Source organism: Lentzea californiensis (genome assembly GCF_024648825.1).
Lineage (GTDB): Bacteria > Actinomycetota > Actinomycetes > Mycobacteriales > Pseudonocardiaceae > Lentzea > Lentzea californiensis.
Genome location: NZ_JANBBE010000008.1, coordinates 1 through 57,671 on the forward strand (window position 1 = coordinate 1; position 57,671 = coordinate 57,671).

Genomic DNA, 57,671 nt, shown 5'->3' on the forward strand with positions numbered 1-57,671 from the left:
AACTTTCCACACCAAACCATGCAGTTCGGTGTCATATCCGGTATTAGACCTCGTTTCCAAGGCTTATCCCAGAGTACAGGGCAGGTTACCCACGTGTTACTCACCCGTTCGCCGCTCGTGTACCCCGAAGGGCCTTACCGCTCGACTTGCATGTGTTAAGCACGCCGCCAGCGTTCGTCCTGAGCCAGGATCAAACTCTCCAATAAGGATTATGTTTGATCGCTCCAGACGGAATATGTCTGGCATCAATCTAGTCTTGCCTCAAAGGAACTACCTCGACGAGGAGGTAATTCATATATTACTGGCTGTGTTTCGGCACGCTGTTGAGTTCTCAAAGAACACGCGCACACCGCAGCTAATCTCCGAAGAGAGTCACTTCCGGGGCTGTGTCAGGCTTAGAAGTCTTTCGCCGCACTCCGTTCCGGCTGTGTTTCCCGGCCCGTTCCGTGCTGGCATGGAGAAATTTACACGGGGCCCCCAGGAGATCCAAATCGGGGGTCACTAACGGCGTAACCGCAGGTCAGACACCACGCGGGCGGCTCAAACCCGCCGAGATCGACGCAGAGTGTGACCGGGACCACGCCGACAATCTTGCATCCGGCCTCAGCGAGGTGCGGCCGGCAGGTGCACGGTGACCGACAAACCGCCGGTCGGCACGGCCACTGCCTGCGCAAACCCGCCATGAGCGGCGACCGCGGCGCGCACGATCGAGAGCCCCAGACCCGTGCCGGACTGGCTGGTCCGGTCCTTGACCCCACGCCGGAACGGCTCGAACAGCTCCTCCACGCGGTCCGGCGGGATCAACGGACCCGACGACGACACCCGCAGAACGGACCACTGCGGTCCCGTCTCCACCACGGTCTCGATCCATCCGCCGACGTGGTTGTGGCGGACGGCGTTCTCCAGCAGGTTGCCGGCGATCCGCTCCAGCAGCGCGGGATCGCCGACCGCGAGCGCCGGCACGCACCGGAACACCGTGCGCAGGTTGCGTGCCTCGGCCTCGGCCCGTGCGGCCCTCCACGCGGACTCGACCACCGCGGACAGGTCGACCGGTTCCCGAACGGCGAGCCCGATCCCGTCCGTGCGCGCGAGCAGCAGCAGAGCGGACACCAACTGCTCGGCGCGCTCCCCCGCGGAACGCACGACGCCGGCCATGCGTCGCAGCTCTTCGGCGTCGGCATCCGGATCGGACAGAGTCACGTCCAGCTCGGTGCGCACCACCGAGAGAGGAGTGCGCAGTTCGTGCGATGCGTTCGCCACGAACCGGCGCTGCGAGTCGAAGGCGGCTTCCAGGCGGTCGAGCATCGCGTCGAACGTGTCCGCGAGCTCCGCGACCTCGTCGCGCGGGCCTTCCAGCCGCAACCGCGACCCCAGCGACTCGGCGGACAACCGGCGGGCAGCCCCTGTCACGTCGTGCAGCGGCTTCAGGACCCGACCGGTGAGCGTCCAGGTCAGCACGGCGGCGGCCACGACCATGCACGCGAATGCGATCAGTCCGGCACGCAGCAGGTCCTGACGGGCGGCGGCCGTCAACGCGTCGGTCAGCACCTTCACGGTGACGGTGACGCCGTCCACCGTGACCTGGGTGTCGGAGGGGAACGACGGCGACGAGTCGAAGACCCGCCCGACCAGCGTCCACCCGAGGAACAGCAGGACAGCGCTCACCACCGCGACGAGCGCGGTGGTGAGGAGCGTGATCCGAAGGCGAAGCCCTGGTCCGCGCCTTCGCATAGGTCAGTCCTCAGCAGATCCGTTCGAAGCACTCGGCACCCGGTAGCCGGAGCCCACGACGGTGTCGATGATGCCCGGTTCCCCGAGCTTCTTGCGCAACGTCATCACAGTTACGCGCACGGTCGTGGTGAACGGGTCGGCGTTCTCGTCCCACACGCGCTCAAGCAGCTCCTCGCTGCTGACGACCGAGCCCTTGGCCGCGAGCAGCACCTCGAGGACGCCGAACTCCTTGCGGGTCAGCTCGATCGGCTGCCCGCCGCGTGACACGGTGCGCCGCGCCGGGTCCAGTTCCACGTCCTGAGCGGCGAGCAGCGGAGGCGTCGCGGGAGTCGCGCGCCGGGCGAGCGCCCGCACGCGCGCGACCAGTTCGGGGAACGCGAACGGCTTCGCGAGGTAGTCGTCCGCTCCGAGCGACAGCCCGGACACGCGATCCTCGATGGACCCGCTCGCCGTCAGCATCATGACCCTGGTGAGCGCGCCGGAGCTGAGGATCTCCTTGCACAGCTCGTCGCCGGACATCCCCGGCAGGTCGCGGTCGAGCACAACCACGTCGTACCGCGTGACGGTCGACTTCTCGTGCCCGGTCTCGCCGTCGTAGGCGATGTCCACGGCCATACCTTCGCGCCTCAGGCCGCGAGCGATCGCGTCGGCCAGAGGCGCCTCGTCCTCGACTACCAAAATCCGCACGCCTCAAAGGTGCCACACGCACCTGAGAAGGCGCTTAACGACACCTTCACTTCCTGCGTGCAGGCCGATCGACGACGACGGTCGAGGCGGTCTGCAGTGCCCGGAGCTCCAGCAACGCCGGGTGCTCCTCCGCCAGCTTGGCCGCGTTCAGCAACGACCGCAGCGCAGCCGTCTCCCCGCGCGCCCGCTCCAGCGCCGCACGTCCCTCTGCGGCCGCCACCAGTTCGACCAGCGCGGCCCGGCGCAGCTCACCAGGCATCACGACGTCGCGAACTGCCACGTCGGAGACCGATACGCCCAGCTCAGCGGCCCGCGACGCCACGGCGGCCAGCACCTCGGCGGAAATCGCGTCACGCTCAGGGTCTACGGCGGAGTGCGCTCGCGTGACCACTGCACTGCGCAATGCGAGCTGCACGGCCGTGTAGAGCTCAGCCTCAGGCCCTGCGGACGCGACCACGAACGTCGTCGCCGAGGACACGGCCCACCGCACGACAACGGTGACGCGGACCAGCACGCCGTCAGCGGTCGGAACGTCCTGAGCCGCCGGGGTCATCGTGCGCGGCCGGAGGTCGACGCGGTGCAGCACGACGTGCCGCGGGAACTTGTGCTGACCGGGCTCGACCTCGCCCACCAGCACCCCACGATCGAACTGGACCGCCCGCTCCCACGGGTACAACGTGTGCTTCATCGTCTCTCCACCTCCACCCGGGTAGACCACGACCCCGGCCGGCGGGACTTCGAGCGGGAGTCCACAAGGGACTCGCAAAGCTCGTCGCCCCCGGTGTGCGACCGGGGTCGTGGCGTTCAGGAATTGAACCTGGTGCCGTTACAGGGCTCCACGGCGTCCGCAGAACGCGGGACCCGAGCGAGGAAGACCTGCCGGGCCGCAAGAACGAACGCTGTGGGTGGAGGTTAGCCGACCTACTTCTCGACGTGCTCGTCAATTTCGACGGGCAGGCACTCCAGGCGAGCGGCCCACTCCGTCACGCGGCGTGCGACGTCCTGCGCGGTGATGCCGCACAGCGCGAGCACCTCGCCACGCTCACCGTGGTCGTGGAACTGCTGCGGCAGAGCGATGTCGCGCAACGGCACCTCGACGTCGGCGTCGCGCAGGGCGGCCGCGAGAGAGGAACCGAAGCCGCCGTGGCGGCCACCGTCCTCCACGGTCACCACGAGCTTGTGCGACGCCGCCATCTCCACGAGGTCCACCGACATCGGGTAGATCCACCGCGGGTCGACGACCGTCACGCCGATGCCCTGGTCCTCCAGCCGTTGTGCGGCCTCGAGCCCGAGCTCGCCCAACGCGCCGACCGTCACCAGCAGCACGTCGGAACCCGACCGCCGAAGCACGTCCACGGAACCCACGCGCTCCAGGGCGGGCAGGTCCGGGCCGACGGAGGCCTTCGGGTAGCGGATCACCGACGGCGCGTCCGAGATCGCCACGGCCTCCCGCAGCTCCTCGACCAGCGTGCCGGCGTCACGCGGCGCCGCCACGTGGACGCCGGGGATCACGCCGAGGATCGACATGTCCCACATGCCGTGGTGCGACGCGCCGTCCGGGCCGGTGACGCCGGCCCGGTCCAGCACGACCGTGACGCCCTGCTTGTGCAGCGCGACGTCCATCAGCAGCTGGTCGAACGCCCGGTTGAGGAACGTCGCGTAGACGGCCACGACCGGGTGCAGCCCGCCGATCGCCAGGCCGGCGGCCGAGGTCAGGGCGTGCTGCTCGGCGATGCCGACGTCGAAGAACCGCTCCGGGAACGCCTTCGCGAACGCGTCCAGGCCGGTGGGCCCCTGCATCGCGGCGGTGATCGCCACGACGTCGGGGCGCTCACGGCCGACCTCGACCAGCGAGTCCGAGAACACGTGCGTCCAGGTCCGGCTGGCCGGCTTGACGTTCTCGCCGGTGATCGGGTCGATGACGCCGGTGGCGTGCATCTGGTCGGCCTCGTGGTTCTCGGCCGGCGCGAACCCCATGCCCTTGCGGGTGACCGCGTGCACGATCACCGGGCCGCCGAACGACTTCGCGCGCTGCAGTGCGGACTCCAGCGTCGCCATGTCGTGCCCGTCGACCGGGCCGATGTACTTAAGACCGAGGTCCTCGAACATCGCCTGCGGCGCCAGCGCGTCCTTGATGCCGCGCTTGGCGGCGTGCAGGGCGGCGTAGAGCGGCTTGCCGAAGAACGGCGTCTGCTGCAGCGCGCTCTTGCCCTTCTCCAGCACGCGCTCGTAGCCGGGCCGCAGCCTCAGCGACGACAGGTGGTCGGCGAGACCACCGATCGTCGGCGAGTACGAGCGGCCGTTGTCGTTGACCACGATCACGACCGGACGCGTCCTGTCCGCCGCGATGTTGTTCAACGCCTCCCAGCACATGCCGCCGGTCAGCGCGCCGTCGCCGACGACCGCGACCACGTGGCCGTGTGCGCCGTTGAGCTGCTTCGCCTTCGCCAGGCCGTCCGCGTACGACAGCGCCGTCGAGGCGTGTGAGCTCTCCTGCACGTCGTGCTCGGACTCCGACCGCGACGGGTAGCCCGACATCCCGCCGCGCTGGCGGAGCCGGTCGAACCCGTCACGGCGGCCCGTGACGATCTTGTGCACGTACGACTGGTGACCGGTGTCGAAGACGATCGGGTCCTGCGGCGAGTCGAAGACCCGGTGCAGTGCCACGGTCAGCTCGACGACACCCAGGTTGGGGCCCAGGTGCCCGCCCGTCTTGGACACCTTGTCGACCAGAAAACGACGGATCTCCTCGCACAGCTGCGACAGCTGCGCCTCGTCCATCCGTTTCAGATCAGCTGGTCCGTGCACGGACTCCAGCAGGGTCACCACGCCCACCTCACTCCTGAAGACTTCGGCTCAGTCTACGGAGACGCGACTGAGACGCAGCTTCAGCTCGTCTCAGGTACGAGCAGGGCGATGCACTCCATGTGGTGCGTCATGGGGAACGCGTCGAATGCGCGCAGTTCCGCGAGCCGGTACCCCTGAACTGTGAATTCGGCCAGGTCGCGTGCCAGTGCGGCGGGGTCGCAGGCGACGTAGACGACCCGTTCGGGACGGCGTCGTGCGACTTCAGCCACAACGACCTTGCCCGCACCCTTGCGAGGGGGGTCGAGGACCACGACATGAGGGTTCTCGACGGGCAGTTTGCGCGTGACGGCGAGTTCCACCTTGTCGGCCACCCACTCGACCTGGGACATGCGCCGGAGGTTGCGCCGGCCGTCCTCCACGGCACCGGGGAAAGACTCCACGACCAGCACGGATCCGCTTTCACCGACCTGCCGTCCGAGCACGGAGGCGAAGAGCCCGGCGCCGCCGTAGAGGTCCCACGCGCGTTGCCCCGGCTCGGCCGCGGCCCACTCCCCCACGACGGACGCGAACGTGTCCGCGGCGGCCGGGTGGACCTGCCAGAAACCATCCGCGGAAACTCGCCACTTTCGTTGGGCGGCGGTCTCGACGGCCGTACCGGTTCCGGCGCGTCGCGCGGTGTGTCGGCCGCGCACCTCACCCACATGACGGTTGCCGTCACCGTCCTGGACGATCGTCAGCTCCTGCGCCCGCCACTTTCGGTCGGCCACGGCCTCGACCATGCCCGGCCGGGAGATCACACAGTGGTCGACCGGGATCACATCGTGGGAACGCAGTCCCCGGAAACCCGGCTTCCCGTCACGGCCGACGGCCATCCGGATCCGGGTCCGCCACTCCAGCGGACCGCCCGGCAGCGCCTCGACGACCACGTCCCGTTCGATCTTGGCGAGCCTGGAGAGCTGCTCCTGGACGACCTGGGCCTTCAGTTCGCGTTGCGCGTCCCACGCGACGTGCTGGAAGTCGCAGCCTCCGCACATCCCGGGCCCGCTGAACGGGCAGGGCGCCTCGACGCGGTCCGGTGACGCCTGGAGGATCTCCACGGCGTCCGCACGGCAGAACGAGCCGCCGTTGTCCTCGTACACGGACACCACGACGCGTTCGCCGGGCAGCGCGTGACGCACGAACAGAACGCGCCCCTCGTGCCGTGCGATGAAATGCCCGCCGTGTGCGACGGGCCCCACCTCTACCTCGAACTTGCGTCCGGTCCAGTCTTCCTTGGTCGTGCTCATCGGTCGTCAAGTCCCCTTCGGACAGCGCCGGGCGCGATGACGTCCTTGTCCTTGACCTTCACCGAGGACTCGAGCTGCCACGGGACGCTGGTCACCATCACACCCGGCTGGAAAAGCAGCCTTCCCTTGAGTCGCAACGCGCTCTGGTTGTGGAGGAGCTGCTCCCACCAGTGGCCGACGACGTACTCGGGGATGAACACCGTAACAACGTCGCGCGGGTTGTCCGTCCGGACGCGCTTGACGTAGTCGAGAACGGGCTTGGTGATCTCCCGGTAGGGGGACTCGATCACCTTCAGCGGGATCCTGAAGTTCTCCTTCTCCCACTCCGCGACGAGCTTGCGGGTGTCGCCGTCGTCGACGTTGACCGTGACGGCCTCCAGCACGTCCGGGCGCACGGCCTTGGCGTAGGACAGCGCCCGGATGGTCGGCATGTGCAGTTTGGACACCAGCACCATCGCGTGGTTGCGTGCGGGCATCGTGCGCACGCGCTCCTGCTTGCGCAGTTCCTCGGCGACGGTGTCGTAGTGCTTGCGGATCGCCGTCATCAACGCGTAGATGGCGGCCATCGCGGCGATGGCGATCCACGCGCCCTTGGTGAACTTCGTGATCAGCACGATGATCAGCACCGTCGCGGTCAGCGCGAGACCGAACGTGTTGATCGCCTGCGAGCGCCGCATCCGCCTGCGCGCCTGCTCGTCGGTCTCGGTCTTGAGTAGCCGCTGCCAGTGCTTGATCATGCCGAGCTGGCTGAGCGTGAACGACACGAACACACCGACGATGTAGAGCTGGATCAGCCGGGTGACCTCGGCGTCGAACGCGATCACCAGCACGACCGCGAAGCCGGCCAGGAAGATGATGCCGTTGGAGAACGCCAGCCGGTCGCCGCGGGTGTGCAGCTGACGCGGCAGGTAGCGGTCCTGGGCGAGGATCGAGCCGAGCACCGGGAACCCGTTGAACGCGGTGTTCGCGGCGAGCACCAGGATCAGGGCGGTGACGCCGGCGATGAAGTAGAAGCCGGGCGGGAAGTTGTCGAACACGGCGTGCGCGATCTGCGCGACCATCGTCTTCTGCTCGTAACCCTCGGGCGCGTTGGTGATCTGCTGGGCGGGGAACTCGGCCATCCGCACGTCGGTCAGCTGGGCGAGGACGATCAGGCCCATCAGCATGACCACCGAGATGCTGCCCATCAGCAGCAGCGTCGTCGCGGCGTTGCGGGACTTGGGCTTGCGGAACGCGGGCACGCCGTTGCTGATCGCCTCGACACCGGTGAGAGCGGCGCAGCCGGACGAGAACGCCCGCAGCACCAGGAACACGAACGCGAGCCCCATCAGGTGGTCCTGCTCGGCGTGGATCTCCAGGCCGGAGCTCTCGGCCCGCATGTCGTCGCCCATCACGAGCCCGCGGAACAGGCCGTAGCCGATCAGGCCGAAGACACCGATCATGAACGCGTAGACCGGCACGGCGAACGCGCTGCCGGACTCCCGGATGCCGCGCAGGTTCACCGCCGTGAGCAGCACGATGGCCGCGACCGCGAACTCCGCCTTGTGGGTCGCGACGAACGGGATCGCCGAACCGATGTTCGCCGCGGCCGCCGAGATCGACACCGCGACCGTGAGGATGTAGTCGACGAGCAGGGCGCTCGCCACCGTGAGCCCCGCTCTGCGGCCGAGGTTGACCGTCGCGACCTCGTAGTCGCCGCCACCGGACGGGTAGGCGTGCACGTTCTGCCGGTAGCTGGCCACCACGGTGAGCATCACCACGATGACCGCGACCCCGACCCATGGCGCCATGGCGTAGGCGCTCAGGCCCGCCACCGACAGCATCAGGAAGATCTCCTCCGGCGCGTAGGCGACCGACGACATGGCGTCGGAGGCGAACACGGGGAGGGCGATGCGTTTGGGCAGGAGGGTGTGCGCGAGGCGATCACTGCGGAACGGCCGTCCGACCAGGAGGCGCTTGGCAGCGGTGGCGAGCTTGGACACGGCCAGAGCGTAAGGGGTCCGCTCACCGGGACGGGCTGATGCTCGGTAGGTTCTGCGGAGAGTTCGCCTGAGGAGGCATGTCGTGCACGTGGTGATCATGGGATGTGGCCGGGTGGGGGCGTCCCTGGCCAGGGCCCTGGAGCGACTCGACCACCAGGTCGCCGTGATCGACAAGGATTCGCAGTCGTTCCGCAGGCTGGGCAGCGACTTCCACGGACAGCAGGTCATCGGCAACGGTTTCGACCGTAATGTCCTGATCGAGGCCGGTGTCGAGCGCGCGGGCGCGTTCGCGGCGGTCTCCAGCGGCGACAACTCGAACATCATTTCGGCGCGGGTCGCGCGTGAGACGTTCGGCGTCGAGCACGTCGTCGCGCGCATCTACGACCACAAGCGTGCTGCGGTGTACGAGCGCCTGGGCATCCCGACCGTGGCGACGGTGCCGTGGAGCACCGACAGGTTCCTGCGGATGTTGCTGCCCGAAGGGGCGTCGACCGCGTGGCGCGACCCGTCCGGCACCGTGGCGGTGCTGCCGATCGAGGTCGACGAGGCCTGGGTGGGGCGGCCGGTGCGCGAGCTCGAAGAGGCGATCGGCGCGCGGGTGGCGTTCGTGATGCGCTTCGGCACGGGGGTGCTGCCGGACGCGAAGACCGTCGTGCAGGCCGACGACTCCATCTACGTGGCGGCGCTGTCCGGCACGATCACCGACGTCGCGGCGGCGGCGCTGCAGGCACCGGAGGAGAGCTGATGCGGGTAGCGATCGCTGGTGCGGGAGCGGTGGGACGGTCCATCGCGCAGGAGCTCGTCTCGGACGGGCACCAGGTCATGCTGATCGAGCGGGACCGGGCGCACTTCGACCCGAACTCCGTCGAGCAGGCCGAGTGGGTCCAGGCCGACGCGTGCGAGTTGTCCTCTTTGGAGGACGCGGGCATGCAACTGTGCGACGTGGTGATCGCCGCGACCGGTGACGACAAGGTCAACCTCGTGGTGTCGCTGCTCGCCAAGACGGAGTTCGCCGTCCGGCGCGTCATCGCACGCGTGAACGACCCGACGAACGAATGGCTCTTCACCGAGTCGTGGGGTGTCGACGTGGCCGTGTCCACGCCACGACTGCTGGCCGCCATGGTCGAGGAGTCCGTGACGATCGGCGACGTCGTACGCCTGATGACGTTGCGGCAGGGGCAGGCGAACCTCGTGGAGATCACGCTCGACGAGGCGACGCCGTTCGCCGGCCGGGCGGTCTCGGAGCTGTCGATGCCGCGGGACGCCGCCCTGGTGACGATCCTGCGCGGCGGGCGGGTCATCGTGCCGCAGCCGGACGACACGCTCGAGGGCGGCGACGAGCTGTTGTTCGTCACGACCGCCGCCGTCGAGCAGGACATCAAGACCGCTCTGGGTTACTAGGCGCGCGCTCCGCTGCGTATCTGCGCAGCGGAGCCGGGCACCTACCTCGTGTGAGCGATCAGCTGCCCCTGGTCGGGCGCGAGGAAGAGTTGCGGACCGTGCTGCGGGCGTTGGCCGTGGACGGCGCGGTGCTGCTTACCGGTCCTTCTGGCGTGGGAAAGACACGGCTGGCCGGTGAGGCACTCGCTGCGGTGCCGCGTCCCGTCGTGCGCTGTTACGCCACGGTCGCCACGTCCCGGATTCCCCTCGGCGCGATCGCGTCACTCGTGCCCACCGATCTGCCCGCCTCGCAGAGTTCGATCCTGCCGTCGTCGTCCGTGCGCGCAGCCGCCGAGCACCTCTCTCGTGGCGGGCGGCGGGTGTTGTCGGTCGATGACGCGCATCTGCTCGACGACGCGTCGTTGTTGGTGTTGCAGCACCTCGTGCGTCACCGGCTGATGCGAGTCATGTGCACGGCACGGCCTGGTTGGGGCATGGAGCGGTTGACCGTCATCGCGGTCGACGCGCTGGATCGGAAGCGCGCGGACGCGTTGCTGGCAGCGGCTCTCGGCGGGCCGGCCGATGCCTCGACCCGGCACCTGGTGTGGGCGAACAGCCGTGGAAACCCGTTGTACCTCAAAGAACTCGTCGCGGCTGGTCGGCACCGCGGCGCGTTGACCGAGACCGAGGGCGGGTGGCACTGGAGCGGGCCGCTGGAGCTGTCCGGGCGGCTCGCCGAGCTCGTCGACCTCGCGCTGGGACGGCTCGCGGATCCGCAGCGGCGGGCGCTGGAGCTGCTCGCGTACGGCGAACCGCTCGAAGCCGGGCTGATGTCCGTGCCGCAGGACCTCGTGGACATGGGGTTCGTGCGCGTCGGTGACGACCGGCGGGCGTGCGTCGCTCATCCGCTCTACAGCGCACGCCTGCGGGCCACCTGTCCGACATTGCGCGCACGGGCACACAGGCGTGCGTTGGCCGATCGGCTGGCGAGTGCCGGCCGTCCCGGTGACGCGCTGCGCGTCGCGACGTGGCGGCTCGACAGCGGGACGGCCGAGTCGTCCGGTGTGCTGGCGCGAGCCGCCGAGCAGGCACTGTCCGCTCAGGACTGGGAACTCGCCGAGCGGCTCGCGCGTGCCGCTGTGGCCCGCGGGGCGACATCGCGCGTGGGACTCGTGCTGGGCCTTGTGCTGATGTACCAGCGTCAGTGCGCACAGGCCGAGGAAGTGCTCGCCGAGACCATGGCGGCGGGCGGCGACACACTGACGTTGATCCAGGTCGGCTGTACGCGCGCGTTCAACCTGTTCTTCGGCCTCGGTGACGAGGACGCCGCCGTGGCCGTGCTGGATCTCGTGACAGCACGGAAACTGTCCGCCGAGATGGAGCACGCGGTGTTGTTCTTCTCGCTGACGTTGGCGCTGGAGGCTGCACCGTTGTGCGTCGCACGGCTGGGCGGTGAGCTGTTGCTCGCGGAGGGCGGCTGGGCGGCGACTGCGGGACGGCAGGTGCTGGCGTTCACGGACCAGTTCGCGGGCCGCTACACCGAGGCCATCGCACGGATCGAGGGCAACCATCAGGCCGTGCTGGCGACAGCGGGGCGGTTCCCGTCGCTGATGAGCGCGGCTCAGGGCGTGCGCACCGAGAGCATGCTGCGGTCCGGTGACCTGGTGGGTGCGGAGAGGCGGGCCTCGCAAGCGCTCGCGGAGGTGATCGAGGAGGACCGCTGGGCGGTCACCCAGGTGCCGTCGCGGGTGTTGCTGAGCCAGAGCGCGCGGTTGCGCGGGAAGGCCGCGTCGGCCGTGCGGATCTCCGCCGAGGGCGTGCCGGACCCGGCCGCGCCGCCGATGATGTGGGACGTGCTGCTGCTGGCCGAGTTCGCGGCCGGCGCGGCGTTGCAGGGGCAGTCGGATCGTGCTTTCCGGGCCTTGGCACGTGCGGAGGCCGGCTTGCGGCCCGCGTGGCGTGTGGCGCGGTTCGCCGTAGGGGCCGCACGGTCGTGGGTGCTCGCTGGGGCTGGGCATGTCCAGGAGGCGATGCAGGCCGCCCTGGACAACGCCGTCTTGGCTCGGACGCACGGCGCGAACTCTGAGGAGATCGTGTCGCTGCACGACGCCGCACGGTTCGGTGCGGACACCTCACCTCGTCTGTTGGAACTCGCGAAGTCACGTAAGGAGCCGCTCACGACCGCGTACGCCTCGCACGCCCAGGCGCGCGCGTTGCGTGACCCGGCGGGGCTGGAGGAGGTGGCGGTGGCGTTCACGGCGTGCGGTGCCACGTTGTACGCGGCTGAGGCGCTCGCGGAAGCCAGCAGACTGTCGCGTCTGCACGACCGGCCTCGTGAGGCGGACCGGCTGGAACGGCAGGCGGCGGCGCTCGCGGAGACGTTCGACGGCGCGACCACCCCTGGTCTCGTGATGACTCGCACGCTCGCCGCGCTGACGCCACGTCAGCTGGAGATCGCGCGTCTCGCCGTGGCCGGACTGACGAACGTCGAGATCGCCGAACGCCTGGCGATCGCCAAACGGACCGTGGACAACCATCTGCACACGACGTACGCGGCAGTGGGCGTGACGGGACGGGGTGGCTTGCGCGAGTTGTTCGGCCACGGCGCGTAAATCGATGTGCGCGGCGGGCCGGCCCTTCGGCACACTGCGAGTCGTGTGGCCGTTCGTGGGCAGGGTGCGGGAAATCGAGGACGTGATGTCCGCGCTCACGTCAGGCAACGGCGCCGCGCTCGTCGGACCGGCCGGTGTGGGCAAGACGCGACTCACGGACGAGGTCGTGGCACGGCTGGAGCGCTCCGGACTCGCCGTGCGGCGTTGCTATGCGACGGTGGCGACGTCGGCCATCCCGTTCGGGGCGATGGCCGCGATGCTGCCCGCTGACCTGCGCACGGCGAACCCGCTCGGTCGCGCCGTGGAGCACCTCCTGTCCGAACCGCAGCCGTTGGTGATCGTGGTGGACGACGCGCATCTGCTGGACGACGCCTCCATCGCGTTGCTGCACCACGTGATCCGGCATGGACACGCACGGGTGCTCGTGACTTCACGGCCGGGTGAGCGCACTGAGTTGTGGCAGGAAGGGCTGCTGCGCCATTGCCCGCTCGGTGACCTGTCGCGCGCCGAGTCCGACCTGCTGCTCGAACGCGCGCTGGGCGACCCGGCCGACACGCGGTCGGCGTCACTGCTGTGGTTCGCCAGCGCGGGAAACCCGTTGTACCTCAGGGAACTCGTCGTGTCGGGGCGCGCGGTGGGCACGTTGCGCGCAGACGACGGCATCTGGTCGTGGCACGGCGCGATCGAGCTCGGCGGGCGGCTCGCGGAGCTCGTGCGGTCCAACCTCGGCCGGTTGGAACCGTCGCACCGGCAAGCGCTGGAACTGCTCGCGTATTCCGAGCCGGTGGAACTGGACCTGCTGGCATCGCTCGTGCGCGACGAGGCGCTGGACGACCTGGAGACGCGCGGGTTGATCCGTGTCGTGCCCTCAGGACGTCGCACGGTCGTGCGGCTCGGACACCCGTTGTACGGCAGCCTGCTTCGCGCGACGTGCCCGACGTTGCGCGCGCGGGCACACCGACGAGCGCTGGCCACCGCCCTGGAGGCGACGGGCGCGCGCCGCCGTGAAGACCTCATGCGCATCACCACGTGGCGGCTCGACGGCGGCTCCCCCACCTCGGCGACCCTGCTCGCCGAGGCCGCCGAACAGGCCTGGGCCGCGCAGGACGTGACGCTCGCCCAACGCCTCTGCCGCGCCGCTGTCGAGGCAGGCGGCCTGAACCGGGTCGGGCACGTGTTCGGCCAGGTGCTGATGCACGGCCACGAGCCGTCGCAGGCCGAAGCGACCCTCGCCGACGTGATGGCCGGCCCGCTGCCGGCGGAGGACCTGAGCCACCTCGCCGCGACCCGCGCGATGAACCTGCACTTCGGCCTTGGTGACGCGGACAGCGCCGCCGCGACGCTCGACGCCGCCGACGTACCCGGCCTCCCGGCGGACGTGCACGACTGGTTGCAGGTCGTCCGGGTCATCCTGGACGCACAACACCATCACGTGACGACGGTGCTCGAACGCACCTACCGCCCCGTGGCACCTCATCTCACCGTCCACATGCGACGCACCAGAGCGTTGTGCCTCCTGCAAGCGGGCCGCTATCGCGAGGTCGCGCAGGAAATCACCGCCTACGAGGCACTGGAAGACCTTGCCGAACCAGACGACGGCGCACTGCGCATGCAGTGCTTCGCACTGGCGTTCGCCGGCCGTCTCGCCGAGGCGGAGGCTCTCGCGCTGACGATGTACGACCGGCCGTTCGACGATCTGGCGTTCACGGGCGCGACATCGCTCTACAGCGTGCTGTCGTTCTGCGCGCGCATGCGAGGCAACGGCTCCCAAGCCTTGCGCATGGCCCGCGAAGGCAGCCCGAAATCCCGCACGGGTCCCCTGCTCTTCGACGCCATCGCGCTGGCGAACCTGGCCGTCGCCGCGGCGATCTCCGGTGACGCCACCCTGGCCCAGCAGACACTGGCCCGCGCCGAGAAGGCCCGCCGCCCAGCCTGGCGCCTGAGCGGCACCACGGTCTCGGTGACCCGCTCCTGGGTGCTCGCGAGCACCGGTGACATCCGCGCCGCAGCTGATGCAGCCATGGCCGCCGCCAACGAGTGCGCCGAACTGGGCGTGCACGGCGGCGAGGCCATGGCACTGCACGATGCCGCCCGCTACGGCGTGGACGCGTCCCTGCGCCTAACGGCCCTCACGGCCACCATGGACGACCCGATGACGAAGGCCTACGCCTCACACGCGACCGCCCTCGCGCACGCCGCACCGACCGCCCTGGAGACCACGGCAACGGACTTCCAGCGCCTCGGCGCCACCCTGTACGCCGCTGAGGCCCTGGCCGCCGCCACCCGTCTGCACCGAACCCGGGGCAACGCCCGTGCCGCCTCCCAGGCCTCCGCCCGGCAGGCCCTCCTGATGCGCGGCTTCGACGGCGTCCACACCCCGGTCCTGCGCGCCGGCGACCTCACCCACCTGACCCGCCGCCAGGCCGAGGTGGCCCACCTCGCCACGTCCGGACTCACCAACCAGCAGATCGCCGGGCGGCTCCACACGTCCAAGCGCACCGTCGACAACCACCTGCACGCGATCTACGGGGTGCTGGGCGTTACCGGTCGTGAGGAACTTCGCATCGCCCTCGGGAAGGCCTGAACGAGGTTAAGATCCCCCGCGGAAGACTCGTGGACCTGGGGGAACACATGGTGAAATCACCGTCGTACAGACGCGCGTCCATAGGCGTGCTCGCATCCGCCGCTCTCGTCCTCGCCGGCACCGCCGCGAGCGCTGTCGGTGGCGGCACCACCGTCGGCAACGACGCCCACCGCTACGTCGCGAAGATCCAGGGCCCGGCCGGTGCGTGCACCGGCAGCCTGGTCGCGCCCCTGTGGGTGATCACCGCGAAGAACTGCGTCCCGCACGACGCGAACGGCGTGCCGGCCGGCGCGACCACGCTGACCGTCGGCCGCGGCGACCTCACCAGCACCGCGGGCCGCGTGCAGCAGGCGACGAAGGTCGTCCCGCGCGCCGACCGCGACCTCGCGCTGGTGAAGCTGTCGATCCCGGTGCTCGACCTGCCGTTCCTGGCACTCGCCACCACCGCGCCGGCGACCGATGCGCCGGTGCAGGTCATCGGCTACGGCCGCACGACCGACACGTGGGTGCCGGACAAGGCGTCCATCGCGCCGTTCACCGTCGGGGCGCTCGGCTCGGCCACGTTCGCGGTGACCAGCCCGTCCGGCAAGGACACCTGCAAGGGCGACGCGGGCGGCCCGACGCTGCTCGGCGACAAGCTCGCCGGCATCACCTCGACGTCGTGGCAGCACGGCTGCCTCACGGTGACCGAGACCCGCCAGGGCGGCACGCAGGCCCGCGTCGACGACATCGCGGCGTGGATCCGCCAGACCATCGACGTGGTGCCCGCCGGCACGATCACCGGCCCGGCGGGCAAGTGCATCGAGAACATCAACGCGCGGCTCGTCAACGGCAACCCCGTGCAGTACCACTCCTGCAACACCACCGGTACGCAGAACTGGGTGGTGGCGGCGAGCGGCATGATCGAGCTGCAGAACAAGTGCATCGAGGTCGTCGGCGGGAACACCGCCAACGGCACCAGGATCCAGGTGGCCCCCTGCACCGGTGAGCCGAAGCAGAACTGGACGGCGCACCCCGACGGCTCGTACCGCGCGCTGGGCAAGTGCCTCGACGTGGCCAACGGCATCAACGCCAACGGCACGCCCATGCAGCTGCACGACTGCAACGGCTCTCCCGCGCAGCGGTGGACGATCTCGGTCGGCTCGCTGCAGGCGTTCGGCCGCTGCCTCGACCTGCCCGGCGGCTACGCCACCGAGGCCAACCTGCTGCAGTTGCACGACTGCAACGGCACGGCCGCGCAGCAGTGGCGGCCAGGCGACGGCAGGATCACCACTGCGGCCCGGTGCATGGGCGCGGCCGGTGACCAGGTGGCGAACGGGACGCTGATCGAGATCTTCGACTGCGGCGGCACCCCCGGCCAGAGGTGGCTGCCGCGCGACGACGGCACCATCCTCAACCCGCCGTCGGGCAGGTGCCTCGACCTCCGGTTCGCCGACACCTCCGAGTTCGCGGTGATCCAGTTGCACGACTGCAACGCCTCGGTCGCGCAGAAGTGGACGATCGCGGTCTGACGGACCGATGAACAGGGCCGGTGTCTCCGAGGAGGCACCGGCCCTGTCGTCGTTCGTGTGGCTGTCAGTCCCTGGACTTGTCGCGGGACTCGGCGTCGACGACGCGCTTGAGCTCGTCCATGTCCGGGGTGAGCAGGTCGTCGGCCGTGCGGGCGAGCACTGCCTCCGTCGCTGCTTCGGCATCCGCCTCGGCCTTGGCCTCGGCGGCTTCCTCGGCCGCCTTCAGGCGCTTGTCCGCGCGGCGGACCGCCCAGACCGTGGCCAGGAGGGCGATGGCCATCAGCGGGTAGCCCATGCCGAGGCGGGCGACGGCGAGCCAGCCGACCTGGTCCTCGTCGTAGAGCCAGCGCTGGACCACGAAGCGGGCGAAGAACACCAGGGCCCACACGAAGGTCGCGATGTCGTAGTCGCGGACCGAGGCCTTGTCGTCGCGCCAGGAGCGGTCTCTGCCGTTGAGGAACGTCCAGATCACGCCGGCGAGCGGCCGGCGCACGATGATCGACAGCAGGAACGCGCTGCCGTACACGACGCTCTGCCAGATGCCGAAGAGGAAGAAACCCTTGGCTTCGCCTGTCTTGTACGCGATGAACGCCGCGATGCCCACGCCGAAGACGGCGGAGATCGCGGGCTGGATGGTGCCCTTGCGCACGGCCAGGACCACGCCGATGACGACGGCGGCGGCGAGCGAGCTGATGATCGCGGCCATCAGGTTCTTGGTCGTGAAGTTGATGATCACGAAGACGAGCACGGGCAGCGACGAGTAGAGCATTCCGCTCACGCCGCCCATCTGCTCGAGGACGGTGGGCTGCTTTTCTTCGGTCTTGACTGAAGTCATGAAGCGTTCTGCAACTCGTAATAGGGGTTGTAGAGCACCTTGCGCCCGTCGCGCACGGCGATGCGGCCTCGGGCCTTGATCGTCCGACCAGGCTCGATTCCCGCGATGCGACGGCGGCCGAGCCAGACGAGGGTGACGCCCTCGGTGCCGTCGTAGAGCTCGGCTTCCAGGGTGGCGGCCGCGTCCCGCGGGCAGAGCTCCACACTGCGGAGCCTTCCGAGGACGGTGACCTCCTCACCGGACTTGCAGTCGCAGGCCTTCACCGCGCCGACGGCCTCCGCTTTTCGCGAGAGGTCGTCCGCGTCGAGCTCGGTCACGTCGCTGGTCAAGCGACGTACCAAGCGGCGCCAATAGCCGCTCATCCCCGACTCCTGCATTGCTCAGGTGGCCCCGTGGTGTGGACCGTCTGACAGTGAGGGTACGCACGGGCGGCGACAATCCCGGGCGTGCCTGCCGAGACTGTGCTTCTCCTGCCCGGAACCGCCTCTGACGAGGTGTTCGTCCGTTCCGTGTTCACCGAGCCGTTGTCGCAGGTCGGTGCCGTTCTCAGCGCACCACGTGTCCGCACGCTCCGTGAACGGTTGACGGCCCTCGAAAGTGCCCCGGCAAGCCACCCGATCGTGGTAGGTGGTGTCTCGCTGGGTGCGCACGTCGCCGCGCGGTGGGCGGTGGCCAACCCGGACCGGTGCGCGGGCCTGGTCCTGGCGCTCCCGGCGTGGACCGGCGCCCCGCACGAGGCACCGGCGGCGCTCGCGGCCAGGGCGAGCGCGCAGATGGTCAGGACCCAGGGCGTCACGACGGCGCTCGCCGGCACGACCGGCTGGCTGCGCGACGAACTGACGAGGGCCTGGCACGGCTACGGCGACCAGCTCGTGCCGCACCTCGAAGAAGCCGCCGAGTCGCTCGCTCCGACGCTCGACGAGCTGAAGTCGCTGGACGTGCCGACGGGCATCGTCGGGTGCACCGATGACCCGGTGCACCCGATCGCAGTCGCGCGGGCATGGGCCGAAGCCATCCCACGCGCCGTGCTCGTCACAACGACGCTGGACGCCTACCCGCACGCGTTGGGGCGTGCGGTGCAGGCGTGGCAGCAGGCGCTTTAGCCCTGCTGCTGCTCGATGTGCCGGGCGATCGCCTCCGGCAGCTCGACCGGCAGCGGGGTGCGAGGCGGCATCGGCTGCTCTCCGCGCACGACCACCGTGCCGCGCAACATCTCGCGCAGCGCCTGCGAGTTCTGCTCGAAGTGCTCTTCGGGACCGGCCGCGACACCGCGCAGCATCCAGCGCGGACCGTCGACGCCGACGAAGAGGATCTGCACGCCCTGGTTGCGCGCGGTGATCTCCTCGCCCCACTCGCCGTTCTCGCGGTTGATGCGGGCGCCGTCCTCCTTGAGGCCGTCGATCAGCTCGGCGCCGACCTCCCGCCACAGGCCTCCCGACTTCGGCGCGGCGAACGCGCTGACCGTCAGCTGGCCGACGGACGTGAGGACGTGCACGGCGCGCACGGAGCCGTTCTGCTGGTCCATCTCGACCTGCAGCTGGGCCTCGTCCGGCATCGGGATCAGCACCGATCCCAGGTCGAGCCGCTCGACGTCGTCCTGGGGAGCGACCGTCGAGTCCCACGGGCCCTCGACGTCGTCGAAGACCTCGTCGTGCTCGGGACCGGTCTCGACCGCCCCCGAGGAGTGACGACCGCGCTTGCGGCGCCTTCCGAACATGCCCCTACCCCTCCGCCTTCATCCGGGCGAGCACCACGTGCCCACCGGTCGAGCCATAGCCTCCCGCACCGCGTTCCGTCTCCGGCAACTCGGTCACCTCCCGGAACACCGCGTGCTCGACGCGTTGCACGACGAGCTGGGCGATCCGGTCCCCACGTGACAGCGCGATCGGCTCACGGAGATCATGGTTCACGAGGCAAACGCGGATCTCACCGCGGTAGCCGGAGTCGATCGTGCCGGGTGTGTTCACCACGCTCAGCCCGACCCGTGCGGCCAGGCCTGACCGTGGGTGGACGAAGCCCGCGAACCCGTCGGGAAGCGCGATGGCGACACCGGTGCCGACCACGGCGCGCTCTCCTGGTGGAATGACCACGTCCGACGTGGTGACCAGATCCGCCCCCGCGTCGCCGTAGCGGGCGTAGGCGGGCACGGGAACCCCCGGATCGAGCCGGGTCAGCAACACCTCGACGCTGGACACGGCGGCCGAGATTACCCTGACGACGTGAGTGAGACTGCCGTGACCGCCACTACGACCTTCCGCGAACGCCTGTACGTGACGTGGTGGATCTGGCCGCTGCCGCTGCTCGCGGCCGCGTTGCTGGCCGCCGAGGTGCACATGGGCTTCCCCGGCGTCAGGTCCTGGCTGCCGTACGTGATCCTGCTCCCGCTGACGGCCGTCCTCATCGCGAAGATGGGGTCCACGAAGGTGGAGGTCGCCGGCGGCGAGCTGCGCGCGGGTGACGCGCACATCCCGCTGGAGCTGCTCGGCGACGTCGAGATCATCGCCCCCGAGGACCGCCGCCGGGCCATGGGCCGCGAGCTCGACCCCGCGGCGTTCGTCGTGCACCGGGGCTGGGTCAAGCCGCTCGTGCGGGTGCGAGTGACCGACCCGCAGGACCCGACGCCCTACTGGGTGATCAGCACGCGCCGGCCGGACGAGCTCGCCGCCGCGATCAAGTCCTGAGAGAACACAACTGGGCGCCACCCGTGAGGGTGAGCGCCCAGTTCTTTCTTCGGCGGACTGAACTCAGGCGCAGTCCCGGCAGATGTACGTGCCGCCGTTGTCCTCGGCGAGCCTGCTGCGGTGGTGCACCAGGAAGCACTTCGAGCACGTGAACTCGTCGGCCTGCTTCGGCAGGACCTTGAACGTGAGCTCCTCACCGGACAGGTCGGCGCCCGGCAGCTCGAAGTTCTCCGCGCTCGCGTCCTCGTCGACGTCGACGACGCCGGACTGCGTCTCGTTCCGCCGGGCCTTCAACTCCTCGAGGGAGTCCTCAGCGAGTTCGTCCGCCTCGCTGCGACGCGGCGCGTCGTAGTCGGTCGCCATCTTCTTCACCCCTGCGGTCTACGGAGACTGTTCGTGTCGCTGGTTAACGCTCCAGCGACCTCTTTTGTGCCCCACGTCAAGGTGACGTAGGTCTCGCACACCCGGCGGGCAAGCCAACCCCCTTGACGTGACCGTCGGCTTGATCGAAATGTGTGCGGAGCGCGCAGAGGGTAGCTCATTGCCCGAGTGCCTCGACATCGGGTTACCCCTTACCGACCGGACGGGTGACACAACCTTTCTACGCTGGACCGATACCCTGTGCGGGAGCACGTGTGCTCCGGCGTGCAACCTGACGCCGGGCCGGTACCGTCCTGACTGTGAGCAATCGGGACGGTGCGGTGGGTCACGCCCGTCAGGGCGCACATCAGCCGGGCTGGGCCTAGGCTGATCTCAGGGACGGATCACGGGGAGGGCTCGATCGTGGGATCCGCATCGGGAAGCTTGACGCCTTACAAGAGGCGTCGGCCCGTGCCCGCGCTCGTCCTGTTCGCGGTGCTGTTGGTCAGTTCCGTGTTCGTGTGGGTGAAGGTGCTCGGCAACGCGAGCGACGTGGACGCGGCCATCAAGTGCAACGCGCCCGGCAACGTCGCGACCTCGGTGAGCGCCGCGGCGGATCCGGCCGCAGCCGCGGCACCGACACCGCAGGCACCGCCGCTGGGCACCGTCCTGGAACACGACGCGCTGGACCGCACGAACCCGGTGCCGGTCGGCGAGGTCAACTTCAAGGTCGTCAACGCCTCGACGCAGCGCAACCACGCGAAGGCCGTCGCGACGATGTTCACCGAACTGGGCCTGAAGCAGGCGGCCGAACCCGGCAACGACGCGATCTACCCGGCGGGCGACATGACCTGCCGCGGCCAGATCCGCTTCGGCGCGCCCGGCGCGTCGGCGGCCAGGACGCTGTCGCTGCTCGAGCCGTGCCTGGAACTCGTGCGCGACGACCGCCAGGACGCCACCGTCGACATCGCGGTCGGCAAGAAGTTCGACGAGGTCAAGCCGAACAGCAACGCGCGCAAGATCCTCGACCAGCTCAGCGAGTGGGCGGCGCAGCAGCCGGAGCAGCAGGGCGGCCAGGTCGCCGCAGCCGCCCCGCCGACGCTCAACGCCGACAACCTGGCCGGCGCACGCGACGTGACCTGCTGACTTCCCGCTAGAGCGCGCGCTACCTTGCGCGCATGGGGGCAGATCTTCTTCCGGACGAGCACGTCCTGTGGCAGGGCAAGCCGGCACATCACTCGGTCTTCCTGAGGCTCGACCTGAAGTGGATCAGGTTCACCCTCGAGTTCGACGCCGTCAAGATCGCACTCCTGGCGGGGGTGGCTTTCCTGACGCGCGAGTGGACAGACCTCGTCGGCAACTGGTCCACCGCCCTCTTGGCGTTCGGCGCGTTCGTCATGCTCGACCTCCTTTATCTGGCCGAGCCGTTCCTCTGGCGATATCGGACCCTGCGGCGCACGACCTACTACGTGACCGACCAACGCGTCGTAGCTGTTGCCGGGAAGCGGTCGCGGCCGGTGAAGCTCGCCGACATCGACAACCTGTCCTTCGCCGAGGGGCCGGACGGCTCCGGACACGTCCGGCTCGACCAGCGGGTCATGCCCGACGGCTACGGCACCCGGACGGTCGCCGAGCTGATCCACGTCCCGGACGTGCGCCAGGTCGTCGCTCTGCTGTCAACGTTGACGGGACTGTCTGAATCAACGTTGATTCAACGTTGATCGGAGCCCTTCCACGGGTCCTTATGCAAAAGACGTTTGCGGACGACCGCAAACGTCTTTTGCACAACCAATATATTAGCGCTCTGACCTGCGGTTTCAGACCTTGCCGTAACCGGACTCGACGAGAGCGCTGTGCATGGCGTCGGCGATACCGGGTGCGGCGGCGAACGTCGCGTCCTCCCCCAGTTCGGGCGACGAACCCGGCAGCCGCACGACCGCGCCGGCCTCGGCGGCGATCAGCCCGCCGGCCGCCCAGTCCCACCGGCCGAGGCCGTGCTCGGTGTAGGCGTCGAGCCGCCCGGCCGCCACCGAGCAGAGGTCGAGCGACGCCGCACCGGCCCGGCGCAGGTCGCGCACCCGAGCCGCCATCCGGGCCCAGGCGTCGGCCTGGCGCTGACGCCGCTCCGGCCGGTAGGCGAACCCGTATCCCAGCAACGACAGGGACAGGTCGGTCGTCGTGGAGACGCGCAACGGCGAGCCGTCCAGGAACGAGCCGTGCCCGCGTGCGGCGGTCCACATGCGGCCGGTAGCGGGCTCGAACACCGCGCCCGCCACGGACTCGCCGTCGAGTTGCGCTGCGATCGACACCGAGTACCAGGGGATTCCGTAGAGGTAGTTGACGGTGCCGTCGATGGGGTCGACGACCCAGGTCAGTCCTTCGACGACGGAACCTCCCTCCTCCTCGCCGAGCACGGGTTCGCCGGGGCGCAACTCGGACAGACGCGTCCGGACGAGTTGTTCTGAGGCGCGGTCCGCTGCGGTCACCACGTCCGTCGAGGTGCTCTTGGTGTCGAACGAGACGACGGCGGAAGCACGCATGCGCTGAACAAGCGCACCCGCTTCACGTCCGATGGCCGACGCGATGTCGACGAGTGGCCGGGGATCGAACACGACCGGTTCCCTCCTGCGTCACTAGCACGGGACTATCGGACAACGTCAGGCTAATGTCTGCGCACCACAGGTGTACTGAATCGAAGCAAGCAGGATCTAGTAGGAAGGACCACGGGGATGGGCATCACCCGCGGGTTCGGTGTGGACATCGGCGGCTCCGGCGTCAAGGGCGGCCTGGTCGACCTCGAGGCAGGAGCACTGGACGGCGAACGCTTGCGGATCCCCACGCCCCAGCCTTCGACGCCGGAGGCGGTGGCGGAGGTGGTCGCGGAGATCGTCGAGAAGTTCCAGTGGGACGGCCCGGTCGGCATCACGCTGCCGTGCGTGGTCAAGCACGGGGTCGCCCTCAGCGCCGCGAACGTGGACAAGGGCTGGATCAACTGCGACGCCCAGCAGCTCTTCGCCGCGCGCCTCAAGCGCAAGCCCGAGGACATCGTGGTGATGAACGACGCGGACGCGGCCGGCATCGCGGAGATGTCGTTCGGCGCGGGCGTGGGCAAGAACGGCACCGTGGTCCTGCTGACGTTCGGCACGGGTATCGGCAGTGCGGTGTTCCTCGACGGCAAGCTCGTCCCGAACACCGAGTTCGGCCACCTCCAGGTCGACGGGCACGACGCGGAAACGCGCGCTGCCGCCTCCGTGAAGGAGGAGAAGGACCTGTCCTGGGAGGAGTGGACGCCCAGGGTCACGCGGTACATCAACGTGCTCGAGGACCTCATCTGGCCCGACCTGGTCATCGCGGGTGGCGGTGTGAGCAAGAAGGCGCACAAGTGGTTGCCGTTGCTCAAGGTCCGCACCGAAGTGGTCGCCGCCGCGCTGAAGAACGACGCCGGCATCGTGGGCGCGGCGTGGGCCGCCGCGCACGGCGTCAGGCCTTGACAAGCGTTCGACACCGAAACGTGTCCGACTCGATCTAGCTGCGGGAACGCAGGTGAGAGCGCCTCGAAGCACCTCGGGGCGCAACACCACGTCACGGACGTCGTTACAATGGAACGCACACCCGCCAAGCAAGATCGGCGGGGAGATCCCCCGAACTCTGGCGACCGAGGTTTCGCGCCCTCCGGTTTGCCTTGAACGACCGTCGCGAAAGGGCGTACGTGGCAGCCGCAGAAACCGCAACCCGACGCTCCAGCTCCGCCGCGAGCGCCGCCAAGACCACCAAGGCGACCGCGGCCGGCGAGGCCGAGGAGAAGCCGAAGCGCAAGACGACCGCTGCGGCAGCGAAGAAGCCCGCAGCCGGCGCCAAGGCCCCGCGCAAGACGGCCGGCAAGGCCGATCCTGCCGCGAAGGGCACCGCCAAGAAGGACGGCGACGACCCCGAGGACATCGAAGGCGCTCCTGGCGCCGAGGACCTGGTCGAGGACGTCGAGATCGTCGACGAGCCCGTCGTGGACGAGCCCGAGGAGGCGGAGGACCCCAACAAGGGTGACTTCGTCTGGGACGAGGAGGAGTCCGAGGCCCTGCGCCAGGCGCGCAAGGACGCGGAACTCACCGCCTCGGCCGACTCGGTCCGCGCCTACCTCAAGCAGATCGGCAAGGTCGCCCTCCTCAACGCCGAGGAGGAGGTCGAGCTCGCCAAGCGCATCGAGGCGGGTCTCTACGCCGCCGAGCGCGTGCGCCGTTCCGAGGAGGAAGCGGAGAAGCTCACGCCGCAGCTGCGCCGTGACCTGCGCTGGATCGTCCGTGACGGCGAGCGCGCCAAGAACCACCTGCTCGAGGCGAACCTCCGCCTCGTCGTGTCGCTGGCCAAGCGCTACACCGGCCGTGGCATGGCGTTCCTGGACCTGATCCAGGAGGGCAACCTGGGTCTGATCCGCGCGGTCGAGAAGTTCGACTACACCAAGGGCTACAAGTTCTCCACGTACGCCACCTGGTGGATCCGTCAGGCGATCACCCGCGCGATGGCCGACCAGGCCCGCACCATCCGCATCCCGGTGCACATGGTCGAGGTCATCAACAAGCTCGGTCGCATCCAGCGCGAACTGCTCCAGGACCTGGGCCGCGAGCCCACCCCGGAGGAGCTCGCGAAGGAAATGGACATCACGCCCGAGAAGGTGCTGGAGATCCAGCAGTACGCGCGTGAGCCCATCTCTCTGGACCAGACGATCGGCGACGAGGGCGACAGCCAGCTCGGCGACTTCATCGAGGACTCCGAGGCAGTCGTCGCGGTGGACGCCGTCTCGTTCACGCTGCTGCAGGACCAGCTGCAGTCCGTGCTCGCGACGCTGTCCGAGCGCGAGGCGGGCGTCGTCCGGTTGCGCTTCGGCCTCACCGACGGCCAGCCGCGCACCCTGGACGAGATCGGCCAGGTCTACGGCGTCACGCGTGAGCGCATCCGCCAGATCGAGTCCAAGACGATGTCGAAGCTGCGTCACCCGTCGCGTTCGCAGGTCCTGCGCGACTACCTCGACTAGGTCTTACCCAGTCATACGCAGACAGTCCCGCACCGGTTCGGTGCGGGACTGTTCTGTTTTCGGAAATGAGCACCCCTGTACTCATGCGCTCTCTGTTCGTCCCCGCCAGCATCGGTTCCGGACAACGGAACGAGGGGGCGGGAGAACTTGGGCAGATCGGTACTCGAAGGGGCTTTCTCACTGCTGGAAGAACTGATGGACGAGGGTGAGCTGGGGCTCACGCAGCTCGCTGTGCGCTGCGAGATGCCGAAGACGACGGTGCACCGCCTGTTGGAGCAGATGGAGCTCCTCGGCGCGGTGGAGAACGTGTGCGGCCGCTACCGCATAGGTGCGCAGATGTTCCGGTTCGGGCAGGCCTGGGAACCAGCTCCGGGCGTCCTGCGGGTGGCGCGGCAGCCGTTGCGGGCGCTGTCCGCGACGATCAGGACGTCGGCGATCCTCACGGTGCCGCGCCTCGACCGGGTGCTGGTCGCGGCGGCGAGCATCGTGCGGGCTGAGGACATGACCCGGTTGCGGCCGGGGGCGACGGTGCCGGCGGGCATGGAATTCGTCAGCGCACCCGTGCGCACGCCGTCCAGCAACATCATCGGGACCGTCTCCGCGGTACTCGACAACGGCCGCAGCGCCACGGCTCTGAGCGGGGCCGTGGGGCACGCCGCACGAGCGATCAGCGCAGCCCTCGCGAGCTGATCGGACGGTCCGGAACAAGCATTCGGCCGGGATTTTGATCACGGTTCCGCGTCCGAATCGTGGGACGTTCGTGACCTGTTCGCGGAGGGCGGACAAGGGCAACCGATATCACACTCCCGGTCGTACGCAACCGACCGAATGGCCCGAACACGCTGCTCCACCAGCGGGTTTCCGGTCGCTCAGCGTGCATGTCAAGACGGTGAACCGGTGGCGAACACAGGTGTGATCGTGCTGCAGGCGGGTAAATCGCATAGTGACGCGAGTCGCCACGTACACGGGAACACTGACTATCGCCGAAACGTCTGTCAGAGTGGAGCCAGCGAGCACCGCGCACCGGCCAGGGGCGCTGTGGTCGCAGCTTGGTAAGAGGGCACCGAAACACACCGTTTCCGGTGCTGGGACGGAGGGAGATCCATCATGACTGCAGCACTCACCCGCCCCGAGTTGACCGCTGCCGACCGCTGCGACCGCTGCGGGGCTGCTGCCCAGGTTCGCGCCGTTCTCCCGTCCGGGGGCGAGCTGCTGTTCTGCGGGCACCACTCCCGCGCACACAGCGAAAAGCTGCGCGAGCTCGCTGCTGAAATTCAGCAGGGCTGACTTCCACCCCACCTAGCCGCTCGGGGCGGAGATCCTTCTGGGTCTCCGCCCCCTTCGCTTCCTAGATGGCGTCCAGGACGGGCTCGAACGCGAGCTCAGCGGCTCCGACGAGCTTCGCGTCACGGCCCAGGGGTGATGTCACGACCTGGGTCCCGCCGACCGCGCGGGAGACGAGACTGCGCACCTGCACGGCGGAACTCACCGAGTCGACGACGGACGCCGGCAGTGCGGTGTAGAGGTCGCCGAGCACGACCATCTCCGGGCCGAGGACGTTGACGATGTTCGCGAGCCCCAGTGCGAGCCAGCCGGCGAACTCGTCGAGCACCGACGGGTCGTCCAACGCCCGCAGCGCCGCGACGACCGCGCCGCGCGGAGCGTCGTCGGGAAGGCCCAGCGCCCGGCACAGCGCCGGTTCGCCCACCTCGGTCTCCCAGCAGCCGTCGCAGCCGCAGTAGCACCGGCGGCCGCGCGGGTTGACCACCATGTGCCCGAGTTCGCCGACGTAACCGCCGGAGCCGCGCAACGGCTGCCCGGACACGATCACTCCCCCGCCGACGCCGACGTCCGCGGAGATGTAGACCATGTCCGAGGACGAGCGGGCCGCGCCGCGCACGTGCTCGGCGAGAGCACCGAGTTCCGCGTCGTTGCCGACCTGGACCGGCAGCTTCAGCACCGCCTCCAGGCGCTTGCCGAGCGCGACACCGGTCCAGTGCAGGTTGGGGGCCTCGTGGACGTGCCCGTCGGCGCGTCGCACGACGCCGGGCACCGAGACCCCCACCCCGACGGCGGTGGCGTCGAGGTCGTCGGCCATGAGGCGCGCCGACTCGACGATGTGCGTGATGACCTCCCCCGGATCACGTGTCCGGTGCAGGTTCCAGCTGTCCCGTCCGAGGATCTCCCCGCCGAGGCCGACGAACCCCATCGCGACGTGCTCGACGCGCACGTCGATCGCGATGACGACGGCGGCGTTCGGCTGGGGCAGCACGAGCAGGGACGGGCGGCCCGCTCCGCTGCGCAGAGCGGGCACGCGTTCGGCGACGACACCGGCTTCGGCGAGGCCGTCCACCAGGGCCTTGATCGTGCTGCGGTTGAGGCCGAGCTCAGCCGCGAGCGACGCCCTGGTGGACGGTCCGTCGATGTGCAGGCGGCGCAGCAGCGCCGTCCTGTTGTGCCTGCGGATCTCGTCGGGACGAGTGCCGGACGTGGGACCGGTCACCGCGTCATCGAGCCGCGGTGGCCGCCCGGCGGCGGGACAACGCGTCGACGCTCGCGGCGAGCAGCAGGACCAGTCCGGTCACGATGAACACGACGGCGGCGGGCTGCTTGAGCAGGCCCATGCCGTTCTGGATGATCGCGAGCACCGCACCACCGATGACCGCGTCGCGCAGCCGGCCCTTGCCGCCGAACAGCGACGTGCCACCGATGACGGCCGCACCGACCGACAGCAGCAGCGTGTTGCCGGCACCGGCGTTCGGGTCGACGGAGCCGACCTTGGACGAGTACACGATCGCACCGATCGCGGCGGCCGAGGAGGCGATGACGAACACGCTCATCCTGATCCGCTCGACGTTGATACCGGCGCGGCGCGCGGCCTCCTTGTTGCCACCGACGGCGTAGACGTGACGGCCGTAGCTGGTGCGGTCGAGCACGAAGGTGCCGATCACGAGCAGCACGAGGACCAGCGGAACCACGTACGGCACGCCCTCGATGATCACGAGGTCGCTCGGCGCCCGGTTCAGCGAGAGCGCGTAGGTGATGACGGCGGCCAGCACCGCGAGGGCGCCGATCTTGGCCATCACCAGCGAGGTGGGCTGGGCCACGAGTCCCTTGCGCAGGCGCGAGAAGTGGCGGATGAGCACGATCGCCGCGTAGCCGCCGACGGAGATGACGAACAACGCCCAGGAACCCACGAAGTTCAGGTTGCCGTTGGCGACGTTGAAGATCGTGTCGTCGCGCAGGCCGAGCGTGCCACCGTCACCGATGAACTGCAGCACGACACCGCCCCAGACGAGGAACAGTGCCAGGGTCACGACGAACGACGGGATGCCGACCTTCGCGACCAGGAAGCCCGTGATGGAGCCGATGGCCGCGCCGACGCAGATCGCGAGCAGCATCTCGAGCCAGGCGTTCGCGGGGATGCCGACCGCGGCGATCACGAGCGCGATCGCGGACAGCACCGCGCCGGCCCAGATCTTCATCACCGAGGCGAGCACGATGGCGAGCACCAGCAGGCCGCAGAACACGTAGAACACCGTGTCGCCCATGCCGCCGAGCAGGTTGCCGTTGTTGATGAGGTGCAGTGCCATCACCGCCGCCGTCACACCGGACGCGGTACCGGCCGACAGGTCGATCTCGCCGAGCAGCAGCACGAACACCAGGCCCATCGCGATGATGGTGATGCTGGCGCCCTGCTGGAGCAGGTTGGCGAGGTTGCCGAGGGTGAAGAACGTGGGGGACAACGCGCTGAACACGACGAGCAGCACGACGAGCCCGAGCAGCGCGGGCAGCGAGCCGAGCTCGCCGCCGCGGACCCTGGCCCAGTAGTCGCGCACGGCCTCGCCCGTGGACTGGGACGTCGTGTCGATGCCGAAGTCGGAGATCGCACCCTGCTGGGGCGTCTCGTGGTCGTGCTCGTGCTTTTCGGTGGTGTCGGTCATGCCGCCCTCTTCGGAACTCATCAGATCGTCGCCGCCTCAGGGCGGGCGATGCCCAGGTCACCGGAACGACCGGCGGTGATCAGCTCGACGACCTGGCCGTGCGTGACGTCCTTGGACCCCACGACGGCGGCCATGCGGCCGAGGTAGAGGCACGCGATCTTGTCGGCGACCTCGAAGACGTCGTTCATGTTGTGGCTGATCAGCACAACGCCCAGGCCCTGCTCCGCGAGCCTGCGGACCAGGTCGAGCACCTGCCGCGTCTGCGCGACGCCGAGCGCAGCGGTGGGTTCGTCGAGCAGGACGACCTTGCTGTTCCACAGCACGGCCTTGGCGATCGCCACGGTCTGGCGCTGACCGCCGGACAGCGACGAGACCTGGGTGCGCACCGACTTGACCGTGCGGACGGACAGCGACGCCAGCGTCTTGCGCGCCGCCTGTTCCATGTCGGTCTCGTCGAGCAGGCCGCCCTTGGTGCGCTCACGGCCGAGGAACATGTTCTGGACGATGTCCAGGTTGTCGGCCAGCGCGAGGTCCTGGTAGACGACCTCGATCCCGAGATCCGCGGCGTCGCGCGGGCCCTTGATGTGCACCGGCTCGCCGGCGAAGAGGACCTCGCCGGAGTCGGTCGGGTGAATGCCCGCGATGCACTTGACCAGCGTCGACTTGCCTGCGCCGTTGTCGCCGACGAGGGCGGTGACCTCGCCTGGGTGGACGTCGAGGTCGATGTCGTGCAGGACGTGCACGGGGCCGAAGCTCTTGTTGATGCCGCGCAGCTCGAGAATCGGCTCGCTCACTGGGTTTCCTCCGTGGTTACCACGCGCCGAGGCGGGGTGCGGAGGTTCCGCACCCCGCCCGACGCACGCGGTCTTACTTGATGCCGAGCTCGGTGCAGGCGGCCTGGGTGTCGGCGACGCAGATCTCCGACGCCTTGACGAAGCCGGCGTCCACGACGCTCTTGACCTTGTCCTTGGTGATCAGCTGCGCGGACAGCAGGACGGACTTGACCTTGCGGTTGCCCTTGCTGTCGTCCGTCGAGGCGGACGCGAGCGCGTCGGCGGCGGCGGTGTCGCCCTTGGCGAGAGCGCCGGCCAGCTTGGCGGCGGCCTCGGCCTCGTCCTTGATGGGCTTGAAGACGGTCATGTACTGGTCACCGCGGAGCACGGCCTGCAGGCCGTCCGGGGTGGCGTCCTGACCGGTGACCGGGACCTTGCCGTTCAGGCCGACCTTCTTCAGAACCGTGATCACAGCGCCGGCGAGGCCGTCGTTGGCGGCGACGACGCCGTCCACCTTGCCGCCGTTGCTGGTCAGGATCTGCTCGAAGACCTGGCCACCCTTCTGGTTGTCCCAGTTGTCGATCGGCTGGGACTGGACCAGCTTGAGCTTGCCCGAGTCGTAGAGCGGCTTGAGGACCTTCTGCTGGCCCTGGTGGAACAGGGTCGCGTTGTTGTCCGTCGGCGCGCCCTCGATCTCGATGACGTTCGCACCCTGCGGGGTGGCCTTCATCGCTTCCGAGAGACCCTGGCCCTGCAGTTCGCCGACCTTCACGTTGTCGAACGACACGTAGTAGGACGAGCTGCCACCGGTGTTCAGGCGGTCGTAGTCGATGACCTGGATGCCCTGGGCCTGCGCCTTCTTGGCGACAGAGGCACCGACCTCGCTGTTGGGCGTGGCGATGATCAGGACCTTGACGCCGGCGTTGATCATGCCGTCGGCCAGGGTGCTGAACTTCTGGACGTCGCCCTGCGCGTTCTGGATGTCGGGGTCGAGCCCCTCCTTCTTCAGAGCGGCCTCGAGGAGCGGCTTGTCGAAGCCCTCCCAGCGCGCGGAGGAGGCGGTCTCGGGCAGGATCACGCCGACCTTCGCGCCCGTGCCGCTGCCAGTGTTCGATTCAGTGCTTCCTCCGGTGCCGGAGGACGTGTTGGCGCCGCACGCCGAAACCGCCAGGGCGAGGCCTGCGGTAACAGCGATGGAAGCGAGAGTCTTGCTGCGCATCCGCCATCCCTTTCACTGCGCTGTGTCACAGAGAATGTTGTGGCGCACAACGTATGCCTGACATATGCGTGACCGGAACCACACTGGATCGATTAAGTCGCAACGATGCGGTAACCCTGGCGAAATCTGGTCACCGAGAGTTGTGAGAGCGTTACCACCGCGCTACAGATTTCAGCGGCGATATATCGGACATCGCTCGCGGCGGACGCTCACCGGTCACCTCCCGGACATCCCTAGGTTGGGTGCATGACCATCGACAAGGAAGCCGCCGAAAGGCTGGCGAACTCGTTCGGTGCCGAGGCGGCCCGCTACGACCGCACCCGGCCCGCCTATCCCGGCGAGCTGATCGCGAAGCTCGTCGCCGCGAGTCCCGGGCCGCGGGTCGCCGAGGTCGGCTGCGGCACCGGCGTCCTGTCGCGGCAACTCCGGGCAGCCGGACTGGACGTGCTCGGGGTGGAGCACGACGAACGGATGGCCGGGTTCGCCCGCGGCACGGGCGTCACCGTCGAGGTGGCGAAGTTCGAGACCTGGGATCCGGCCGGTCGCGAGTTCGACGCCGTCGTCGCCGGGCAGTCGTGGCACTGGGTCGACGCCGAGGCGGGGCTGGCGCAGGCCGCGCGGGTCCTGCGGCCCGGCGGGGTGTTCGTGGCGCTCTGGCACGTGTTCGGGACGCCGGAACCGATCTCCGAGGCCTTCGCCGCCGCCTACGACAAGGTGGCGCCGCAGATGCCGCACCGCGTCGGTCACTCCTACGACGAGGCGTTCAAGGCCTACCAGGAGCGCTGTGTGCGCACGGCCGACGAGTTCGCCGGCACGGGCGAGTTCTCCGGCGCCGAGCAGTGGTCAGCCGACTGGGAGCGGAGCTTCACGACAGCCGAGTTCCTCGACCTCACGCGCACCATGAGCCCGATGTCCCTGCTCAGCGCGGAGCAGATCACCGGGCTCATGTCCGGCATCGGCGGTGCGATCGACGCGATCGGCGGCCGGTTGACCATTCGCTACAGCACGCTCGCCGTCGCCATCACGCGCAACTGACACCGCTCTACCAGGAGCGCAGCGTGGCGATCCGTTCTTCGAGCTGCTCGATGGTGGCCATCGCGGTCGGCGGCCCGCCGCAGTACTCGCGCAGCTGGTTGTGGATCTTGCCGTGCGGCTTCTTCGTGCGGTGGTGGTGCATCGCGACGAGGGTGTTGAGCTCCTTGCGCAGCGACGTGAGGCGTTCCTGCACACCCACGGGCCGTGCCTCGCGCACCGCGACCTCGGGCTTGGGGCGCTTGGCGGCGATCGCCATCTGCTCCTCCTGCCGCTGCAGCAGCAGGGTGCGCACCTGGTCCGGTTCGAGCAGCCCCGGCAGGCCCAGGTACTCCTGCTCCTCGTCGGAGCCCGCGAGGGTCGGGGCGCCGAACGACGAGCCGTCGTAGATCACCTGGTCGAGCTCGGCGGTGGTGCCCAGCGCGGTGAAGGCGCGCTCGTCCTCGCCGGGTTCGTCCTTGACCGCGTTCGCCGCGGCCATCAGCTCGTCGTCCCAGCCGTCCTTCTCGCGGTGCGGCTTGCCCAGGACGTGGTCGCGCTCGGCTTCCAGCTCGGACGCGAGCGCCAGCAGCACCGGCACCGACGGCAGGAACACCGAGGCGGTCTCGCCGGGCTTCCGGTTGCGCACGAAGCGGCCGATGGCCTGGGCGAAGAACAACGGGGTCGACGACGACGTCGCGTACACGCCGACCGCGAGCCGCGGCACGTCGACGCCCTCGGACACCATGCGGACGGCGATCATCCAGCGTTCGTTCGTCGCGGCGAACTCGGCGATCTTGCCGGACGCCTTCGGGTCGTCCGAGAGGACGAGCGTCGGGATGTGGCCCGTGACGCGCTGGAGCACCTGCGCGTAGGCCTTCGCGACGGTCTGGTCGGTCGCGATCACCAGGCCGCCCGCGTCGGGCAGGCCGTTCTCGCGCTTCTGCGTGAGTCTTTGGTCGGCGGCGCGCAGGACGGACGCCACCCAGTCGCCGGCCGGGTCCAGGGCGGTGCGCCACGCCCGCGCGGTCTGCTCCTGGGTCAGCGGCTCGCCCAGGCGCGCGGTGAACTCCTCGCCCGCACTGGTCCGCCACGACGCCTCACCCGAGTACGCCAGGAAGAGCACGGGCCGCACCACGCCGTCGCGCAGCGCGTCGGAGTACCCGTACGTGTGATCGGCCTTGGATGTCTTGAAACCGCCCGAACCCTCTTCGTAGGTGACGAACGGGATCGGCGAGTCGTCCGAGCGGAACGGCGTGCCGGTGAGACACAAACGGCGCACCGCGGGCGTGAACGCCTCACGGATCGCATCACCCCACGACTTGGCATCACCGCCGTGGTGCACCTCGTCGAGCAGCACGAGCGTCTTGCGGTTCTCGGTGCGCACCCGGTGCAACGTCGGATGGGCGGCGACCTGTGCGTACGTGACGGCCACGCCGTGGTAGTCGCGGGAGGTCATCGCGTTGGTGTTGCGGAAGTTCGAGTCGATGTGGATGCCCTGCTCGGCAGCCGCCTTCGCCCACTGGTGCTTGAGGTGCTCGGTGGGCGTGACGATCGTGACGGCCTCGATCGTCCTGTCGGCCAGCAACTCGGCGGCAACGCGGAGCCCGAAGGTCGTCTTGCCCGCACCCGGCGTCGCGACGGCGAGGAAGTCCTTGGGTTTGACGGCGAGGTACTTGGTCAGCGCGCGCCGCTGCCATGCCCGCAGCGGTCGCATTGCTGCTGTCGCTGTCACAGACGTGTTTCTCCTCATTTATGCAGGTCAAACATGGCAATACCCTCAGGCAGACCGTGGCCGAGGGCACTGCGACTCTACCTGTTCCGGGCGGCGATGCCGCGAAACGTGGCGGTATGCACCATGCTTGTCATTGCGATGGGTTCGCCTACCGACAACGACGCACGCAGGTCCGGCCGCAAGGGGCCGCTGCGTCTATTCGCGCGCACGTTGTCGAAGGCGTGGCAGCACAACATCTTCTCAGAAGCCGCCGAAGCCGCGTTCTGGCAGACCCTGTCGTTCCCCCCGCTGCTGCTCGGCGTGCTGGGCTCGATGGGCTGGATCGGCACCTGGTTCGGCCCCGAGATCGTCCTCTCCGTGCAGGAGAAGATCATCGGGTTCACCCGGACGATCTTCAGCGCGGACGTCGTCAACGGCGTGATCCAGCCGACCGTCGCGGAGATCCTGTCGACCGGCAAGGGCGAGATCGTCTCGATCGGCTTCCTGATCTCGCTGTGGGCGGGGTCGTCGGCCATGTCGTCGTTCGTCGACGCGATCACGGTCGCCCACGGCCAGTACGGCGTGCGCAACGAGGTGTGGCAACGGTTCTTCGCGTTGCTGCTCTACTTGGTGTCACTGGTGGCGCTGGTGATCGGCCTGCCGGTGCTGGCGCTGGGCCCGGACCTCCTGCCGGAGCTCTTCCCGGCGTCCTGGCAGCCGTACATCACGACGTGGGTCGGCCGGTTCTACTACCCCGGCGTGGCACTGCTGCTGGTGCTCTCGCTGTCGATGCTCTACAAGGTCGCGCTGCCGCGAAGGCTGCCGTACCACCGCGTGCTGCCCGGCGCGATCCTCGCGATGGCGTTCTTCATCCTGTCGTCGATCGGCCTGCGCCTGTACATCCAGTGGATCACCACCACCGGCTACACCTACGGCGCGCTGGCGACGCCGATCGCGTTCCTGCTGTTCGTGTTCTTCATCGGCCTGGCGATCACGATCGGCGCGTACTTCAACAGCGCCGTCCAGGACATGTGGCCGGCCCGGATGACCCGCCGCCAGCGCCGCCGCTGGCGCAGGCTCGAGATGGAGCGCGCGGCGTCCCGCATCCGCGAGGAGAGCGCACCCAAGCAGGAGAACGACAACACGGGCTACTCGGCGCCCTCCCCCGCGGACACGCAGCTGACGACGCCGCTGAAGATCCAGGAGCAGCGGTCGCACAGCGAGGAAGAGAAGCAGCGGGGTTAGCGCCGCCGCGAACAAGTCATGAGAACAGCAGCGCCCGGCGCCTCGAGCGAGTTCGAGGCGCCGGGCGCTGCCGGATGAAGTTCTCGGCCGTGTGGCTCAGTCGCCGTCGCCGCCGGGCGGGAGGTTCTCGTAGATCTTCTTGCAGTCCGGGCACACCGGTGAACCGGGCTTCGGCGACCGCGTGACCGGGAAGACCTCGCCACACAGCGCGACCACGTGCGTGCCCATCACGGCGCTCTCGGCGATCTTCGCCTTGCGCACGTAGTGGAACATCTTCGGCGTGTCGTCCGAGGACTGGTCGGTCTCGTCCGGCCGTACGTCGACCTCAGGGAGAGTCTGAGTGCTCACGCGCCCAGGGTACCTGGGATGATGCCCACTCGTGACCACGCTGCACATCGCTGAAGAAGTTGCCACCGCACTGGCCGAGAACCGGCCCGTCGTCGCTCTCGAGAGCACCATCCTGTCCCACGGCCTGCCCGCGCCGCGCAACCTGACGGTCGCCGCACGCCTGGAGAAGGTGGTGCGGGAGGCCGGTGCGGTCCCCGCGACGATCGCCGTACTCGACGGTGTGCCGCGCATCGGTCTCTCCTCGTCCGAGCTCGACCGGGTCTGCAACGCGGGCGACCTCGTGAAGCTCTCGCTGCGCGACCTCGGCCCCGCCTACGCCCTGGGCCGCAGTGGTGCGACGACCGTGGCCTCCACGACGGCCCTGGCCCACCAGGCGGGCATCCGCGTGTTCGGTACCGGCGGCCTCGGCGGTGTGCACCGCGGCGCGCGCGAGACGTGGGACGTGTCCGCCGACCTCGACGTGGTCGCGACGACACCGGTGCTGATCGTCTGCTCGGGAGTGAAGTCGATCCTGGACATGGGCGCGACCCTGGAGGTCTTCGAGACCCGTTCGGTGCCGGTCGTCGGCTACCGGACCTCGCGCTTCCCGGCCTTCTACCGCCGCGAGTCGGAGTTCGACCTGTCGTGGCGGGTCGACACCGCCGCCGAGGCCGCGGCCGTGTTCGCCGCCGGTGGCCGCGGCATGATCCTGGCCAACCCCATCCCCGCCGCCTTCGAGATGGACTCCGCCCTGCACGACCGCCTGCTCGCCGAGGGCCTGCAGAAGCTCGTCGACCAGGACGTGCGAGGCAAGGACGTCACCCCCGTCCTGCTGGAGCACTTCCACACCGCGAGCGCCGGCGTCAGCCTCGACGCCAACGAGGAACTCGTCGTGAGCAACGTCTCCGTGGCCGCAGCCGTCGCCGTCGAGCTGTTCCAGTGAGGCCGGTGGTCGTGGTCGGTGACGCGGGCCTCGACGTGGTGGCCCGCCACGCCGGCCCCATCGCCCACGGCGGGGACGTCCGCGCCAAGGTCACCATCGAGCCGGGCGGCGCCGGCGCCAACACGGCGGTCTGGCTCGCGGCCTGCGGTGCCTCGCCGGTCCTGGTGGCCCGCGTGGGCGCCGACTCGGCGGGCCGCCAGGTCCACGCCGAACTGACCACGGCGGGCGTCCAGTGCGCCTTCGCGGTCGACCGAGACCTGGCGACCTGCTGCGTGGTCGTCCTCGTCGACGAGGACGGCCAGCGCTCGATGCTCCCCGACCGCGGCGCAAACGCTCGCTTCTCCCCCGCCGACCTCGCCCCGGGCCTGCTCACCGAGCCCCACGGCCACCTGCACCTGTCCGGCTACGTGCTGCTCGACGCCACCTCACGCCCCGCCGGCCTGGCCGTGCTCGAGGCCGCCCGTGCCGCGGGCTGGACGACGTCCGTGGACCCCCAGGCAGCCGTCCTGATCCACTCGCCCGAGGCGTTCCTGGCGGACGTGCGCGGCGTCGACTTCCTGCTGCCCAACGCCGACGAACTCCTTGCCCTCACCGGTTCCTCGGAACCGTCGTCGGCGAAGTCGCTGCTTTCCCACGTCGGCGCTGTGGTGGTGACCTCAGGCCCCGACGGTGCGACCTGGGTCGACGCCGACGAGCTGATCTCAGTTCCCGCTGAAGTTACCGAGTGCATCGACTCGACGGGTGCCGGCGACGCCTTCGACGCGGGCTTCCTCGCGGCTTGGCTGTCCGGTGCGTCGAAGCACGATGCTCTCCTCGGCGGCGTACGCGCGGGCTCTCGTGCGGTCAGCGTCGTCGGCGCTCAACCCCCTCGCTAGCCCACCGGCTCAACCGATATATCAGTTCCAACTGATATATCGGTTGCCCGCACGCGCTCCTCATGGGGGCGTTCCACGCCTGACCGGATGCAAAAAACGTTTGCGGACGACGACAAAAGACTCATTGCAAAGGCGCGGGCGGCGTCGGGCCGGGGTGCGATCTCAAGCGGGTTCGGCGGGTCAGCCGTCGATGACGGTGGTGCTCTTCGGGGCGATGGCGCGGCGCTCGACCTCGTAGCGGTTGGCCTTCTCGGTCTTGCGGGGCGGCCGGTCGTTCGCGATCAGCACGGCCATCCACGGCAGTGGCACGGACAGCGCGATGAAGAACAGGGCCAGCCACCAGGTGTGGGCGAACAGCGCCGCGAGGATGAGGCACGGGAAGCGCAGGCTCATCATGATCGCGTACTTCCGGCGCCGGGCGGCGTGCTGCTGTTCGTAGGAAGGAGCCGCCTCGGTGATCAACACCGGGGTGTCGGTCCGGTCGGGACTGCTCACGACACCACCTCGTCCAACTTCCATCGGCTACGCCTCCATAGTCCCACGTCCGAGTGACGCCGGGGACGCCCGGTTGGCGGTTAACATCCGCGGGTGGTCGCCCTTGATCGCCTCGTGGACGTGCTCGGCAGCCTTGGCACGCACCTGGCCTGCGCGCCGAGGGGGCGCGACGCCGAACTTCGCGGGGTCGCCCTGCACGATCCGGCCGAGAACACGCCGGCGGCCGCGGGTGACGTGCTTCTCGGGCTGGGTACGCCGTCGGTAGCGGCGGCGGTGCGGCTCGTGGCTTCCACGGTGGCGTCCGCGGTGGTCCTGCACGGCAGGCCGCCGCTCGACGAGCGGGTGGTGGCCGCGGCCAAGAAGTCCGGTGCGGCCGTGTTGCTCGTGGATCCGTCCGTGCCGTGGAGTCAGCTCGCGAACGTCACGCAGACGCTGGTCAACGGCGGTACGCGGACCGGGGACCTGTTCGGGCTGGCCGACGTGATCGCGGGCGTGGTGGGCGGGCCGGTGACGATCGAGGACCAGCAGTCCCGCGTGCTCGCGTACTCCTATCGGCAGGAGGACGTCGACCCCGTGCGCGTTCAAACCATCCTCGGGCGGCGGGTGCCGGAGGAGGCCCGGCGGGCGCTGGACGAGTTCGGCGTGTTCACACACCTCGCGTCTTCGGACGAGCCGATCTTCGTGCCCAAGCTGACCCCGCAGCTGGGCAACCGGCTCGTCGCCGCGGTGCGGGCGGGCCGTGAGCTGCTGGGGTCCGTGTGGGTCGAGGTGACGGGGCCGGTGGACGCCGCTCGAAGTGCCGCGTTGGTCGACGGCGCGCGCACGGCGGCGTTGCACCTGTTGCGGTCGCGGGCGTCGACGGACCTCGAACGCCAGGCCGAGGCCGATCTGGTGATCAGGCTGCTCGACCAGCCCGAGTCCGCGGACGTCGCGCGCCTCGGGCTGCCGTCCGCCGATCTGCGGGTGATCGCGGTGCAGGCCCACGCGGGCGAGGGCGAGCACGGCGCGGCGGTGCTCGCGTTCCAGCGCGCCACCGCCGGCTTCGGCTGGTCGCGGCCTGGGCGCAGCGCGTTGTTCGGCAACGTCCTCTACACCGTCATCCCGGCCGCCGACGACGCCGTCGCGTGGGTGCGGTCGCTGGTCCGCGAACTGCCCGCCGAGGCGACGGTGCTGGCGGGCATCGGAGGGCCGGCCGAGGCGGCGCAACTGCCGACCTCACGGCAGGAGGCGGATGAATGCCTCGCGCTTTCGACCGGTGTACCGGTTGTGTACGACGACGCGTGGGCGCAGGTCCTGTTGCACCGGCTCGCCGCCGTCGCGGAGGCTGGACGGCTGCCGACCCGCGGGCCGATATCCAACATACTGCGGCACGACGCCGAGTACGGGACGCAGTACGCCACGACCTTGAGGGCGTGGCTGACCGCTCAGGGGGATGTGCGGGCTGCGGCCAAGGAGCTCAACGTGCACCCGAACACGCTGCGGTACCGCATGCAGAAGATGTCCGAGGTGACGCCACTCCCCCTCGACGACCCCGACCAGCGCCTCGCGATGGCCATCGCCCTCCAGATCACGCGGTGAAACGCGGGGCGTGAAAGCATCTCCACCCGTGCACCCCGATCTTTCCGTTGAACTGTGCGCCCGTTTGCGCGAGGCCTTCCTGAACACCGGCTACACCGCGGACGGCGTCGTCGGCGCGCTCGGTCTCCAGGCCCACGCCGCGCTCGGCCGCGGCGAGCCGGAGCCCGCCCGCCGCGCGAGCAAGGACGCCGGGCCGCTCGGCACGCTGATCCGCATGTTCCTGCTCGGCGACCACGAGCCCGAGCAGGACGTCCGCAAGGCGCTGGCCGGTGTCGACATCGACGACGCCGTCGAGAACGAGGTCCTGTCGTCCGTTCCCGGTGCGAACAGCCTGAGGGCCGGGCTGGACGTCAGGCCGTACGAGGACAACTGGTGGGTCGTCGCCGACCTCGACTCCGACCTGCGCGGCAGCGCCGTCCCCGAGGACCACGTGCTCGGCGTCGGCCACGCGTCCATCAGCCTCGCCCGCGCGACCAAGCGCACGCCCGTCGGCACTGTGCTCGACCTCGGCACCGGCTGCGGCGTCCAGGCGCTGCACGCCAGCACGCACGCTCAGAAGATCACCGCGACCGACCTGTCCGAGCGCGCGCTGAGGCTCGCGCAGGGCACGTTCCGCCTGAACGAGCTCGACGTGGAGACGCTGCAGGGCGAGTGGTTCGGGCCGGTCCGCAACCGGCGGTTCGACCACGTCGTGTGCAACCCGCCGTTCGTCGTCGGCCCGCCGCGGGTGGACTTCGTCTACCGCGACTCCGGCCTCGGTGGCGACGACGCGTCGGCGCTGGTCGTGCGGCAGCTGCCCTCCTTCCTCAACGAGGGCGGCGTCGGCCAGCTGCTCGCGTCGTGGGTGCACCGCAAGGGCGAGGACTGGGAGGAGCGCGTCTCCGGCTGGCTCCCCCGCGGCGGCATCGACGCGTGGTTCGTGCAGCGCGACATCGCCGAGCCCGCCCTGTACGTCGGCACGTGGCTCAAGGACGCGGGCGTCGACCCGCGCAGCCCCGAGGGCCGGCAGAAGGCCGCGGCGTGGCTGGACTGGTTCGAGGAGAACGACGTCCAGGGCGTCGGTTTCGGGTACGTGACGCTGCGCCGCACCGACGAGATGCACTCCCAGGTCATCTGCGAGGACCTGCGCCACGCCTACGACGACCCGCTGGGCCCGGAGGCGGCGCGCTGGCTCGACAACGTCGCGTGGCTGCGGGCGAACCCCGACTTGCTGAGCCGGCGTTTCCGGGTCGCCGACACCGTGCTGCTCGAGGAGGTGTCCGAGCCGGGCGACGAGGGCTGGCGCAAAGTCGTCGTCCGGCTGCACCGCACGGACGGGCCCGGCTGGCAGCACGAGGTCGACGAGGCGACTGCCAAGCTCGTCGCCGGTTGCAACGGCGCATTGCCGCTGGAAGACCTGCTCGCACTGCTCGAGTTCGCTTACGGAGAAATCGATGCAGAAGCGGCCTTGCCGATCGTTCGTGATCTCATCCGGCACGGAATGTTGATTCCCGCGTGAAAGCAGTTGTGGCGCGCGTCACAGAAGCGAGTGTCGAAGTCGAAGGGGCGATCGTCGGCGCGATCGACGAGCCCGGATTGCTGGTGCTGCTCGGCGTCCACCACGACGACACCGCCGAGCAAGCCCGCAAAATGGCGCAGAAGCTGCACGGTCTGCGCATCCTCGACGACGAGCAGTCGTGCGAGTCGACCGGCGCTCCGCTGCTGGTCGTCAGCCAGTTCACCCTTTATGGGGACACCCGCAAGGGCCGCCGTCCGTCCTGGACGGCGGCCGCCCGTCCCGAGCACGCGGAACCGTTGGTGAACGCCGTCGTGCAGGAACTACGCCAAAAGGGCGCGCGCGTCGAAACAGGACGATTCAGAGCCGAGATGAAGGTACGGAGCGTGAACGACGGTCCGTTCACGGTGATCGTCGACCTCTGACTAAACGGTTCTCAGGGAATCCTCAGATTAGTCGCGCAACCGCTGTGACTGTGGTGACGTCTTCAGGTCATGGAAGTCGGGAACGAATTCGGAATCGTCTTCGTTACCCAGGTATCAGCCAGCTAGCGATGGGATCCCGAGCGGGCCCGCCGCAACCGGCAACCAGGGCGCAGCGCCGCGCCGCCTTGACCGCCACGCGCGACTGTCCTGACCGACAGCAGCGTCGCCCGCACCAGGGGGAGGGAGATCCATGACCGTCACGAGGATCTCCGACCGTGAAGTCGGAGAGAACACGCCCGCCGTCGTCGAGCACGAACTCGACGCGCAGGGTCCAGCAGCCGACCTCGTTCGAGTCTACCTGAACGGAATCGGCAAGACCGCGCTCCTCACCGCCGAGGAGGAGGTGGAGCTCGCGAAGCGCATCGAGGCAGGTGTGTTCGCGCAGCACGTCCTCGAGACGGCCAAGCGCCTCACCCCCACCCGCCGCGACGAGATGGGGGCGCTCGTCCGCGACGGCCGCCGCGCCAAGGACCACCTGCTCAAGGCCAACCTGCGCCTCGTCGTGTCGCTGGCCAAGCGCTACACGGGCCGTGGCATGCCGCTGCTGGACCTGATCCAGGAAGGCAACCTGGGCCTCATCCGCGCGGTCGAGAAGTTCGACTACACCAAGGGCTTCAAGTTCTCGACGTACGCGACGTGGTGGATCCGCCAGGCGATCACCCGCGGCATGGCCGACCAGGGCCGCACCATCCGCCTCCCCGTCCACCTCGTCGAGCAGGTGAACAAGCTCGCGCGGATCAAGCGCGACCTGCACCAGACGCTCGGCCGCGAGGCGACGAACGAGGAGCTCGCGAAGGAAGCGGGTCTCAACCCCGACAAGGTCGCAGACCTGCTCGACCACGCGCGTGACCCGGTATCGCTCGACATGCCGGTCGGCACGGAGGAGGACGCTCCCCTCGGTGACTTCATCGAGGACTCGGACGCGACCGACGCCGAGAGCGCCGTCATCTCCGGGCTGCTGCAGGACGACCTGCGCCGCGTCCTCGCGACGCTGGAGCCGCGCGAGCAGGCCGTGATCCGGCTGCGCTACGGCCTCGAGGACGGCCAGCCGCGCACCCTCGACCAGATCGGCAAGCGCTTCGGGTTGTCGCGCGAGCGGGTCCGCCAGATCGAGCGCGAGGTCATGTCGAAGCTCCGCCAGGGCGAACGCGCCGCGAAGCTGCGGGCCTACGCCTCGTAGTCCCAAAGTCGTCACGGTCGGGTCTCACCCGCTGAGCAGTATTGACTTGTGACTCAACTCACGGCACGGTCGGGCGTTACCAGAGCCACGCGACGCCCGTCGTGAGTCGGGTTCGCACGCGAAGGAAGGTCGGGACGGCCGGGGGCCGCCCCGGCCTTCCGCGTTCGCGGCCCCTGACGGCAACACGGTTGCGAAGAACACGGTGGACGGGGACCAGTACGTCCCTTTGATGGCGGTACGGTTTTCTGATCCGAACTGCACACCGTTGGAGTTGTGTACCCCGTGCCCACCACATTCGAGTACACCGACGTCCTCCCGCTCGCGAAGGACACCGAGACCGAGTACCGCCTCGTCACCTCCGACGGGGTCAAGCTCATCGAGGCCGGTGACCGCAAGTTCCTGGAGATCGCCCCCGAGACGCTGACGCTGCTCGCGAAGGAGGCGATCCGGGACATCCAGCACCTGCTGCGCCCGTCGCACCTCGCCCAGCTCCGCAAGATCATCGACGACCCCGAGGCCTCCGGCAACGACCGCTTCGTCGCCATGGACCTGCTGCGCAACGCCGCCATCTCGTCCGGCGGTGTGCTGCCGATGTGCCAGGACACCGGCACGGCGATCATCATGGGCAAGCGTTCGGAGACCGTCCTGACCGGCGGCGACGACGAGCAGGCCCTGGCCCGCGGCGTCTACGAGGCCTACCAGGAGCTCAACCTGCGCTACTCGCAGATGGCCCCGGTGACGTTCTGGGACGAGAAGAACACCGGCACCAACCTGCCCGCGCAGATCGAGGTGTTCCACAAGCCCGGCCAGGAGCCCGTGTACGAGTTCCTGTTCATGGCCAAGGGCGGCGGCAGCGCGAACAAGACGTTCCTCTACCAGGAGACGAAGGCGGTGCTGAACCCGAAGCGCCTCGCGTCGTTCCTGGACGAGAAGCTGCGTTCGCTCGGCACCGCGGCGTGCCCGCCGTACCACCTCGCGGTCGTCGTCGGCGGCCTGTCCGCCGAGCAGAACCTCAAGGTCGCGAAGCTCGCCTCGGCCCGCTACCTCGACACCCTGCCGACCGAGGGCTCCGCGGCGGGCCACGCGTTCCGCGACACGGACCTCGAGCAGCAGGTCCTCGAACTCACCGGCAACTTCGGCATCGGCGCCCAGTTCGGCGGCAAGTACTTCTGCCACGACGTGCGCGTCATCCGCCTCCCCCGCCACGGCGCGTCCCTCCCGGTCGGCATCGCGGTCTCGTGCTCTGCCGACCGCCAGACCAAGGCCCGCATCACGGCCGAGGGCGTGTTCCTGGAGCAGATGGAGCGCGACCCGGCCCGGTTCCTCCCGGAGATCGAGGGCGAGGACCTGTCCGACGAGGTCGTCCAGATCGACCTCACCCGCCCCATGACGGAGATCCGCGACATCCTCACCAAGCTCCCGGTGAAGACCCGCGTCTCGCTGACAGGCCCGCTGGTCGTGGCACGCGACATCGCGCACGCCAAGATCAAGGAACGCCTCGACGCCGGCGAGGAGATGCCGCAGTACCTCAAGGACCACCCGGTCTACTACGCCGGCCCGGCCAAGACGCCCGAGGGCTACGCCTCCGGTTCGTTCGGCCCGACCACCGCCGGCCGCATGGACTCCTACGTGGAGCAGTTCCAGGCCGCGGGCGGCTCGCTGGTGATGCTCGCCAAGGGCAACCGCTCCAAGCAGGTCACCGACGCCTGCTCCTCGCACGGCGGCTTCTACCTGGGCTCCATCGGTGGCCCGGCGGCGCGGCTGGCGCAGGACTGCATCCGCAAGGTCGAGGTGCTCGAGTACCCCGAACTGGGCATGGAGGCGGTCTGGAAGATCGAGGTCGAGGACTTCCCGGCCTTCGTCGTGGTCGACGACAAGGGCAACGACTTCTTCGCGGAGACCTCGACGCCGACCCTGCAGATCAGTTTCCGCCGCTAGACCCCTTCACCGAGCCGCCCAGGTCTCGCCGAATCGTCGGCGGGGCCTGGGCGGCTTCGTGGTTTCCAGGTGAACCGCGACGAGGCGACATCGTGGCGCAGCCCCTCAAGCAACAGTACGGTTGTACTGTTCGACGGAGAGGCGGCGCGATGATTCATCACGTACAGGTGACCTGCCCGGTGGGTGCCGAGGACGAGCAGCGGACGTTCTACGCAGAAGTCCTGGCTGGACCGAACTGGCCAAACCGCCGCTGCTCGCCGTGCGGGGCGGGTGCTGGTTCGAGGTGCCGGGCGGCGGGGAGGTGCACGTGAGCATCGAGGACGACTTCCGGCCCGCACGCAAGGCGCATCCGGCGTTCGTCGTCGATGCCGATCGGGTCGCCGCGGCGGTGGCGGCGGCGGGCCACCAGGTCGTCTGGGCCGACCCGGCGGAGATTCCCGGCCGGCGCCGCTTCCACACGTTCGACGGCGCCGGCAACCGCGTCGAGTTCCTCGCCGATGCCTGACGCTCCGGTATCCGTTCGAGAGCGGCCGGGGGTCCGAGGTGTGGCCGTCGTCTGAAAGCAGCCACGCCTTCGCGCGGGGATCTGGAAGACGAGTCAGCGGCCGTGCGGTGGCCGGGCAACAGGGCGGCGCACGCGAGGGCGTGTGGTGCGCCGCCGGAGTGTCCGGCCACCGCGAACTTCACGACGCCGGGCGAATCGGCGACATGCGATCAGTCAGCCGGTCTCCTCGCGGGATTCCAGCACCAGGCGGCGGTTGCCGAGGGGCGCGTCCAGGCGGACCGTCAGTGGCACCTGACGGACCTCCTGGCTGCACATGGTGCCCGCGGGCTGTTTGGTGATCGTGACCAGCGTGATCTGGACGACGTCGGCGGACTGGCCGGCGATCTCGGCGCGGGCCTCCTTGCAGCCGCCGCCCACGCCGAAGACTTCGACGTCGCGGCCGTCGCCGAAGACGTAGGCCTCGTCGCGGTAGGTGTCTGACAACGATGTCGTGTCGACCTTGTCCTTCGCCACGGGCGTGACGTTGGGCGGGATGACGGGCTTCTCCTCCGAGATGGAGACCGGAGGCTGGGCGGGCGCGGTGGGGTTCGCGCCGGACGAACCGGGGGTGCCGCTCGAGCCGGGCGCGGTCGTGCCCGTGGGCGTGGCGCCCGACGAACCGGAGCCGGGCGCGCTTGACTGCGTGCCGGACGAACAACCGGCGAGCACGACGGCGAGAGCAACGGCAGCGACGGCGTTTCTCATGCGCACCATCCTCGCAAACCGGGACGGGAAGTCCCTGTCAAATGTCTTACGACCTGTCCGGTCGAATGTTCCCGGACCAGCCCCCGAAAAGCCGTCAGAAATGGTGTGGAAGTAGAGATGCCCGACCGGCGGGGCAGTTGCCGACCGGGCACCGTGGGGGGAGGAAGGTCTACTTCTGTTCCTGCCGCGACGTCAGCACGACCGTCCGCTCACCGAGGGGCTCGGACAGCTGCACCGTCAGCGGGGGGAAGCGGATGTCCATGGTGCACATCTGCTTGGTCAGCGGCAGCGTCTCGAGCAGCTCGATCTTCACCGTGGAAGCGTTCTGCTCCAGCACGGACGCGCTCGCCTTGCCGCACCCGCCCTCCTGGGCCACGACTCCGACGGTCTTCCCGTCGCCCTGGGTCCACGCGGTGCGCGGCTGGTCCGGCGGCAGCGCGCCGGCCTCGAGCTTCGTCACGGGTTTGCCGTCCGGCGGCACTTCTCCGGGGGCGACGTTCGGCGGCACCTCGGAGGACGAGGTGGCGGTCGGCAACTCCTGACCGCCACCTGCCCCGGTGCCCGCGTTCTGCGCACTGCCACAGGCCGAGATGACCAGCAGCAGGACGCCAGTGCCAACTACGGTTCCTATGCGCCTCATGTGAAGAGGACGGAACCGCGCTCACAACGGGTTGCAGCGAATTCCCTCAGGGACTTCTCTTCACAGTTAGCGGCTAACGGCCGTTACAGCCTCTCGCAAAGCTTCCAACCGTGCTGCGGACGCGAGACCACCGTGGTAGAGGTGGAACTCCTCCACGCCTGCGTCCAGGTACGCGAGCCATTCCTTCGACAACGCCGCACCGTCGGCCGGCTTCGGCGGCAGCCCCAGCACGTACGCGGCGATCCGCGTGTCCGGGGCGGCGGCGCGAAGCGCCTCGATGCCGGGAACGGCGACCTCCGGGCCGGGCCAGCACATGGTCGTCAGGACATCGATGTCGGCGTCGACACCACCGGCCACGGTCGCGAACGGACCGGTGCCCCAGGGATCCGCCGTCACGTGCATGCCGATCCGGATCGAAGGCGCGGCAGCGCGGATCTCCGGCACCAGCCGCTGCCGCAATGACCGCACCACACCGGTGCGCACCGCTCGAACGTCTTCCGCGAGCGCGCCCAGCGCCTCCTCGACGCTGGACGCTCCGCGATCGACCCCGGCCCGGACCGCTTCACGCAGGGCATCCGGGTCGGCGTACAGGGCGGTGCAGGCAGAGCAGAAGCACAGCGACAACAGCTTCTGCTGCACCGCGTTCCAGTCCGTGCCGTCGGTCTTCTCGTGGTGCCCGCCGTGGAAGAACCCCAGCGGCCCGCAGGCCTCCAGGACGATCCCGTCCGGCGCGCCGAGCTCCAGCACCTCGGACACCAGCACCGACGTGTACTCCACGACGTCGGGCTGCGCGGTGCACAACGCGTACGGGTAGCGGTCCCCGAACGCGTTCACCACGGTCACGTCGGGGTGCAGGTCGCCGAGGCGCGAGTTGTGCGTCAGCACGGTCCACGCGTACACCGGCAGGCCGGCGGCACGGACCAGAGCCGCCGCGGCACCGAACGAGTCCGAACCGTCCACCCAGGACGGTTCCGCGGGCACGAGCCGGCCGTACTTCTCCGAACGCACCGGCAGGTAGAACGCCGCGTGCCGAGCGTCGACCATCCGATGCGACGGGTGAAGCGGCGTCGCGGCCCGCACGGTGTGATAGGACGCCGCGAGGGCGATCGCGTCGACCCCGAGGTCCTGGTACCGCGCGACAGCCTCAGGATCTCCGATCAGGTCCCACGGATAGGCGTGGACAACCGACTTCACCACCGGGGGCGCTTCCTCTCGTAACTCGGGTCGAACTTCTGCATGTAGCCCGTGTCGTCGCGAGCCGTGATGCCGCAACGAACGTAGTTCTCGGCCAGGCGAGCCAGCGCGTCACGATTCAGCGACACACCGAGTCCCGGCGTCACGGGAACCGGAACCGCACCGTCCACGAAGGACAGCACGCCTGGTTCCACGACCTCGTCCTGGGCGTTCCAGGGGTAGTGCGTGTCGCAGGCGTAGTTCAGGTTCGGCGTCGCCGCGGCCAGGTGCGTCATCGCGGCCAGCGAGATGCCGAGGTGCGAGTTCGAGTGCATCGACAGGCCGATGCCGAACGTCTGGCAGATCATCCCCAGCTGACGCGACCGCTGCAGTCCGCCCCAGTAGTGGTGGTCGGACAGCAGGACCTGCACGGCGTCCTGTTCCACGGACGGCTTGAGGTGCTCGAACGCGATCACGCACATGTTGGTGGCCAACGGCATCGGTGCCTTCGCGGCCACCTCCGCCATCCCGGAGATCTCCGGCGTCGGGTCCTCCAGGTACTCCAGCACGCCGTCGAGCTCCGCCGCGACCTTCAGCGACGTCGCCGCCGACCAGGCCGCGTTCGGGTCCAGCCGCAGCGGGTGGTCCGGGAACGCCTCGCGCAGGGCGCGGATGGCCTCGATCTCCTGCTCGGGAGGGAAGACACCGCCCTTGAGCTTGATCGACCCGAAGCCGTACCGCTCGATCATCCTGGTGGCCTGGGCCACGATGCCGGCGGGGTCGATCGCCTCACCCCACTCGTCCGGCTCGGCGCCGGGGTGCCCGTCCCACTTGTAGAACAGGTAGGCCGAGTAGGGCACGGACGAGCGGACCGCGCCTCCCAGCAGGTCGTGCACCGGGCGTCCCAGCGCCTTGCCCTGGATGTCCAGGCAGGCGACCTCGAACGGTGAGTACACGCGGTCGACGGTGCTCTCCGCCGTGATCTGCCCGGTCAGGCCGTGGTTGTCCAGCCCGGTCTTGCCACCGAGAGCGGTGGCGACCCGCGCGTGCATCTCGTTGAGGGCGAACACGTCGAGGCCGATCAAGGAGTCCACAACGGACCGCGAGCGCCCCAGGTGCCCGAGGTCGCCGTAGGTCTCCCCCAGCCCCGAAATGCCTTCGTCGGTGTGCACCTCGACGATCGTGCGCAGCGCCCACGGCTCGTGCACGCCGGCCGAGTTGAGCAGCGGCGGGTCCCGGAACGCGATCGGTGTCAGGACGATCTCGGTGATCTTCATGCGGAACGCCCTCTCAGCTCAGCAGGGCCTTGCCCGCGGCGATGATCTTGTCGAGTGCGGCCAGGTGCTCGTCGAGCGGGTCGATCAACGGCGGCCGCACGCCGCCGACCTCGAGACCGTTCGCGCGCACCGCGGCCTTCACCAGGGCGACCGCGTAGCCGGGGACCTTGTCGCGCAGCTCGACCAGCGGCTTGTAGAACTCGTAGAGGAACCGGTTCACGAGCTCGATGTCGCCGGACTGCACGGCGTTGTAGAAACCGAGTGAGATCTCGGGCGCGAAGCAGAACACCGCCGACGAGTAGAGCTCGACGCCGATGGCCCGGTACGCGAGCTGCGTCATCTCCGCGGTGGGCAGGCCGTTGAAGAACTGGAACGGCTTGTCAACGTTGGCACGGACGGAAAGCACGATCCGCTGCATCTGGTCGAGGTCGCCGAGGCCGTCCTTCAGGCCCACGACGTTCGGGATGCGCGCGACCTCGACCGCGGTCTCCGGCGTGAACCGCGCGTTGTTGCGCTGGTACACGATGATCGGGAGCTCGGTGGCACCGGCGACCTCGGCCACGTACCGCACGAGACCGGCGGCCGGGTTGGTCACCAGGTACGGCGGCAGCAGCAGGATGCCGTTGGCACCGGCGCGTTCCGCCGCTTGCACGAACTGCTTGGTCGCCGCGACCGATCCACCCGCTCCGGCGAACACCGGCACCTTGCCCGCGGTCGCCTCGACCGCGACCGCCACCGCGCGCTCGAACTCGCCCAGCTCCAGCGCGTGGAACTCGCCGGTTCCGCAGGCGGCGAACACCGCGCCCGGTCCGGCGGAGACACCGTGCTTGACGTGCTCGGCAAGCACGTCGTACGCGATGTTCCCCTCGCTGTCGAACGGAGTCACCGGAAAGAACAGCACACCATCGAGTTGCATAACCAGACTCATCCCTTGATCGCTCCGGTGGTGATCCCACGCAGGAAGGACTTCTGCAGCGACAGGTACACGACCAAGCTCGGTACCAGCGCCAGCAACGCACCGGCCAGCACGATGCCCGTTCCGACCATGTCGTCGGATCGAAGCGCGAGGAGCGCGACCGTGAGCGTGTAATCGGAGGGGTCAGCGGCGACGATCAGGGGGAGCAGGTACTGCTCCCAAATCATGTTGAAGCCGAACACGGCGATGACGCCGAGGGCGGGCTTGCACAGCGGGAGGATGATCTGCGCGAAGAGGCGCAGCTCCCCGGCACCGTCCACTTTGGCCGCCTCCTCCAGTTCGCCGGGGATCTCCTTCATGAACTCCGTCATGACGAAGATGGAGAAACCCCAAGCCCCCAGCGGGAGGATGACGCCGAGCAGGGTGCCCTTGAGACTCACGTGCACCAGAGGCAGGTCTCCGATCACCAGCGACAGCGGGATCGCGATGACCTCCTCAGGCAACATCATCGTGGCGAGAATGACCAGCAGGGCGATGGCCTGACCGCGGAACTTCTTGCGCGCCAACGCGTATGCGGCGAAGACGCTCACCGACAGCTGCAGCAGCAGCGCACCACCCGCGATGATCAACGAGTTCATCAGGTAGTGCCAGATCTTGTTCTCCGCCGCGACCTGGAAGTTGATCAGCGACGGGTTGGCCGGGATCACCGACAGCTTCGTCGGGTCCGGGTTGTGGTCGAACGCGCCGGAGAAGATGACCAGCAGCGGGCCGCAGAAAAGGATTACAGCGAGGGCGCTGAAAAGGAACCGGACGCCCCTGCTGACCCACGCGTCCGGGCGGGCGGACCAGCCGATGGCGCTGTCGAAGCGGCTTGAGTTAACGGTGCTCATCGCGCTTCCCTCCTGCGGCGGTACCACTGCACGCTGACCGTCAAAATCAAGGTAACCAGGAACAAGAGCACGGAGCCAGCGGATGCGAGTCCGGCTTCGGACTGCTCGAACGCCGTGGTGTAGACGCGGGTCATCCAGACGTCGGTCGACCCGGCGGGGCCTCCGCCGGTGAGCACGTACACCTCGGTGAAGACGCGCAGGCCGCGGATGGCCGCCAGCGTCAGCAGGATCGTGATGACGGGCCGCAGTGCGGGGAGCGTGACGTTCCAGATCCGCTGCGGCGTCGTGGCGCCGTCGATCGCGGCGGCCTCGTACTGCTGGCGGTCGATGCCGGCGAGCCCGGCGAGGATCAGCACCATGTCGTACGGCGCGTGCTTCCAGATGCCGACGAACATGACCGACACCAGCGAGGTGTCCGTGCTGTGGATGTACTCCCAGGGCCCGAGGCCGACCCACGAGATGAGCTCGTTGAGAAAGCCTTCGGGCGCCGGGTAGAAGAACAACCGCCAGATCTCACCGATGACCGCGGTGGCCGCCACGACGGGCAGGAACACCGCGGACCGCACGAACCACAGCGACTTGGTGTGACCTTCCAGCAGCAACGCCAGGAAGAAGCCGATCACCATCGCGCCGATCGTCTGACCGCCGGCCAGCACGAGGGTGTGCCAGCTGGCGGTCAGGAACTTCTCGTCCTGCAGGATCGTCGCGTAGTTCTTGAAGCCGACGAAGATGTCGCCGAGGAACGGCCGGACCTCGAACAGCGAGAGCCGGATGCCCTCGGCCATCGGGATGAACTTGAAGACCAGGAAGATCAGCGCGGCGGGGAAGAGGAACAGCCACGGGACCCAGACATTTCCTCTTGGGGTGGCTCCCGTGAGGCGGCGCCGGCGGCGCCGCCTCACGGGGTGGGTTTCGACGGCACCGCCGCCACTAGCCGTCGAGCCCACGTCTCGGGTGTCGCCGAGTGGTTGAACAGCCGTCACTTCGACGCCTTCTGGTTCTCGAGTTCCTTCTTGAGCGCTTCCGCGAGCGTCTTCAGCTCGGCCGAGGAGTCAGCGGGGCACTTCGCGAAGATGGAGTTCAGGGTCTCCGAGGTCTTCTGCCGGAACGGCGCGAAGTTCGGAACGCTGGGGAACGGCCGCGCCTCGCTGGAGTACACGCTCGCCACGGTCGCCCAGCGCGGGTCCTTGTACGTCGCGTTGACGTCGACGGTCTTGTTGACGGGCAGGCGGACGACCGGCTGCGGGTCGCCCTTCATGCCGGCCTGCTGCGCCTCGGGGGTGATCAGGTACTCGGCGAGCTTCTTCTGGTCGGCGGTCTTGGCGGAGCCGGCCATCTGGTAGATGTTCTCGCCCTCACCGAGCACCGTGGCGCCGGCCGGTCCCTTCGGGGACGCGACGACCTCGTACTTGTCCTTGCCGATCGACTTGTCGAAGCGGCCGATCATGTACGGACCGGTGAGGTAGATGCCGCTCTTGCCGGACTCGAACAGCGGGTGCGCGTCGTTCGTGCCCAGGGTCAGCGAGCCGGGCTGCATGACCTTGTCCTCGCAGAAGAGCTTGCGCAGCCGTTCGACGGCCTTGGTCGACTCCGGCGAGTCGATGCCGACGCGGAACTTGCCGTCGCCCTCGTCCTCGAGGATGTCGCCGCCGCCCTGCCAGATGTAGCTGGCCGCCCACCAGCCGAGGTAGCCGCGGTCGGTCGTGCCCGGTACGAGCATGCCGTAGGTGTCGTTCTGCCCGTTGCCGTCGGGGTCGTCGCGGGTGAAGGCCTTCGCGAGGTCGTCGAGCTCCTCCCACGTGGTGGGGACGGGCTTGCCGAGCTTCTCGCGCCAGTCCTTGCGGATCAGCGTGACCATCGCCTGGGTGGAGTAGGGGATGGCGTAGAACTTGCCGTCCGCGCCCTTCCCGTTGTTCCAGGCGCGGTCGACGACGTCGCCGCCGCCCGCGATGTCGCTCTGGCTGACCTCGGTCGTCCAGCCCTGCTTGACGAAGTTGCCGAGCGAGCCGGTGTCGGTGATGACGACGTCCGGGAGGTCCTTCGACGCGGCGCGCTGCTGCACCTGCTTGTCGAAGTCGTTGAAGATCGGCTTGTAGTCGACCTGCACACCGGTCTTCTCGGTGAACGACTTGAAGATCTTCTCGTAGACCTTCGCCGTTGCCTCCGTCGAGCGGGTCCACACCTCGAGGGGCTTGTTCGGGTCCTTGCTCGACGCCGCCGTGGTGCCACCGCTGCCGCACCCCGCGAGCAGCGCGGCCACGCCCAGCGTGGCAAGTGTCGTGGCAGTTCTACGGCGCATCGTCGAAGCCCCTCGTGTTCAGATACGTGAACCTGGGTCGTACTTGTGAACCTGGTGCAGGACTGTAAGAATCGGCACAGCAACGTGTCAAGGGCAAGTTGCTTTCCTGTTACGAGGAGGCCAGGTGGCGTCGCCGATCGACAAGGGCACAGCTCGTCCGGGCGCGGTCAAGTCCGCCGACCGCACGGTGGAGCTGCTCGAAGTGCTGTCCGCGTCAGACCGCAGGCTGACGCTCACCGAGCTGCACCGCGAGCTCAGCTATCCGAAATCCAGCCTCTACATGCTGTTGCAGACGCTCGTGGCGCGTGGCTGGGTGGAGGTCGACTCGGACAGGGGCACGTACGGCATCGGCGTGCGCGCGCTGCTCGTCGGTACGTCCTATTTGGACCATGACCCGGTGGTGCGCGCGGCGATCCGCGTGATGGAGCAGGTCCGCCAGGAGATCAACGAGACCGTCCACCTTGCCCGTTTGGACGGCGCGGACGTCGTCTACCTGGCGAGCCGCGAGTCCGAGCACCACCTGCGCGTCGTCTCGCGCGTCGGTCGCCGGCTGCCCGCGCACTCGACGTCGCTCGGCAAGGCCGTGCTCTCGACGCGCACGCCGGAGGAGGTCGACCTGATCCTCCCCGGCGAGCTGGCGCCGCTGACGCCCAACACCCTGGTCGACCGGGCGGCGTTGCACGAGCAGCTCGCCGGGTTCCGCAACGTCGGGTACGCCCACGAACGCGAGGAGAACACGCCCGGCCTGGGCTGTTTCGCGGTGGCGCTGCCGTACCGCAATCCCGTGCTGGACGCCATGAGCTGCTCGGTCCCGCTGGGCAGGCTGACTCCGGAGCACGAACGGCAGGTCATCTCCGCCCTGCTCGACGCCGCCCGGACGATCACCGAGCTCCTCCGCCAGTTCGGTCGCTGAGATTTGCCGGAACACCTGAACAAGACGGAGGGGTCCAACCCGTGACCGCACGCATCCTGATCACCGGCGCCGGCGGTGGGGTGGGCACGCTCATGCGCACCCGCCTCGCCGCGGAGGGCCGCGTCCTGAGGCTGCTGGACATCGCGGAACTGCCCGCGGCCGCCGAGGGCGAGAACGTCGAGCTCCTCGAGGCGTCGGTGACCGACATGGCCGCGATGGAAGCCGCGATGAAGGACGTAGACGCGGTGATTCACCTCGGTGGCCACAGCCTCGAGGAGTCGTGGGACAAGATCCTGCGCGTCAACATCGACGGCACGCACACGGTGCTGGAGGCCGCGCGGCGTTCCGGCGTCCGCCGGGTCGTCCTGGCCAGCTCGAACCACGCCGTCGGTTACCTCGAACGCGCCGACGGCGAGGCGGGCGACTACGCGTTCCCGCGCCCGGACACGTACTACGGCGTGTCCAAGGTGGCGATGGAGGCGTTGGGGTCGCTGTACGCCGACCGCTACGGCATGGACGTGATCGCGATCCGCATCGGCTCGTGCTTCGAAAAGCCGCGCGACGTGCGAATGTTGTCGACGTGGATGTCACCGGACGACGGCGCGCGCCTGTTCGAGGCGTGTCTTTCCGCTCCGTCGCCGGGATTCCGGGTCGTGTGGGGCGTTTCGAACAACAAGCGCGGCTGGTTCTCGCTGGACGAGGCCCGCGCTCTCGGTTACGAACCGCAGGACGACTCCGAGGAGTACGCGGCCGCCGTGCTGGAGCAGCACGGTGAACTGGACCCCTCATCCCCCGCGGCGAAGTACGTGGGCGGGGCCTGGTGCGGCCCCGATTTCGACACGGCAGTCAAGGAGGCAGGGCGTTGAGCCACGTCGTGCAGGGATACAACCCGCGCACCGGTCAGCCTTTCGGCGAACCGGTTGCGAAGACCCCCGACAGCGAGGTCGACCGCATCGCTTCAGCCGCGGCCGTCGCGTTCTCGGCGTGGTCGGTCGTTCCGGCGGCGGATCGTGCCGTGGTGCTGGAGAAGGTCGCGGACGCGCTGGACGCCGAGTCGGCGTTGCTCGTGGAGACGGCGGACGGCGAGACGGCGCTGGGCGTGCCGCGGCTGACGACCGAGCTCAAGCGCACGACGAACCAGCTGCGGCTGTTCGCCGAGGTGCTGCGCGAGGGCAGCTACGTCGAGGCCACCCTGGACACGGCGAACCCGGACATCATCCCGCCCCGGCCGGTGCTGCGGCGCGTGCTCCGTCCTTTGGGGACGGTCGCGGTGTTCTCCGCGTCGAACTTCCCGTTCGCGTTCTCGGTCGCCGGCGGTGACACGGCGTCCGCGCTCGCGTCCGGTTGTTCCGTTGTGGTGAAGGCACATTCGGCGCACCCGTCGACGTCGCGCGAGACCGCGCGCGTCGTGATCGACGCGCTGCGTGAGGCCGGTGCGCCCGAGGGCGTGTTCGGAATCGTGTACGGCACCGAGTCCGGTGTCGCGCTGGTCAAGCACTCCGCGGTGCGCGCCGTCGGTTTCACCGGCTCGACTGGTGGTGGCCGGGCGCTGTTCGACCTGGCGCAGGGCCGGCCGGACCCGATCCCGTTCTACGGCGAGCTCGGCAGCGTGAACCCGACGGTGATCCTGCCCGGTGCGGCCACCCCGGAGATCGCCGCCGGTTTCGCGCAGTCGCTGGTGATGGGTGTCGGGCAGTTCTGCACGAACCCCGGCCTGGTGTTCGCGCCGGAGTCGATCGTGGAGTCGCTGGGCGAGGCGGTCGCCGCCTCGTCGGGTGGCGCGATGCTGAACGAGCGGATGTGCGACTCCTACAAGGCGGGCACGGACGCGCTGGCCGCGTCGGACCTGGTCTCCGTGGTGTCGACGGGCGTCCGCCCGGACGAGGCCTGGGCCGTGGCACCGCTGCTGTTCAGCACGTCGGTGCAGGTGTTCGAGGAGAACCTCGAGAAGCTGACCGAGGAGCACTTCGGCCCGGCCGCGCTCGTCGTGACGTACTCGTCGCCGGCGGAGCTGCACTCGGTGCTGGCGAAGCTGCCCGGCACGCTGACCGGCACCGTGCACGCCGCCGAGTCGGACCACGCGGAGGCCGGTGAGGTCGCCGAGATCCTGCGTCGCGTGGCGGGCCGGATCATCTTCAACGCCTGGCCGACCGGTGTCGCGGTGGCGTGGGGCCAGCACCACGGTGGCCCGTGGCCGTCGACGACGAACCCGCTGCACACGTCGGTGGGCGCCACGTCGATCCGCCGCTGGATCGCGCCGGTGACGTACCAGTCGTGGCCGGACGCGTTGCTGCCGGCGGAGTTGCAGGACGCGAACCCGCTCGGCATTCCGCGCCGGGTGGACGGTGTGCTCGGCGTGCACTGAGATGACAGCCGGATGAGCGGGGCCGCTGACACTTGTCGGCGGCCCCGTTTTCGTTGGGAGGACGTGGGATGGTCGGTCGTCGGGCTTACGACTTCATGTACCGGACCTGGGCGCCGTGGGAGGGCGAAGCCCGTCCCGAACTCGTGGACCTGGTGACGTCGGGCCGGATCGTCCCAGGCCGCGCGATCGACCTGGGCTGCGGCAGCGGGGCGAACTCGATCTTCCTCGCGGAGCACGGCTTCGCCGTGACGGGCGTCGACTACTCCCCCGTGGGCCTCGCGAAGGCCCGGCGCGCGACGCCGCCGTCGTTGTCCGTCGACTGGCTGCCCGGCGACCTGACCGCGACCTCGATCCCCGGCGTCTCCGGGACGTTCGACCTGCTGGTCGACTACAGCGTGCTCGACGACATGCGCGGCCCCGCCCAGGACCCGATGGCGGCGACCGTCCACCGCCTGTCGCACCCCGGCTCGTTGTTCCTGATGTGGTGCTTCTACGACGAGATCCCGTGGTGGAAGCGCCGCGGCGGCCGGTTCCCCGGTCTCGCCGAGGGTGGCGAGCAGCGGCTGTTCGGGACGTCGTTCGAGATCGAGCGGCTGACCGAGCCTCCGCGCGGAAGCGGTTTCGCGTGCTTCCTGATGAGGCGTTCCTGATCGCTCTGTCTTAAGCGCTCTCGACCCTCGCGGCGATCACCCTGGCGCACTCGACCGCCTCGGACTTCGCGCTGTCGACCTCGACGTCGTAGGTCATCCCGCGATGCACCAACTCGGCCTGCGCCTCGGCCATCCCGGCGACCCGGTCACCACGGGCAAGCTCCCGCCCGGCGGCGACGGCGGCGTCACACCGCACCCCGACCCACACCACGTCCAGCCCGTCGAGCGCCTTCTCCCACCGCCGCCGGGACTCGGCGCCCCCCAGGAACACGTCGTCCACGATCACCCGCGCCCCCGCACGCACCATCGAGGCGACGCCCGCCATCCACGCGTCCTCCAGCACCCGGAACTCGGCGCCGACGCTGACCTCGCCGTCACCCGCGAACCCGATGCCCTCCGAACCGAGCCGCAACCGCGCGGGCATCACGTCGATCAACGTGTCGACCCCGACCGCCAGCCACGCCTGCGGCAACACCGCCTGCAGACACCGCGCGATCCCCGACTTGCCCGAGCTGGACCCACCGTTGAGAACGATCACCTGAGCACTGGACGACACGTCCCGACCGTACCCAGACGCCCTCGCTCCCACTCCTC

At 69.2% G+C, this 57,671-nt stretch carries 55 protein-coding genes and 1 rRNA gene; 27 read left to right on the forward strand and 29 right to left on the reverse strand.

Going from position 1 to position 57,671, the window contains the following annotated elements; translation table 11 throughout:
• From LX88_RS26740 to LX88_RS26770, 7 genes are all read right to left on the reverse strand, one after another.
• Window positions 1-206 (reverse strand): 16S ribosomal RNA (locus tag LX88_RS26740); the annotation flags it as partial.
• A gap of 397 nt (window positions 207-603) precedes the next feature.
• On the reverse strand, window positions 604-1,731 hold the full coding sequence (locus LX88_RS26745; RefSeq protein ID WP_258950564.1) for a sensor histidine kinase: 1,128 nt from the start codon (window positions 1,729-1,731) through the stop codon (window positions 604-606).
• A 3-nt stretch (window positions 1,732-1,734) separates the two neighbouring features.
• On the reverse strand, window positions 1,735-2,418 hold the full coding sequence (locus LX88_RS26750; protein WP_090073441.1) for a response regulator transcription factor: 684 nt from the start codon (window positions 2,416-2,418) through the stop codon (window positions 1,735-1,737).
• 46 nt (window positions 2,419-2,464) lie between these two features.
• The gene (locus tag LX88_RS26755; RefSeq protein ID WP_258950565.1) at window positions 2,465-3,106 is read right to left on the reverse strand and encodes an SPFH domain-containing protein; all 642 of its coding nucleotides are present in this window, start codon (window positions 3,104-3,106) and stop codon (window positions 2,465-2,467) included.
• Between the two features lie 233 nt (window positions 3,107-3,339).
• Window positions 3,340-5,244 (reverse strand): 1-deoxy-D-xylulose-5-phosphate synthase, encoded by a 1,905-nt coding sequence (gene dxs, locus LX88_RS26760; protein WP_258950566.1) that lies wholly within the window; start codon window positions 5,242-5,244, stop codon window positions 3,340-3,342.
• A 62-nt stretch (window positions 5,245-5,306) separates the two neighbouring features.
• A complete protein-coding gene (locus LX88_RS26765; protein ID WP_258950567.1) occupies window positions 5,307-6,512 on the reverse strand; it encodes a class I SAM-dependent RNA methyltransferase in 1,206 nt (401 codons plus the stop codon).
• Window positions 6,509-8,494 carry an APC family permease gene (locus LX88_RS26770; protein WP_258950568.1) on the reverse strand — a complete coding sequence of 662 codons (1,986 nt, stop codon included), beginning with the start codon at window positions 8,492-8,494 and terminating at the stop codon, window positions 6,509-6,511. Before LX88_RS26770 ends, LX88_RS26765 begins: the two co-directional genes overlap by 4 nt.
• Window positions 8,495-8,576: 82 nt before the next feature.
• Here LX88_RS26770 and LX88_RS26775 point away from each other — a divergent pair, with 82 nt between their 5' ends.
• The 5 genes from LX88_RS26775 (at window position 8,577) to LX88_RS26795 (ending at window position 16,581) form a co-directional block, all read left to right on the forward strand.
• Window positions 8,577-9,239, forward strand: coding sequence for a potassium channel family protein (locus LX88_RS26775; RefSeq protein WP_258950569.1), 663 nt, complete (start codon window positions 8,577-8,579; stop codon window positions 9,237-9,239).
• On the forward strand, window positions 9,239-9,895 hold the full coding sequence (locus tag LX88_RS26780) for a potassium channel family protein (RefSeq protein WP_258950570.1): 657 nt from the start codon (window positions 9,239-9,241) through the stop codon (window positions 9,893-9,895). Before LX88_RS26775 ends, LX88_RS26780 begins: the two co-directional genes overlap by 1 nt.
• 50 nt (window positions 9,896-9,945) lie before the next feature.
• On the forward strand, window positions 9,946-12,486 hold the full coding sequence (locus LX88_RS26785; protein WP_258950571.1) for an AAA family ATPase: 2,541 nt from the start codon (window positions 9,946-9,948) through the stop codon (window positions 12,484-12,486).
• 43 nt (window positions 12,487-12,529) lie between these two features.
• Complete coding sequence (locus LX88_RS26790) at window positions 12,530-15,070, forward strand: AAA family ATPase (protein WP_258950572.1); 2,541 nt, start codon at window positions 12,530-12,532, stop codon at window positions 15,068-15,070.
• 86 nt (window positions 15,071-15,156) lie between these two features.
• Complete coding sequence (locus tag LX88_RS26795) at window positions 15,157-16,581, forward strand: ricin-type beta-trefoil lectin domain protein (protein ID WP_258950573.1); 1,425 nt, start codon at window positions 15,157-15,159, stop codon at window positions 16,579-16,581.
• A gap of 64 nt (window positions 16,582-16,645) precedes the next feature.
• Here the strand turns inward: LX88_RS26795 and LX88_RS26800 are convergent, their stop codons facing one another.
• Both LX88_RS26800 and LX88_RS26805 read right to left on the reverse strand, forming a co-directional pair.
• Window positions 16,646-17,416: a DUF3159 domain-containing protein gene (locus LX88_RS26800; RefSeq protein ID WP_258950574.1), complete on the reverse strand. Its 771-nt coding sequence runs from the start codon at window positions 17,414-17,416 to the stop codon at window positions 16,646-16,648.
• Window positions 17,413-17,793: an OB-fold nucleic acid binding domain-containing protein gene (locus tag LX88_RS26805; RefSeq protein ID WP_030474780.1), complete on the reverse strand. Its 381-nt coding sequence runs from the start codon at window positions 17,791-17,793 to the stop codon at window positions 17,413-17,415. Before LX88_RS26805 ends, LX88_RS26800 begins: the two co-directional genes overlap by 4 nt.
• Window positions 17,794-17,862: 69 nt before the next feature.
• Between LX88_RS26805 and LX88_RS26810 the strand changes: the two genes are divergently transcribed.
• Entirely contained in the window at window positions 17,863-18,519 is a 657-nt protein-coding gene (locus tag LX88_RS26810; protein ID WP_258950575.1) for an alpha/beta fold hydrolase, read from the forward strand.
• On the opposite strand, the gene LX88_RS26815 is transcribed toward LX88_RS26810, so the two are convergent.
• Window positions 18,516-19,133, reverse strand: coding sequence for a DUF3710 domain-containing protein (locus LX88_RS26815; RefSeq protein WP_258950576.1), 618 nt, complete (start codon window positions 19,131-19,133; stop codon window positions 18,516-18,518). The two genes, LX88_RS26810 and LX88_RS26815, sit on opposite strands and share 4 nt — an antisense overlap.
• 4 nt (window positions 19,134-19,137) lie before the next feature.
• The gene (gene dut, locus LX88_RS26820; protein ID WP_258950577.1) at window positions 19,138-19,611 is read right to left on the reverse strand and encodes a dUTP diphosphatase; all 474 of its coding nucleotides are present in this window, start codon (window positions 19,609-19,611) and stop codon (window positions 19,138-19,140) included.
• Window positions 19,612-19,635: 24 nt separating this feature from the next.
• Between dut and LX88_RS26825 the strand changes: the two genes are divergently transcribed.
• Entirely contained in the window at window positions 19,636-20,097 is a 462-nt protein-coding gene (locus LX88_RS26825; RefSeq protein ID WP_258950578.1) for a DUF3093 domain-containing protein, read from the forward strand.
• 63 nt (window positions 20,098-20,160) lie between these two features.
• On the opposite strand, the gene LX88_RS26830 is transcribed toward LX88_RS26825, so the two are convergent.
• Entirely contained in the window at window positions 20,161-20,460 is a 300-nt protein-coding gene (locus tag LX88_RS26830; protein WP_030474775.1) for a DUF4193 domain-containing protein, read from the reverse strand.
• A 420-nt stretch (window positions 20,461-20,880) separates the two neighbouring features.
• On the opposite strand from LX88_RS26830, the gene cei reads away from it, so the two are divergent.
• A complete protein-coding gene (gene cei, locus LX88_RS26835) occupies window positions 20,881-21,603 on the forward strand; it encodes an envelope integrity protein Cei (protein WP_258950579.1) in 723 nt (240 codons plus the stop codon).
• Between the two features lie 32 nt (window positions 21,604-21,635).
• Window positions 21,636-22,178 carry a PH domain-containing protein gene (locus LX88_RS26840; RefSeq protein WP_258950580.1) on the forward strand — a complete coding sequence of 181 codons (543 nt, stop codon included), beginning with the start codon at window positions 21,636-21,638 and terminating at the stop codon, window positions 22,176-22,178.
• Window positions 22,179-22,274: 96 nt separating this feature from the next.
• Here LX88_RS26840 and LX88_RS26845 read toward each other — a convergent pair whose 3' ends face one another.
• Window positions 22,275-23,069, reverse strand: a complete 795-nt coding sequence (locus tag LX88_RS26845; protein ID WP_258950581.1) for an inositol monophosphatase family protein — start codon at window positions 23,067-23,069, stop codon at window positions 22,275-22,277.
• A gap of 117 nt (window positions 23,070-23,186) precedes the next feature.
• On the opposite strand from LX88_RS26845, the gene ppgK reads away from it, so the two are divergent.
• The 4 genes from ppgK to LX88_RS26865 all read left to right on the forward strand — a co-directional run bounded on the left by ppgK (window position 23,187) and on the right by LX88_RS26865 (window position 26,770).
• Window positions 23,187-23,948 (forward strand): polyphosphate--glucose phosphotransferase, encoded by a 762-nt coding sequence (ppgK, locus tag LX88_RS26850; RefSeq protein ID WP_307791235.1) that lies wholly within the window; start codon window positions 23,187-23,189, stop codon window positions 23,946-23,948.
• 218 nt (window positions 23,949-24,166) lie between these two features.
• Entirely contained in the window at window positions 24,167-25,483 is a 1,317-nt protein-coding gene (locus tag LX88_RS26855) for an RNA polymerase sigma factor (RefSeq protein WP_258950582.1), read from the forward strand.
• A 147-nt stretch (window positions 25,484-25,630) separates the two neighbouring features.
• Window positions 25,631-26,173 (forward strand): helix-turn-helix domain-containing protein, encoded by a 543-nt coding sequence (locus LX88_RS26860; RefSeq protein WP_258950583.1) that lies wholly within the window; start codon window positions 25,631-25,633, stop codon window positions 26,171-26,173.
• A 417-nt stretch (window positions 26,174-26,590) separates the two neighbouring features.
• Window positions 26,591-26,770 (forward strand): DUF7455 domain-containing protein, encoded by a 180-nt coding sequence (locus tag LX88_RS26865; protein WP_030464836.1) that lies wholly within the window; start codon window positions 26,591-26,593, stop codon window positions 26,768-26,770.
• A gap of 61 nt (window positions 26,771-26,831) precedes the next feature.
• On the opposite strand, the gene LX88_RS26870 is transcribed toward LX88_RS26865, so the two are convergent.
• From LX88_RS26870 to LX88_RS26885, 4 genes are all read right to left on the reverse strand, one after another.
• On the reverse strand, window positions 26,832-27,986 hold the full coding sequence (locus tag LX88_RS26870; RefSeq protein ID WP_258950584.1) for an ROK family protein: 1,155 nt from the start codon (window positions 27,984-27,986) through the stop codon (window positions 26,832-26,834).
• Between the two features lie 4 nt (window positions 27,987-27,990).
• Complete coding sequence (locus LX88_RS26875) at window positions 27,991-29,427, reverse strand: sugar ABC transporter permease (protein ID WP_258950931.1); 1,437 nt, start codon at window positions 29,425-29,427, stop codon at window positions 27,991-27,993.
• A 20-nt stretch (window positions 29,428-29,447) separates the two neighbouring features.
• Window positions 29,448-30,221: an ATP-binding cassette domain-containing protein gene (locus LX88_RS26880; protein WP_258950585.1), complete on the reverse strand. Its 774-nt coding sequence runs from the start codon at window positions 30,219-30,221 to the stop codon at window positions 29,448-29,450.
• Between the two features lie 73 nt (window positions 30,222-30,294).
• A complete protein-coding gene (locus LX88_RS26885) occupies window positions 30,295-31,419 on the reverse strand; it encodes a sugar ABC transporter substrate-binding protein (RefSeq protein ID WP_258950586.1) in 1,125 nt (374 codons plus the stop codon).
• Between the two features lie 246 nt (window positions 31,420-31,665).
• Between LX88_RS26885 and LX88_RS26890 the strand changes: the two genes are divergently transcribed.
• Window positions 31,666-32,454 carry a class I SAM-dependent methyltransferase gene (locus LX88_RS26890; protein ID WP_258950587.1) on the forward strand — a complete coding sequence of 263 codons (789 nt, stop codon included), beginning with the start codon at window positions 31,666-31,668 and terminating at the stop codon, window positions 32,452-32,454.
• 7 nt (window positions 32,455-32,461) lie between these two features.
• On the opposite strand, the gene LX88_RS26895 is transcribed toward LX88_RS26890, so the two are convergent.
• Window positions 32,462-34,147 carry a DEAD/DEAH box helicase gene (locus LX88_RS26895; protein ID WP_258950932.1) on the reverse strand — a complete coding sequence of 562 codons (1,686 nt, stop codon included), beginning with the start codon at window positions 34,145-34,147 and terminating at the stop codon, window positions 32,462-32,464.
• A 156-nt stretch (window positions 34,148-34,303) separates the two neighbouring features.
• On the opposite strand from LX88_RS26895, the gene LX88_RS26900 reads away from it, so the two are divergent.
• Window positions 34,304-35,389, forward strand: coding sequence for a YihY/virulence factor BrkB family protein (locus LX88_RS26900; protein ID WP_258950588.1), 1,086 nt, complete (start codon window positions 34,304-34,306; stop codon window positions 35,387-35,389).
• Window positions 35,390-35,485: 96 nt separating this feature from the next.
• Here LX88_RS26900 and LX88_RS26905 read toward each other — a convergent pair whose 3' ends face one another.
• Complete coding sequence (locus tag LX88_RS26905) at window positions 35,486-35,737, reverse strand: DUF3039 domain-containing protein (RefSeq protein WP_090006425.1); 252 nt, start codon at window positions 35,735-35,737, stop codon at window positions 35,486-35,488.
• A gap of 31 nt (window positions 35,738-35,768) precedes the next feature.
• Between LX88_RS26905 and LX88_RS26910 the strand changes: the two genes are divergently transcribed.
• Together LX88_RS26910 and LX88_RS26915 are read left to right on the forward strand one after the other, a co-directional pair.
• A complete protein-coding gene (locus LX88_RS26910) occupies window positions 35,769-36,659 on the forward strand; it encodes a pseudouridine-5'-phosphate glycosidase (RefSeq protein WP_258950589.1) in 891 nt (296 codons plus the stop codon).
• A complete protein-coding gene (locus LX88_RS26915) occupies window positions 36,656-37,534 on the forward strand; it encodes a carbohydrate kinase family protein (RefSeq protein WP_258950590.1) in 879 nt (292 codons plus the stop codon). Before LX88_RS26910 ends, LX88_RS26915 begins: the two co-directional genes overlap by 4 nt.
• A gap of 180 nt (window positions 37,535-37,714) precedes the next feature.
• On the opposite strand, the gene LX88_RS26920 is transcribed toward LX88_RS26915, so the two are convergent.
• Window positions 37,715-38,053: a DUF3099 domain-containing protein gene (locus LX88_RS26920; protein ID WP_258950591.1), complete on the reverse strand. Its 339-nt coding sequence runs from the start codon at window positions 38,051-38,053 to the stop codon at window positions 37,715-37,717.
• Between the two features lie 69 nt (window positions 38,054-38,122).
• Here LX88_RS26920 and LX88_RS26925 point away from each other — a divergent pair, with 69 nt between their 5' ends.
• From LX88_RS26925 to LX88_RS26950, 6 genes are all read left to right on the forward strand, one after another.
• Window positions 38,123-39,607 (forward strand): PucR family transcriptional regulator, encoded by a 1,485-nt coding sequence (locus LX88_RS26925; protein ID WP_258950592.1) that lies wholly within the window; start codon window positions 38,123-38,125, stop codon window positions 39,605-39,607.
• A 28-nt stretch (window positions 39,608-39,635) separates the two neighbouring features.
• Entirely contained in the window at window positions 39,636-41,105 is a 1,470-nt protein-coding gene (locus tag LX88_RS26930) for a DUF7782 domain-containing protein (protein ID WP_258950593.1), read from the forward strand.
• Complete coding sequence (dtd, locus tag LX88_RS26935; protein WP_258950594.1) at window positions 41,102-41,527, forward strand: D-aminoacyl-tRNA deacylase; 426 nt, start codon at window positions 41,102-41,104, stop codon at window positions 41,525-41,527. Before LX88_RS26930 ends, dtd begins: the two co-directional genes overlap by 4 nt.
• 250 nt (window positions 41,528-41,777) lie before the next feature.
• Window positions 41,778-42,767: a sigma-70 family RNA polymerase sigma factor gene (locus tag LX88_RS26940; protein WP_258950595.1), complete on the forward strand. Its 990-nt coding sequence runs from the start codon at window positions 41,778-41,780 to the stop codon at window positions 42,765-42,767.
• A 273-nt stretch (window positions 42,768-43,040) separates the two neighbouring features.
• Window positions 43,041-44,705 carry a fumarate hydratase gene (locus LX88_RS26945; RefSeq protein WP_372511426.1) on the forward strand — a complete coding sequence of 555 codons (1,665 nt, stop codon included), beginning with the start codon at window positions 43,041-43,043 and terminating at the stop codon, window positions 44,703-44,705.
• Window positions 44,706-45,012: 307 nt separating this feature from the next.
• Window positions 45,013-45,210, forward strand: coding sequence for a hypothetical protein (locus tag LX88_RS26950; RefSeq protein WP_258950597.1), 198 nt, complete (start codon window positions 45,013-45,015; stop codon window positions 45,208-45,210).
• 213 nt (window positions 45,211-45,423) lie between these two features.
• On the opposite strand, the gene LX88_RS26960 is transcribed toward LX88_RS26950, so the two are convergent.
• The 8 genes from LX88_RS26960 to LX88_RS26995 form a co-directional block, all read right to left on the reverse strand.
• The gene (locus LX88_RS26960) at window positions 45,424-45,954 is read right to left on the reverse strand and encodes a hypothetical protein (protein WP_258950598.1); all 531 of its coding nucleotides are present in this window, start codon (window positions 45,952-45,954) and stop codon (window positions 45,424-45,426) included.
• Between the two features lie 169 nt (window positions 45,955-46,123).
• Window positions 46,124-46,594, reverse strand: coding sequence for a hypothetical protein (locus LX88_RS26965; RefSeq protein ID WP_258950599.1), 471 nt, complete (start codon window positions 46,592-46,594; stop codon window positions 46,124-46,126).
• A 66-nt stretch (window positions 46,595-46,660) separates the two neighbouring features.
• Window positions 46,661-47,791: a hypothetical protein gene (locus LX88_RS26970; RefSeq protein WP_258950600.1), complete on the reverse strand. Its 1,131-nt coding sequence runs from the start codon at window positions 47,789-47,791 to the stop codon at window positions 46,661-46,663.
• Entirely contained in the window at window positions 47,785-49,044 is a 1,260-nt protein-coding gene (locus LX88_RS26975; protein ID WP_258950601.1) for a glucarate dehydratase family protein, read from the reverse strand. Before LX88_RS26975 ends, LX88_RS26970 begins: the two co-directional genes overlap by 7 nt.
• A 13-nt stretch (window positions 49,045-49,057) precedes the next feature.
• Window positions 49,058-49,972 (reverse strand): 5-dehydro-4-deoxyglucarate dehydratase, encoded by a 915-nt coding sequence (locus tag LX88_RS26980; protein WP_307791240.1) that lies wholly within the window; start codon window positions 49,970-49,972, stop codon window positions 49,058-49,060.
• Window positions 49,969-50,850 carry a carbohydrate ABC transporter permease gene (locus LX88_RS26985; RefSeq protein ID WP_090073372.1) on the reverse strand — a complete coding sequence of 294 codons (882 nt, stop codon included), beginning with the start codon at window positions 50,848-50,850 and terminating at the stop codon, window positions 49,969-49,971. The genes LX88_RS26980 and LX88_RS26985 overlap by 4 nt, the downstream gene beginning before the upstream one ends.
• Window positions 50,847-51,752: a carbohydrate ABC transporter permease gene (locus tag LX88_RS26990; RefSeq protein WP_258950602.1), complete on the reverse strand. Its 906-nt coding sequence runs from the start codon at window positions 51,750-51,752 to the stop codon at window positions 50,847-50,849. Before LX88_RS26990 ends, LX88_RS26985 begins: the two co-directional genes overlap by 4 nt.
• A 77-nt stretch (window positions 51,753-51,829) precedes the next feature.
• The gene (locus LX88_RS26995; protein ID WP_258950603.1) at window positions 51,830-53,149 is read right to left on the reverse strand and encodes a sugar ABC transporter substrate-binding protein; all 1,320 of its coding nucleotides are present in this window, start codon (window positions 53,147-53,149) and stop codon (window positions 51,830-51,832) included.
• Between the two features lie 124 nt (window positions 53,150-53,273).
• On the opposite strand from LX88_RS26995, the gene LX88_RS27000 reads away from it, so the two are divergent.
• From LX88_RS27000 to LX88_RS27015, 4 genes are all read left to right on the forward strand, one after another.
• Complete coding sequence (locus LX88_RS27000; protein ID WP_245983924.1) at window positions 53,274-54,062, forward strand: IclR family transcriptional regulator; 789 nt, start codon at window positions 53,274-53,276, stop codon at window positions 54,060-54,062.
• A 41-nt stretch (window positions 54,063-54,103) separates the two neighbouring features.
• A complete protein-coding gene (locus LX88_RS27005) occupies window positions 54,104-54,928 on the forward strand; it encodes an NAD-dependent epimerase/dehydratase family protein (RefSeq protein WP_258950604.1) in 825 nt (274 codons plus the stop codon).
• Entirely contained in the window at window positions 54,925-56,427 is a 1,503-nt protein-coding gene (locus LX88_RS27010; protein ID WP_258950605.1) for an aldehyde dehydrogenase (NADP(+)), read from the forward strand. The genes LX88_RS27005 and LX88_RS27010 overlap by 4 nt, the downstream gene beginning before the upstream one ends.
• A gap of 68 nt (window positions 56,428-56,495) precedes the next feature.
• On the forward strand, window positions 56,496-57,077 hold the full coding sequence (locus tag LX88_RS27015; RefSeq protein WP_258950606.1) for a class I SAM-dependent methyltransferase: 582 nt from the start codon (window positions 56,496-56,498) through the stop codon (window positions 57,075-57,077).
• A gap of 10 nt (window positions 57,078-57,087) precedes the next feature.
• Here the strand turns inward: LX88_RS27015 and cpt are convergent, their stop codons facing one another.
• The gene (cpt, locus tag LX88_RS27020) at window positions 57,088-57,633 is read right to left on the reverse strand and encodes a chloramphenicol phosphotransferase CPT (RefSeq protein WP_258950607.1); all 546 of its coding nucleotides are present in this window, start codon (window positions 57,631-57,633) and stop codon (window positions 57,088-57,090) included.
• Between the last annotated feature and the right edge of the window lie 38 nt (window positions 57,634-57,671).

Coding starts and splice junctions, on each gene's coding strand:
- LX88_RS26920 (WP_258950591.1), bottom strand. CDS start 38,053: ATGGAAGTTGGACGAGGTGGTGTCGTGAGCAGTCCCGACCGGACCGAC.
- LX88_RS26960 (WP_258950598.1), bottom strand. CDS start 45,954: ATGAGAAACGCCGTCGCTGCCGTTGCTCTCGCCGTCGTGCTCGCCGGT.
- LX88_RS26765 (WP_258950567.1), bottom strand. CDS start 6,512: ATGAGCACGACCAAGGAAGACTGGACCGGACGCAAGTTCGAGGTAGAG.
- LX88_RS26780 (WP_258950570.1), top strand. CDS start 9,239: ATGCGGGTAGCGATCGCTGGTGCGGGAGCGGTGGGACGGTCCATCGCG.
- LX88_RS26865 (WP_030464836.1), top strand. CDS start 26,591: ATGACTGCAGCACTCACCCGCCCCGAGTTGACCGCTGCCGACCGCTGC.
- LX88_RS26830 (WP_030474775.1), bottom strand. CDS start 20,460: ATGGCGACCGACTACGACGCGCCGCGTCGCAGCGAGGCGGACGAACTC.
- LX88_RS26985 (WP_090073372.1), bottom strand. CDS start 50,850: ATGAGCACCGTTAACTCAAGCCGCTTCGACAGCGCCATCGGCTGGTCC.
- LX88_RS26800 (WP_258950574.1), bottom strand. CDS start 17,416: ATGACTTCAGTCAAGACCGAAGAAAAGCAGCCCACCGTCCTCGAGCAG.
- LX88_RS26890 (WP_258950587.1), top strand. CDS start 31,666: ATGACCATCGACAAGGAAGCCGCCGAAAGGCTGGCGAACTCGTTCGGT.
- LX88_RS26815 (WP_258950576.1), bottom strand. CDS start 19,133: ATGTTCGGAAGGCGCCGCAAGCGCGGTCGTCACTCCTCGGGGGCGGTC.
- LX88_RS27015 (WP_258950606.1), top strand. CDS start 56,496: ATGGTCGGTCGTCGGGCTTACGACTTCATGTACCGGACCTGGGCGCCG.
- LX88_RS26995 (WP_258950603.1), bottom strand. CDS start 53,149: ATGCGCCGTAGAACTGCCACGACACTTGCCACGCTGGGCGTGGCCGCG.
- LX88_RS26745 (WP_258950564.1), bottom strand. CDS start 1,731: ATGCGAAGGCGCGGACCAGGGCTTCGCCTTCGGATCACGCTCCTCACC.
- LX88_RS26895 (WP_258950932.1), bottom strand. CDS start 34,147: ATGCGACCGCTGCGGGCATGGCAGCGGCGCGCGCTGACCAAGTACCTC.
- LX88_RS26885 (WP_258950586.1), bottom strand. CDS start 31,419: ATGCGCAGCAAGACTCTCGCTTCCATCGCTGTTACCGCAGGCCTCGCC.
- LX88_RS26755 (WP_258950565.1), bottom strand. CDS start 3,106: ATGAAGCACACGTTGTACCCGTGGGAGCGGGCGGTCCAGTTCGATCGT.
- LX88_RS26840 (WP_258950580.1), top strand. CDS start 21,636: ATGGGGGCAGATCTTCTTCCGGACGAGCACGTCCTGTGGCAGGGCAAG.
- ppgK (WP_307791235.1), top strand. CDS start 23,187: ATGGGCATCACCCGCGGGTTCGGTGTGGACATCGGCGGCTCCGGCGTC.
- LX88_RS26900 (WP_258950588.1), top strand. CDS start 34,304: ATGGGTTCGCCTACCGACAACGACGCACGCAGGTCCGGCCGCAAGGGG.
- LX88_RS26875 (WP_258950931.1), bottom strand. CDS start 29,427: ATGACCGACACCACCGAAAAGCACGAGCACGACCACGAGACGCCCCAG.
- LX88_RS26940 (WP_258950595.1), top strand. CDS start 41,778: ATGACCGTCACGAGGATCTCCGACCGTGAAGTCGGAGAGAACACGCCC.
- LX88_RS26980 (WP_307791240.1), bottom strand. CDS start 49,972: ATGAGTCTGGTTATGCAACTCGATGGTGTGCTGTTCTTTCCGGTGACT.
- LX88_RS26805 (WP_030474780.1), bottom strand. CDS start 17,793: ATGCAGGAGTCGGGGATGAGCGGCTATTGGCGCCGCTTGGTACGTCGC.
- LX88_RS26975 (WP_258950601.1), bottom strand. CDS start 49,044: ATGAAGATCACCGAGATCGTCCTGACACCGATCGCGTTCCGGGACCCG.
- LX88_RS26965 (WP_258950599.1), bottom strand. CDS start 46,594: ATGAGGCGCATAGGAACCGTAGTTGGCACTGGCGTCCTGCTGCTGGTC.